This window comes from Exiguobacterium sibiricum 7-3 (genome assembly GCF_000620865.1).
GTDB classification, from domain to species: Bacteria; Bacillota; Bacilli; order Exiguobacteriales; family Exiguobacteriaceae; genus Exiguobacterium_A; species Exiguobacterium_A sibiricum_A.
Genome location: NZ_KK211190.1, coordinates 1,126,678 through 1,184,348 on the forward strand (window position 1 = coordinate 1,126,678; position 57,671 = coordinate 1,184,348).

A 57,671-nucleotide genomic window follows, 5' to 3' on the forward strand; every position below is an offset into this window, starting at 1 on the left:
GCCCATCAGTTCGATGTACAGCTTCTTGGCTTCTTCGTCTCCGAGTTCGTTTCGTGAACGGATCCGCATTAAAATGACCCGGTCACGTCCGAGTTGTTCAATCGATTCGATGAAGCCGCCTTCAAGATGCTTCCGGAGCATCATACAAAACATCGGGGGTTCGCTTGGATTACTGGTCGACTCCGATGTCAGATGAAGCCGGGCGTACATCGCATTGGCCGATGCGAGCAACATCACGTTTTTTCGTTCTGCCCGGACACTGAAAATCAAATCGAGTGCATACGGTTGATGTATTTTATTAATCCGTGCCCCAACGAGCGGTTGGAGTTCCCGGACGACACGTGTCGTCATTAGTCCATCAAAAGCCATGATATTACCTTCTTTCTTGATTTCGTTTCCACTTTCTAAAGGTAACAGAAAGTGCACGGTTATGGTATGATTAAGCAGTCGAGCTGAAAAAGACCACTTGCGAACTTCCTGTCTCTACTGCTAATATGAAACAATGTGAAGTTTGTTAGATGGAGGGGTTCTGAAGTGATTTTTAAAGAGCGTGGCTTATTACTCGTATTGTCTGGTCCGAGTGGTGTCGGTAAAGGAACGGTTTGCCGTGCCTTACGCGAAGACGAAGACAACAATTTGCACTATTCGGTGTCATGTACGACACGCAAACCGCGTGAGGGAGAAGTGGATGGTGTCCATTATTTCTTCAAGACACGTGAAGAATTCGAAAGTATGATTGCCAATAACCAATTGCTCGAGCATGCGGAATTCGTCGGCAATTATTATGGTACACCCGTCGAATGGGTCAACAAAATCTTAGATGAAGGAAAAGACGTCATCTTAGAAATTGAAGTACAGGGTGCGATGCAGGTTAAGGAACATTTTCCGGAAGCTGTTTTTCTGTTTTTGGCTCCGCCAAGTCTACAGGAACTTCGTAACCGTCTTGTTGGACGTGGAACGGAATCAGAAGAAGTCATCAAGCAACGTCTTCTTGTCGCTAAAGAAGAGATTGAGATGATGGATGCTTATGATTACGTCGTCACGAATGATGAGATCCACAAAGCATGTGACAGAATTCAAGCAATCGTCACTGCAGAACATTGTAGCCGGGAACGCGTTGCGTCCTTGTATAAAAAAGCCATGGAGGTCAAATAACATGTTATATCCATCAGTAGACAAGCTTCAAAAGACGGTCCCTTCGAAATACACAATCGTGACGGTCGCAGCGAAACGTGCGCGTCAAATCCAAGACGGGAAACGCGTGAAAGTAGCGAACCCGAAATCATACAAACCAGTCGGAAAAGCGCTCGAAGAACTCTTTTCTGGTGAAGTCGTGGTTACGAACCAACCGCAAGACTAATTTTGAAGCAGCCACTCCTCATTGTGGCTGTTTTTTTCAATAAGGAGGAATTCATCATGCTAACGAATCGTAACATCCTATTATGTGTCGGAGGAGGAATCGCCTCGTATAAAGCGGCGGCCTTGGCATCCAAACTCGTTCAGGCCGGGGCGAACGTTCAAGTCGCGATGACGAAGAATGCCCAACAATTCGTCGGAAAAACGACGTTTGCCGCGCTGACGCGGAAACCGGTCTATGATGATGTCTTCATTGAGCATGATGCATCCAAGATTGCCCACATCGATTTAGCAGATGAAGCCGATTTGATTGTCGTTGCTCCTGCAACAGCCAATCTGATTGCGAAACTTGCCCATGGGATTGCCGACGATTTCATCACGACGACCATCTTGGCTGCGAAATGTCCCGTCGTTGTCGCTCCGGCGATGAACGTCAACATGCTCGAACATCCGGCAACGGTAAGAAATATGGACCGGCTGATGGCAGACGGAGTCCACTTGATTGCACCCGGCGTCGGAAATTTGGCATGTGGTTGGGTCGGAAAAGGACGGTTGCCTGAACCGGAAGAATTGGTCGAGACATTATCCGGTCTTTTTGAAACTAAAAAACTGGAAAACCGTCATGTGTTGATCAGTGCCGGTCCGACGGTGGAACGAATTGATCCGGTTCGTTATTTGACGAATGATTCGTCTGGAAAGATGGGCATCGCGCTTGCAGAAGCAGCCCGGGATGCCGGAGCGGCCGTCACACTTGTTCATGGTCCGGTCCGTGGAACATTGCCGACCGGCATGACGACGATTGCTGTCGAATCTGGTGAGGAGATGCTCGAAGCGATGTTAGCCGTCTACGACAAACAAGATTTAGTCATCATGGCAGCGGCGGTCGCAGATTATCGCCCGACCGTCCGGTATGATCGTAAACAAAAGAAAATCGATGGACCGTTACGGATTGAACTGGAAGAGACGACCGATATCTTACGAACGCTTGGTGAGCGGAAGACCAAACAGGTTTTAGTTGGTTTTGCAGCAGAAACGGAAAACCTGGAAACACATGCGCAACAAAAATTAATTCGAAAACAGGCGGATTTTATCGTAGCGAATGATGTCTCACGTACGGATATCGGTTTTTCGAGTGATGAAAATCAAGTCACGGTTTACGGTAAAAATAGTGCGGTCATTCATTACGATCAACAATCGAAGACCCGGTTGGCAACCGCATTAATCAAGCAGTTCGCAGAGGCATTACGATGATTGCCGAAGTCATCGTCGATGTCGCCGCTGCGACGGTCGATCGACCATTTGACTACGAAGTACCGGACTTATGGCGTAATCTTGTCGTTCCCGGTATGCGTGTCGAAGTCCCGTTTGGTCCGCGGGCATTACTCGGAATCGTCGTAGCCGTGAAGAATGAAACGGAGCTCGCCCGGATTAAACCGATTGTGCGTGTCCTCGATGAGACCCCGACGTATACGGAAGAATTGCTTCGACTGTCGAGTTATTTGTCAGAGACGACCCTTTGCTATCAGGCTACCGCGCTTCTTGCGATGTTACCGGCGGCCTTAAAAGTCAGTTATGATAAACTGATTTTAACGGAAAATCCGCGACGGATTCACTGGAATCAGAAGAAAATCAGTCAGTTTCCGAGTGAGGTCCAGCAACAGATATTATTAGCTGCTCAAAAGGGAGAGGTGGACCTCCAACCGGTTGTCAAAGAAAAGAAAACCTCTAAAACGGACAAAAAGATTCGCCTACTTGATGCGACGATTGAATTATCGAAACAAGCTACCAAACAGATCCTGTTTCGTGATTATCTGATGGAACGTCCGGAAGTGTTATGGAGTGAAGTGATGCATGAACTCGATTTGACCGTCAGCATTCTCAATAGTCTGGAGAAAAAAGGTGTCATTACGGTTGAGACGATTGATGTGAACCGGAATCCATATGAACATCTTGTCCAGGATATCTTCGTTCCGTCGACGTTGACGACGCATCAGCAGGATGCCGTCGATGCGATTACGGAACCGGATGAAACCAATACGTTTTTACTCCATGGGGTGACCGGAAGCGGGAAAACGGAAGTGTATCTGGAGTCGATTCATACCATGCTTGAACGAGGGCGTCAGGCCATTCTGCTCGTACCGGAGATCAGTTTGACACCGATGATGGTCAAACGTTTTAAACGACGGTTCGGTGACCGTGTCGCCGTACTTCACAGTGGGTTGTCGTTAGGTGAAAAATACGATGAATGGCGAAAGATTTCGCATGGAGAAGTGGACGTCGTTGTCGGGGCACGTTCTGCGATTTTTGCACCGTTGACGAACATCGGTGTCATCATTTTAGACGAAGAACATGAAACGACCTATAAACAAGAAGAAAATCCGCGGTATCATACCCGGGATGTGGCAACATGGCGAGCGGCATACCATAAATGTCCCGTCGTCCTTGGAAGTGCGACGCCGATTCTAGAGACGTATGCACGTTCTCAGAAAGGAGTCTATCGTTACCTCCCTCTAAAGGAACGTTTCGGAGGCGAACTTCCACCGGTCGAGATCATCGATATGCGAAAAGAACTGGAACGCGGCAATCGAACACCGTTCAGCCTGCCGCTCGTCGAAGGAATCAAACAGCGCATCGAGCGTGGCGAACAGACGGTCTTGCTCCTCAATCGACGGGGATACACGACATTCGTGCTGTGTCGGGATTGCGGAGAAACGCTTCAATGTCCACATTGTGCCGTCAATCTGACCTATCATCAACACCAAGATTGTCTGAAGTGTCATTATTGTGGATTTGAAGCCGCGATGCCGAAAACCTGTCCGTCCTGTGAATCGAAAAAAATTCGGCAGTTCGGTACAGGAACACAAAAAATCGAAGAAGAACTGGCACATTTAATTCCGGAAGCCAAAATCATTCGAATGGATCAAGACACGACGTCACGCAAAGGAGCGCATGAAAAATTATTGAATGCGTTTGAGCGTGGCGAAGGAAACATCTTGCTCGGGACACAAATGATCGCCAAAGGGCTTGATTTTCCAAACGTGACACTGGTTGGTGTCATTGCGGCGGATGCAACACTCGGAATTCCCGATTTTCGAGCGAGTGAACGAACGTTTCAGTTGATTACACAGGTTTCAGGTCGGGCCGGTCGGGGAGCACTTGCCGGACAATCGATCATCCAGACGTATAATCCGGATCATTACGTCATCCAAACGGCAAAACGACACGACTATGAAGCATTCTATAAGCGGGAAATGCAATTGCGCAAGTTAGGCGGTCACCCGCCCTTCTGGTTTTTAGGATTGGTCACGATTTCAGCGGACCATCCGCTCGAAGCCCAAGCAGAAGCAGAAGCGATTGCCGGAGAACTCCGGCATTTGGAATCAGACGACTTGATTGTCAACGGTCCGCTCGAAGCCCCGCTCGCACGATTGAAAAACATGTATCGCCAGCAGGTGATTTTAAAACATAAAGGTCAAGAAGAGGTACGGGAGGCACTCCGGGCGATGCTTGCGTTACGCATCAAACAAAAAGTCCAAGTAACAGTGGATTTAAATCCATTTGTATTCATGTGAGGTGGCAAACTATGTATAAAGTTGTAGAAGTACCAAATGAAGTGTTGCGTCAAAAATGCCAACGGGTAACGAAGTTTGATAAGAAATTAGGAAAAATGATTGATCGTATGTTCGACACGATGTATGAATATGACGGCGTCGGACTAGCAGCTCCGCAAATCAATCAGCCGATTCGTGTCGCCGTCGTCCATACGGATGATGAGACGGGACCCATCGAGCTGATTAATCCAGAAATCATCGAAGCATCCGGTTCAGAAGTCGATGACGAAGGGTGTTTGAGCATGCCGGGGATTTTCGGACCGGTCGAACGGTTCGAGCAAATCGTCGTCAAATCACAAGACCGTCTTGGACGAAGTGTCAAAATTAAGGCGAACGGTTTTTTTGCACGGGCGATTCAGCACGAAATGGATCATCTGGATGGTGTATTGTTTACGGATAAATTAGTCGAAACAGAAGCATCACCTCGCGTCGTCTTCATGGGGACGCCGGACTTTGCCGCAAATACGCTCCGTGAAGTGATTGATGCCGGCTATGATGTCGTCGGTGTCGTCTCCCAGCCGGATAAACCCGTCGGACGAAAACGTGAAATCAAACCAACACCGGTGAAGGAAGTTGCGCTGGCTCACGACATCCCCGTCTTACAACCCGTTAAAATTCGGGAGGATTATCAAGAATTGCTCGACTTGAAACCGGACTTGATCATTACGGCCGCTTACGGACAAATCGTTCCGACAGCCGTGCTCGAAGCACCTCGATATGGTGCAATCAATGTTCATGCTTCCTTATTGCCGAAGTATCGCGGCGGCGCTCCGATTCATCAAGCCATCATCGATGGTGAAACGGAAACGGGAGTCACGATCATGTATATGGTGGACCGATTGGATGCAGGTGACATGTTATCAAAAATCATCGTGCCGATTGAAGAACGTGATACGGTCGGAACGATGTTCGACAAACTCAGTGCTGCCGGTGCCCGATTATTAATCGAAACATTACCGCAGTTGATTGCGGGAACGTTGACACCGGAAGCGCAACGGGAAGAGGACGTCACGTTTTCTCCGAATATCAGCCGGGAACGGGAACGACTTGATTTTTCACGTCCCGGAGAAGCGTTATACAATCAAATTCGCGGAATGAATCCGTTCCCGAGTGCCTATACGATGCTTGGTTCAGACCGTCTGAAAGTCTACTTTGCTGAAAAAGTCCCGGGTCACGGAACGGCGGGCGAAATCATTGCCCTCGAAGCCGACGGACCGGTCATCGCAACCGGATCAGATGTCGCACTGAAATTAGTAGATGTACAACCGGCGGGTAAAAAACGGATGGATGGTGCCACATTTATGCGTGGTGTCGGACAGACATTGACGATTGGACAGAAAGTAGGCGAACAAGCATGAACGTCAGAGATGCAGCAGTAACAACTTTATTAAAAATTGGTCAAGGTGGGGCGTTCTCCACGATTTCCGTCCACCAGATGCTTGAAAAACGTGCCATCTCAAAAGCGGATGTCGGCTTATATACGGAACTGGTGTACGGAACGCTTAGCCGTGAATTGACACTCGACTATATTTTAGAACCGTTCTTAATGAAACAAAAGAAGCTGGACCCATTCATGCGTCCGTTATTACGGATGAGTGTCTATCAACTGTTTTATCTCGACCGGATTCCGGATCACGCCGTCATCAACGAGGCAGTCGAGATTGCCAAGACACGCGGTAAACCGCATATCGCGAAAGTCGTCAACGGTGTGCTGCGTAACGTCCTTCGACAAGGAAAACCTGATTTCTCAGCGATTCCTTCAGTGATCGACCGGATCAGTATAGAAACAAGCCATCCGACATGGCTCGTCGAACGGTGGATCGAATTGTTCGGAGAAGAAGAAACGTGGCAGATGTGCCGACTGAACAATGAACCGGCCCCTGTTACCGTCCGTGTCAACCGGACCCGGACAGACAGACAAGAAGCGATTGAATTACTGGAAGCACAGGGTGTCAGTGCGAAACCAGCCCACGCGGCACCAGACGGGCTCGAAATCATCAGTGGCAGTGTGCAACAGACGGATCTGTTGGAACGCGGTTACTTGTCGCTCCAGGACGAAAGTTCGATGCTGGTTGCTGCCGCGTTAGGCGCACAACCGACGGATCTTGTCTTGGACAGCTGTGCGGCTCCGGGTGGGAAAGCGATGCATATCGCCGAAGGTTTAGCGGCCGGTTCGTTGTTGGCGCTGGATCTCCATCCTCATAAAGTGAAATTGTTAGAAAAACAGGCAGTTCGTCTTGGACTGGAAAATGTTCAGGCGGAGGCACTGGATGCCCGCCAAGCAGGAACACGTTTTGAGGCGGCATCGTTTGATCGGGTGTTGGTCGACGCACCGTGTTCAGGACTCGGTGTCATTCGCCGGAAACCCGATATCAAGTGGACGAAACGTCCGGAAGATTTAACGCAGTTGCCGGTCATTCAGCGGCAGATTCTCGAAGCGGTTCTTCCACTGGTCAAACCGGACGGAACCTTCGTCTATTCGACCTGTACGATGGATCCGCTCGAAAATGAGCAGCAAACGGACTACATCCTCAGCCAAGGATTTGTTTTTGACGAGACGTTCAAAGCGCGGATGCCGGAAGCCGTTCAATCGTTGATTGGTGAACGGGCTGAATTAAAATTACTCCCGACATCGCTTGGTACAGATGGTTTTTATATCGCTGCATTCAAAAAAATGAATGAAACAACGGGATAATCAAAAACGAAGAGGAGGACGGGTATGGAGTTAGCTTATTTGACGACGACTGGAAAGGTCCGTTCAAAAAATGAGGACACGGTTTTATTGGTAGGCGATGCAACACAAGGATTAGCTGTCGTCGCTGACGGCATGGGGGGACACGCAGCCGGTGAAACGGCGAGTGCCATCGTCAAGCAGATTTTTGCCGAAGCATACGCAGACATGCCAAACCGCCCGATGGAGTTATCTTCCTGGATCGAGCGATTAGTGAAAGAAGCCAATACGCAGATTTTACGTTTTTCCCAAGTCGAAAATTTGTCGATTGTCGGTACGACGATGGCCTGTGTCTGTTGGTCGGATGACCTACTTGTCATTGGACACGTAGGGGACAGCCGCGTCTACGCCCTGGAAGAAGGACGATTGAAACAACTGACGGATGATCATTCCTATGTCAACATGCTCAAACAATTAGGGGAATTATCGGAAGCCGAGCTTGAAAATCATCCACGCCGTAATGTCATTACACGATCCGTCGGTTCGAACGAATCCGTTGATGTCGACATTCAAGTCCGGGATGCACCGGACTATGATATCGTGTTAGTGTGCAGCGACGGTTTATCGGATGAGGTTCCTCATGAAGTCATCGAGCGGTTGCTTCAAGAAGATGCACCGCTCGATACGATTGTCGAACGCCTCGTATCCGAGGCGAATGACCGGGGAGGCGCAGACAACATTACGATTGCTGCAATCCGTTTTAAAGAAAGAGAGAGGATCTGAATATGCGTTACGGAGATCGATTGAACGACCGCTACCGCATAGAACGGTTAGTTGGAAATGGCGGAATGGCAAACGTTTATCAGGCATATGATGAAATCTTGAATCGAACTGTCGCAATCAAAATTTTACGTACTGAGTTTTCACATGATGAACAATTCATCCGTCGATTTGAACGAGAGGCACATGCTGCGACGAGTTTAAATCATCCCAACATCGTCGCGGTTTATGACGTAGGAGAAGAAGAAGCGATTTATTATATCGTCATGGAATATATCGACGGTATGACACTGAAAACGTATTGTGAAGGGCGGGCATTACCGGTCACAAAAGCGATTGACATCATCAGCCAAATTTGTGATGCAATTGACCATGCCCATGCCCACCGGATTATTCATCGCGATATCAAACCACAAAATATGCTGGTTCGTGAGGATGGGACCGTCAAGGTGACTGATTTCGGCATTGCGGTCGCCATGTCGAACGCGACCCTGACCCATACGATGTCAGTCTTAGGATCCGTTCATTATTTTTCGCCGGAACAGGCGAAAGGGAAATTTGCGGATGAAAAATCAGATATTTATTCGCTTGGAGCCGTTTTGTACGAACTTGTGACGGGACAAGTTCCGTTTGAAGGCGATTCACCCGTTGCTGTCGCGCTGAAGCATCTGCAAGATACCGCACGCCGTCCGACCGCGTTGAATCCAGCTGTACCGCAAGCTTTAGAAAATTGCATCATGCAAGCTCTCTCGAAAGCACCGCATGATCGGCAACAAACGGTCGCTGCCTTCAAAGAAGATATGGTGACCGCGATGTCAGCTGAACGGGCAAACGAAGGCATCCGCGGGGACGATTTGATGGAAAAAACGATGGTGCTCAGTCCGGTGTCTTTGCCACCAGAAGATATCGAACAAACAGCACCCGTTCCGAAGGTCGCTACCGTTATGCCGAAACCAGAAAATAAAAAGAAACGCACGTGGTGGATCATCTTATTGTTGTTGTTCATAATGGGTGGAGCCGCAACGACGTTTGCCATGTGGCCTGACCCGACGGTCGTTGTACCGGATGTCACGGGTAAAGATGCCGATGACGCGGAAACGAAGCTTGAAAAAATGGGATTCATCGTGGAATCGACTGAACGCTCAAGTGATACTGTGGAAGAAGGGTTCGTCATCAGTCAGTCCCCTCGTAAACAGGCGACCGTCAAAAAAGGATCGACAGTGGATTTGATCGTCTCGACAGGAAGCGATCCGGTCGAGGTGCCGGACGTCTCAGATGAGACAGAGAAAAAAGCAATCGCTATCTTAAAGGACAGCGGTTTTGAAAAAGTTGATGTCGAACGGGAAGACTCTGAAGACATCAAACGTGGAAATGTCATCCGACAATCCATTTCAGCTGGAACGGAAGTCATCGCGAAAGAACAGATGATTACCATCACGGTCTCAAACGGATCACCCGTATTTGTTCTGAAAGATTTGACTGACTTATCGAGTGCTGAAGCAAAAGCTTATTTGGATGAGATGGGACTGGACGGAACGTTTGAACAGGAGTTCTCAAGTGAGGTCGCGCTGGATCAAGTGATTCGACAGTATCCACAAGCGGGTGCGCAAGTGGAGCCCAATGATTCGGTGACCGTCTTCATCTCACGCGGCGAAGAAGAAAAGACAATCACGGCGACGTTCCCTGAGAAAGTAGTCTATGATGGCGTCAGTGAAGACGAAGAGCCTGCGCCACGTCAACTCGTTCGGATTGAGACGGAAGATGCCAAAGGAAAACGAACCGTCATTGAAGAATCGATTGATCAGGATGAAACGTTTGATGTTCCATTGACGATTGATCCGGGAGAAGAAGGTAAGATTACGATTTATAAAGATGACGAAGTTTACCGGGCGAAGACGATTACGTACAACCAGGCAAAATCACAAGAATAACGAGCAGGATGTTAATCCTGACAAAGGAGGGCGTAGGATGGCAGAAAATCGAATTGAAGACAATCGGGATGGAACGATTATCCGCTTACAGGGTGGATTTTATGATGTCATGACGCCTCAAGGTGAAATCCGTTCACGGGCACGCGGTAATTTCAGAAAACGGGGCATCAGCCCTGTCGTCGGCGATGAAGTTGTGTTACACATCGAAAGTGAGACCGGATATATCCTAGAAGTAAAGGACCGTCAAAATTTCTTGGTTCGCCCACCAGTTGCCAATATCGATCAAGCTTTGTTGGTCGTATCGGCAGCAGAACCTGATTTTTCTGCCCATCTGTTGGACCGGTTTTTAGTGTTGATTGAAGCAAAGGAAATTCAACCGATCATCATCTTGACGAAGATGGACTTGTTACAAGGTGAAGCCGAACAGGTGGTATTGGAAGCAATTGCCGCTTACCGGACCATCGGATATCACGTCATTGAAACGTCAAGTGAGACATTGGCCGGAGTCGAATCCGTCCGTCCGTTGTTAAAGGATAAAACGAGTGTCCTGGCCGGACAATCCGGTGTAGGGAAAAGTTCGTTGTTGAACGCCTTGGAACCTTCGTTGGCACTGGAAACGAGTCATATTTCGAAGGCGCTTGGTCGTGGACGCCATACGACCCGCCATGTGACCTTGATCCCGCTTGGCGAAGGATTGATTGCAGATACCCCGGGGTTCTCGAATCTCGATTTTCCGCATGAAATGGAACTCGAGGAATTACGTTGGTGTTTTCCTGAATTTGTTGCTTTACAGGACGAATGCAAGTACCGGGGCTGTCTGCACTTGAATGAGCCCGGTTGTGCCGTTAAACAAGCCGTCGAGACACATGAGATCATGGTCTCCCGGTATACGAATTATGGTATGTTTGTAGAGGAAATCAAGAATCGGACACGGAGGTATTAAGATGATTAAAATCGCACCATCAATCTTATCAGCAGATTTTGCAAATTTAGAACGGGATGTCAAAGCCGTTGAAGCGGCGGGAGCCGACTATATTCATTTTGATGTCATGGACGGTCAGTTTGTTCCGAACATTTCCTTTGGCCTCCCTGTCCTAAGCAGTTTACGTCAAAAAACAGACATGGTTCTCGACGTCCATCTCATGATTGATCGTCCGGAAAACTTTGTCGAAGCCTTCGTTGCAGCAGGTGCTGATATCGTAACCTTCCACGTGGAGGCGACGAATCATGTCCATCGTGTTCTGCAACAAATCAAAGCAGCCGGTGCGAAAGCGGGAGTAGTGCTCAATCCGCACACGCCACTTTCGACGATTGAACATGTACTCGAAGAAGTCGATATGGTCTTGCTGATGACGGTCAATCCGGGTTTTGGCGGTCAAGCGTTCATTCCGGGTGTGATGAACAAATTAAATCAACTGGCTGCAATGAAAGCAGAACAAAATCTATCCTTCGAGATCGAAATCGATGGTGGAGTCAATGCGGAAACAGCGAAATTATGTATCGAGAATGGGGCAAACGTTCTTGTTGCAGGTTCCGCTATCTACAATGCGCCGGATTATTCAGAAGCAATCACTAGTATTCGGAATGCTGCTCACGTATAATAGGAAAAGAATCAAAATTAAATGATGACCGCAAGGGGTGTCGCATCAAGCGGCTGAGAGAAGTGATTGGACTTTAACCCTTCGAACCTGTTCCGTTCAGACGGACGTAGGGATGTGGCGCACGCAGGCAGTACGGCGTTCGTCGTACTGCCTTTTTGCCGTCCTGCGATTTTATTTTTAGGAGGAAAAAAGAATGAAACGGCTACAAATGTTAATGGAAATTGCAATCTTTGCAAGTCTTGGTGTGGTATTCGATTTATTAATCCCATTTAAAATGCCGCAAGGTGGTTCAATTAGTTTGGCAATGTTGCCAATCTTCGTCATGGCCTTTCGTCATGGTGTCGTCGGTGGGGTCGTGACAGGCGCACTTGTCGGAACGATCCAACTGATGTTCGCTCCGCAAATTCTGACGGTCGTTCAGCCGTTACTCGATTATACGATTGCGTTTGGGGTCGTCGGATTGAGCGGATTATTCGCACGGCAAGTTAAAAAAGCAGCAGCAACCGGGAAAAATGGCCGTTTGATGGCAATTGTACTAGGTGCGACATTGCTTGGTGCGGGCTTACGTTATGTGTGTCACGTCATCAGTGGAATCGTGTTCTTCGCTGAGTATGCGGAAGGTCCAGTTGTCCCGTATTCGTTGATCTATAACGCGACGTATATGGTTCCATCGTATCTGTTATGTGGTATTGTCGCAGGACTCCTGTTTACGACAGCACCACGACTTCTTCGTTATTCAGCACGAGGTGTCTGATGCGGGTCGTGATTGTAGCGGCCGGTCCGGCGGAAGACATCCCGTCCCTAAAGCCGTTTATGGATGAGAAGACGGTTGTCATCGCTGTCGACGGAGGTGTCACCGTGTTGGCACAACAAGGTTTCGCTTTTGACTTGGCCATCGGTGACTTTGATTCGCTCGGATACAAACCGGAAGGAGCCATCATCCATCCGGCTGAAAAGGATGAGACCGATTTGGAACTGGCTTTACGGTACGTCAGTCAGCAGTATGAAGCAACGGAAGTGTTGGTATTCGGTGCGACCGGAGGACGACTCGATATGACGCTTCAAAACGTCTATCTGTTAAAACAATTTCCGGCAGTCCGCTTGATGACGAAGCGGGAAGAGGTCCGTTTCTTACAACAGGGGCAGTACACTCTCCAGGCGGACCAGTATCACTATTTGTCCTTCATCCCGCTCGTTCCGACACGTTTGACACTCCAGGAGGTCAAATATCCGCTGGTGAACCATGATGTGCCGGTCGGCGGATCCTTGACCGTCAGCAATGAATGGACAGATCAAGGGGCGGCGAACGTGACGGTGCATACCGGTGAAGTAATTGCTTTACGAAGTTTGTCAGACCGTTAAAAAACGTGATCGGCTTTAGGATATCCTAAAAGCCGATCACGTTTTTTGGTAGTTTTGTTTTTTAAGATTCCAATGTCGAGCTGGCTGCCTGACGTTCAGTTTGAGCCGCAATATGTTTTCCTTTGACGAACAGATGGTAAGAGGCCCACGTCAAGAGGAAAAATGGAACACCGATGTACAAGGCAATCCGTTGATCTGCTTGGAAAGCCAGGCTGATCAGTACAAGCATGTTTAAAGAGAACGAGATGATCGGTAAGACCGGGAAGAACGGGGTCTTGAATTTCAATTCACTGACAGCATGTCCATCTTTGATGAATTGACGACGGAAGGCGATCTGTGAAGCGGAAATCGAAATCCAACCGACTTGCGCACCGAGTCCGGCGAGTGACAACAGCCAGATGAAGACGGTATCTTCCGCGAAAAAGGCAGTCAATAGTGATAACATCGCAAACAGCATCGTAAAGCACAAAGCGCGCATCGGTACTCCGCGTGAGTTGACGATGGCAAGTTTTTTCGAAATCATGCCTTCTTGTGACATCGACCATAACATCCGAGTAGCGGCGTACAAACCTGAGTTTCCGACCGACAGTAAGGCTGTCAACACGACGATGTTCATTAAATCAGCTGCATAAGGAATTCCGATGGCATCGAAGACCATGATGAATGGACTGCTGATGCCGCCGGCTGTTTCATAAGGAATCAATGCTCCGACAATCGTAATCGAAAGGACGAAGAAGATGAACGTCCGCCAGACGGTATTACGAATTGCTTTTGGAATCGATTTTTCTGGATCGTTCGATTCTCCGGCAGCAACGCCGATCAATTCGGTCCCTTGAAACGCAAAGTTGACGGCAATCATCGTTGTCAACACCCCGAGGGCACCGTTCGGGAATAATCCATTTGAAGTAAAATTGGCAAACAAACTTTCCGGACGTGCTGCCGTCATATCAATCCAGCCAAACCAAGCCGCTCCCCCGAGCACGATGAAAAATAGAATGGCAAGGACTTTCAGACTCGAGAACCAGAACTCAGCCTCCCCGAAGGCTTTTGCGGATACCGCATTGAGACCGAATAAAATGACGGTGAAAATGGCACACCAGATGACGATTGGTGTATCCGGAAACCACCGGTCCATCAGACTGCCGGCTGCCGTGATTTCGAGCGCTACCGTGACAGCCCAACCCAGCCAGTAAATCCAACCGACGGCAAATCCGATACCCGGTCCAATAAACCGTGTCGTATATGTCTGAAACGATCCGGAAACCGGCATATGGACAGCCATTTCTCCTAAACATAACATGGTCAGATACATGATGGTCCCACCCACGATGTAACTGAGAACCGCCCCGAGCGGTCCCGCTTGCGAAATCGTTAATCCAGAACCGAGGAACAGTCCCGTACCGATAATCCCTCCGAGTGAAATCATGAAGAGATGTCGGCTTGTCATTTCTCTTTTTAACTGCATGTTGACCCTTCCCCCTTGAAAAAAATAACTGCTTGTTTATTGTAAGCGTTTTCAATTGTTCAGACAATTAGTTTATAGGAAAAATAAAAAAAGAACAAAAAAAGAACCGGAAGGGAAGATTCCCATCCGGTTACTGCGCCTTATACGCGTTCGACTTTACCTGATTTGAGCGCTCGAGCTGAAACCCAAACCTTTTTAGGTTTACCGTCAACGAGGATACGTACTTTTTGTACGTTGATTCCCCAAGTGCGTTTCGTTTTGTTCAATGCGTGTGAACGGTTGTTTCCCGACTTCGGCGATTTCCCAGTAACGTAGCATTTACGTGCCATGTGTTCCGCCTCCTTTTATGTTGTTTTGCGTTCGTCCTAATAGACACTTTGCTATCTTAGCATGCTGTTAAGACGGTTGCAACATAAAAAAAGTAGCTGACAAGAAAAAAACTTGACAGACAACCTCAAAATTTAAAATAATGAATGAGGATGATGGTAAAAGTTCATTTGACCGCTACTATTTTTCACATATTCATTGTATAGTCAGTACGGCGACTTTTCAATAGTAGGTCCTTATAGTAGAATTATGAGAAGAACACAATTAACAAAGGGGGCTACTCAAGTGGCGATCGAGATGAAAACGACTTATGGAAAAATTGACGTAGACAACGATGTCGTTGCGCAACTTGCAGGCGGAGCAGCGATGGAATGTTTTGGTGTCGTTGGTATGGCATCCCAGTCGCAAATCAAAGACGGACTGGCTGAACTGCTGAAACGCGAAAACTTTGCACGTGGTGTCATCGTGCGGCAGGTATCGGAACAAGTTCACATCGATATGCATATCATTGTTAGTTACGGAACAAAAATCTCAGAAGTCGCAAACAACGTCCAGAGCCGTGTGAAGTATTCACTCAGCCAGGCACTTGGTTTAGAAGTGACATCTGTAAATATTTTTGTCCAAGGAGTCCGCTTGACGAATGTCTAAGGCGGGAATAGAGGAGGAAACTTTAGTGAGCGTAGATCGTTTAACAGGAGCGCAACTGGTCAAAATGATCCAGAATGGCGCAGCGAATCTCTATCAAAATGCGGATTTTGTCGATTCGCTGAACGTTTTCCCGGTCCCAGACGGTGACACGGGAACAAACATGAACTTGACAATGACGTCGGGTTCGAAAGAAGCAACAAAAACAACGACAGATTCAGTCTCAGAAGTCGCCACGGTTTTTGCACGTGGTCTTTTAATGGGCGCACGCGGGAACTCAGGCGTTATCTTAAGCCAACTGTTCCGTGGTTTCTCGAAATCAATCGAAGGAAAAGATGCGATTGATACAAAGGAATTCGCAGATGCCTTGCAAAAAGGGGTCGACACAGCGTATAAAGCAGTCATGAAACCTGTCGAGGGAACGATTTTGACAGTGGCACGCGAGACAGCTGTCGCAGCGATTGCCCAGTCAGAAACAACGACCGATTTACTTGAGTTGATGCGCGGTATCGTTGAAGCGTCAAAAGTATCACTCGAAGGCACACCAGACTTGTTACCTGTACTTAAAGAAGTCGGCGTCGTTGATTCCGGTGGTCAAGGACTTGTTTGTATCTATGAAGGATTCCTTGCGACACTCGAAGGAAAAGAACTTGAAAAGCCGCATGCACCGGTCATGGAAGCACTCGTCGAAGCAGAGCATCACAAATCGGCTCAAAGCTTCATGTCGACGGAAGAAATTCATTACGGCTACTGCACGGAAATCATGGTTCGTTTCCAGGACGATAAGCTGGCGAAAACACCATTCAGCGAAGAAACATTCCGGAACGAGCTCGCGGAATTCGGAGATTCATTACTCGTCGTTGCAGACGAAGAGTTATTGAAGGTCCATGTTCACGTCGAAACACCGGGTGAAGTCATCACGAAAGGTCAACGTTTTGGTGAACTCGTTGCCGTCAAGATTGAAAACATGCGTCAACAGCACTCGACGATCCTCGAAGAAGAGGGTATCAATCAAGTGGCAGCTCCAGTCGCGACGAAAGCGAAAGCACAGTCAGCACTTGTGACGGTAGCGATGGGCGAAGGAATCAGCGAACTCTTTAAATCACTGGGTGTCAGTGTCGTCATCGAAGGCGGACAAACGATGAACCCGTCAACGGAAGACATCGTCAAAGCAATTGAAGATGCACACGCGGAACATGTCTATGTCTACCCGAACAACTCGAACATCATCATGGCGGCAGAACAAGCGGCATCAGTTGCCTCTTGTGGTGTGACGGTCGTCAAGTCGAAGACGGTACCTCAAGGACTTGCCGCGACAATCGTCTACAATCCGGAAGCGACAGTCGTCGAAAATGAACGTCATATGATGGATGCGATCGCAGCGGTTAAATCCGGTCAAGTCACATATGCAGTCCGCGATACGAGCATCGATGGTGTCGAAATTAAAAAAGATGATCATATGGCGATTGCTGAAAAGCAAATCATCGCAACGGATCGTTCGAGTCTAGGTGCTGTCAAGAAGCTTGTTGACACACTTGTTACGGACGAAGACGAAATCATCACAGTCCTATTCGGTGAAGGTGTGGCACAAGAAGAGGTCGACGAACTTGTTGCTTACATCGAATCCATTAATCCGGAAGCGGAAGTAGAAGTACATGACGGAAAACAACCGCTTTACTCGTATATCTTGAGCGTCGAATAATATAAAACGTGAACGTACCTTTTCACATATCCCACCATCTGCGATAATAGAGGTGGGATTTTTGTTTAGTTGGAAGAGAGGGGAAAAGAAGATGAAGTACCGGAGTGTATTTGATATCATCGGTCCGATCATGGTCGGACCATCCAGTTCGCATACGGCGGGGGCAGCGCGAATTGGATTAATGGCAGGGAAACTGTTTGGCGAACAGCCGACGGATATTACGATTACGTTTTATGGGTCATTTGCGGACACGTACCGGGGACACGGAACGGATGTCGCCATTATCGGCGGTGTCTTGGGGTATGATACGTTTGACGACCGGATTCCGGAATCCATCAAGATTGCGGAACAAAAAGGAATCCGGATTCATTTTGAAACGAGTGAGGCATTGACGGACCATCCGAATACGGCACGTGTTCATTTGACGGATGGACAGGCGGAGTTTGAACTCGTGGGTATTTCAATTGGCGGGGGAACGATTGAGATTACCGAGTTGAACGGTGTCCAGTTAAAGTTGTCAGGCGGTGGACCGGCCTTGATCGTCCTGCATCATGACCGCTTCGGAGCGATCGCAGCCGTCACAAGTATTTTGGCCGATTATGAAATCAACATTGGCCATATGGAAGTATCGCGTCATGAAAAAGGCAAGCAGGCATTGATGGCCATTGAAATCGATGACCGGATGCCAACTGCCGTTCTCGAAGAAATCAACCGGTTACCACAAGTCGAGCGTTCTGTCATGATGGGAGAGTGAAGAGATGTTTAAATCCGTAAAAGAACTCGTCGCACTGGCGACTGAAAAAAATGTACCGATTTCAGAAATCATGATTGAACAGGAAATGACTGTTCGGCACCTCGAACGGGATGAAGTCCTCGGGATGATGGAACGGAATCTGGAAGTAATGGAAGCAGCGGTTGAACGTTCGCTGACAGGAGACGGCGTCGAGTCCGTTACCGGTCTGACCGGCGGCGACGCTGTCTTGCTGCAACGATACCGCGCGAGCGGTCAAGGGTTATCCGGTGATCTGTTGTTAGATGCCGTCAGTAAAGCGATTGGAACAAATGAAGTTAATGCTGCAATGGGAAAAATCTGTGCGACACCGACAGCCGGTAGTGCGGGCGTCGTCCCGGGAACGTTATTCGCAGTTCGGGAACGCTTGAATCCGAGTCGCGAACAGATGCTGCGTTTCTTGTTTACATCCGGTGCATTCGGCTTCGTCGTTGCGAACAATGCGTCCATTTCCGGAGCAGCGGGCGGATGTCAGGCGGAAGTCGGTTCGGCAACGGCAATGGCGGCGGCGGCAATCGTAGAAATGGCTGGTGGAACACCCGATCAATCGGCCCACGCATTTGCGATCGCCCTTAAGAATATGCTCGGACTCGTCTGCGATCCGGTTGCGGGACTCGTTGAAGTACCGTGCGTGAAACGAAATGCCATGGGCGGAGCGAATGCGCTTGTTGCAGCCGATATGGCGTTAGCGGGAATCACGTCACGGATTCCGTGTGACGAAGTCATTGGCGCGATGTATGAAATCGGTCAAATGATGCCATCCGCTTTACGGGAAACCGCAAAAGGCGGACTTGCCAACACACCGACCGGGCGTTGGCTCGAATCAAAAATCTTTGGGGAACTCTCGAATGAATCCATCAAATAAAGTAACTGCATTAAAAGGAGTCGGGCGGGATTTAGCCCGTAAACTTGAAGAAATGGATATGCTGACGATTGCGGACGTGCTTGAGCACGTCCCGTTTCGTTATGACGATTTTGTAACCGGCAGTCTGACAGAGGCCATCCATGAAGACAAGGTGAAATTCACGGGACAGGTCCAATCAGAAGCGCTTGTCCGTTATTACGGAAAAGGAAAAAACCGGTTGACGTTCCGGCTGCTTGTCGAAGACCGTTACAGCGTTACCGTGACGATGTTCAACCGTGCCTTTTACAAAGATCAGTTGAAACTCGGCGAAGAAGTGACGGTCAGTGGAAAATGGGACTTACACCGGATGACGATTTCGGCAACGGAATTACAATTCGGAGCGATTGAAGGGGAATTGACACCGGTCTATTCGCTAAAAGGAGATATGCGGATGAAGACATTCCGGCGGGTCGTTGAACTGGCTTTTGCCGAAAGTGAAACACTCGAAGAACGCATTCCGGATAACATTCGCAAAACGTACCGATTACTGGATCGCATGACGATGTTGCGCCGGTTACATTTTCCGACGACCCGTCAAGACTTGACGACTGCCCGAAGAAGTTATGTGTATGAAGAATGTCTATATTTCCAACTGAAGTTGCAGACGTTACGTCTTGGGAAACGAAAGGGACAAGGTCTTGCTCTTCCGTTATTTCAGGAAGACATCGATCAATTCATCGCGACGTTACCTTTCCCGCTCACGGGAGCACAACAACGAGTGACAGAAGAAATCTTAGCCGACATGCATCGATCGGAACGGATGAATCGGCTTCTCCAAGGGGACGTCGGAAGCGGGAAAACGGTCGTGGCCGCCATTGCTCTTTTTACTGCCGTCCGTGCCGATAAACAGGGTGCATTGATGGTGCCGACAGAGATTTTAGCGGAACAGCATGCCTCATCACTTGCCCCACTACTTGAGCCGTTCGGGATCAAAGTCGGATTATTGACGAGTTCCGTCAAAGGGAAAAACCGATTGCTCCTACTGGAAGCATTACGGCAAGGTGAAATTGATGTGTTGGTCGGGACCCATGCCTTGATTCAAGATACAGTCGTCTTTAAGGATCTTCATCTTGTCATTACGGATGAACAGCACCGGTTTGGTGTCGAACAACGAAAACGCCTCCGGGCGAAAGCAGATCAGGCAGATGTTCTTTATATGACGGCAACACCGATTCCACGGACACTAGCGATTTCCGTGTTTGGCGATATGGATGTCTCAATCATTGACGAGATGCCGGCAGGAAGAAAAGAAATTGAAACTTATTGGGCAAAACCGGAACAAATGGAACGTGTCTTCGGATTTGTCGAAAAAGAGTTACTGCTCGGTCATCAAGCGTATATCATCACGCCACTGATTGAGGAATCTGAATCACTTGATGTTCAAAATGCAATCGAACTGCATTTGCTTTTGACAGAACGGTTTTCAGCGCAACGTGTCGGATTGATGCACGGCCGGCTCAGTTCGTCAGAAAAAGACGACGTCATGCAGGCTTTTAAGGAAAATCAAGTACAAGTCCTGGTCTCGACAACCGTCGTCGAAGTCGGTGTCAACGTTCCGAATGCCTCGATCATCGTCATTTACGACGCGGAACGGTTTGGTTTAGCACAATTGCACCAGTTACGTGGTCGGGTCGGGCGGGGAGCTGCCCAATCATTTTGTATCCTGATTGCCGATCCGTCTTCCGACACAGGAAAAGAACGGATTAAAACGATGACAGAGACAAACGACGGATTTAAGTTAGCTGAAAAAGATTTGGAATTACGAGGGGCCGGGAACTTCTTCGGAACCGAGCAAAGCGGGTTGCCCCGATTCGTGCTGACAGATCCGGCACTCGATATCCAAGTGATGGAGACTGCACGAAACGACGCAGTTCGCCTGTTACGTTCTGATGCCTTTTGGCAACATCCGGAGTACGCGGTTTTACGGCAATACATCGAACAGCAGGGACTGCTGGACGGAGAAAGAATCGAATAATACTTGAAAGTGAACAACAAGGGATATATACTACTATTAGTACCAGGTAATAATGGTAGACATCCTTCTTGTGGGAGGAACGTACATGCGGGTACCTAAAAAAGAGCGACAAACTGAATTACAGCATACAATTGAACAAAATCCGTTCATTACGGACGAAGCACTAGCAACTCATTTCAACGTCAGTATCCAAACGATTCGTCTGGACCGGATGGAGATGAAGATTCCGGAATTACGTGAACGAATTAAACACGTCGCGACGGAACGGTTGGATGATGTGCGTACATTGACTGAAAATGAAGTCATTGGTGATATGATTGACCTGAAACTGGATACATCGGCGATTTCGATTTTAGAAATCCTTCCGGAACACGCGTTCAGCCGAAATGCGATTGCCCGCGGACATATTTTGTTTGCTCAAGCCAATTCATTGGCAATCGCCTTGATTGATGATGAACTGGCCTTGACGACGAAAGCCAATGTCCAGTTCACACGGTCCGTTCATGTTGGTGAACGTGTCGTGGCGAAAGCATTCGTCAGCTCGCATCGACAAGATGGACGATCGGACATCAATGTCGAGAGTTTTGTCGGCGACGAGTGTGTGTTCATCGGTGAATTCACGGTGTATCGAAGTAGTAAGGAGGAATCAAAATGATTTTAGCAGTAGACGCAATGGGAGGAGATCATGCTCCACGCGCCATCGTAGAAGGAGTCGTTCAATTTTTAGCGGAACGTCCAACGGAACAGATTGAAATTCGGTTGGTTGGCGATGAATTAAAGTTACGTTCGTATGACATCAAGGATCCACGTGTGAAAATCGTTCATGCCGCATCCGTCATTACCGGAGAAGACGAACCGGTCCGCGCAATCCGTCGCAAGAAAGATAGCTCACTCGTGGTGGCTGCAAACCTGGTGAAATCAAAAGAGGCAGATGCTTTGATTTCAGCAGGCAACACGGGTGCACTCATGACAGCCGGATTGTTTGTGATCGGTCGGATCGAAGGAATTGACCGTCCGGCATTAGCGCCGACTTTCCCGACACGAAATGGAAAAGGGGTCGTCATCTTAGATGTCGGTGCCAATCCAGATGCAAAAGCAGAACATCTTTTGGATTATGCGATTATGGGGTCGGTCTACGCAGAACAAGTCAGAGGAATTAAACAGCCGAAAGTGGCATTGCTGAATATCGGATCAGAAGCCGGTAAAGGCAATGCCCTGACGAAAGAGACCTATCCTCTGCTTGAGACCGCTCCCATCCATTTTGTCGGTAACGTTGAGGCGCGAGAAGCGATGAGCGGTGAAGTAGATGTCATCGTAACTGAAGGTTTTGCCGGAAATACGCTGTTAAAGAGTACAGAGGGTGCCGCTAGTATGATCATGGGCGTCATGAAAGAACAATTCATGAGTTCGTTCAGTTCAAAAATTGCGGCCTTGATTCTAAAGCCGAAACTGAAAAAAATGAAACAACTGCTTGCTTATGAAGAATACGGCGGAGCCGGATTGTTCGGGATTGCCGCTCCGGTCATCAAAGCACACGGCTCAAGTAATGCCTATGCATTCAGCCGGGCGTTGGCACAAGCAGAACAGATGGTTGAACAACAGGTAGTCACAAAAATCATCGAGGCAAAGACAACGAAAGAAATCTAAAGGGGTGAGACGGATGGGTAAAACGGTTTGGATGTTTCCAGGTCAAGGTTCACAAATGCCAGGAATGGGACAAACGCTTCTACATCATGAAGAGTCACGTCAAGCATTGATGGACCTTGGGACACGGATTGGTCTCGATTTAACGGATTTATTGACGACGGGGACAAAAGAAGATTTGAAGCCGACAGAAATCGCACAACCTGCCATCGTTGCACACAGCACGCTGCTTGCGAATCGTTATGCGGCACTTGGTCATCGACCGGACTTCGTACTCGGACATAGTGTCGGAGAGTACAGTGCACTCGTTGCAGCGTCTGTGTTAACAGCAAGTGAAGCGGTTTACCTCGTTCGTGAACGGGGTAATCTGATGAATCAAGTGACAGGCGGTACGATGGCAGCTGTCATCGGGCTGAACGATGTCGAAGCCGCACATCATGCGGTCGAGTCCATCGCGGCAACAGGAGAGATCGTCCAAATCGCAAACTACAACTGTCCGGGACAATTCGTGATTTCAGGACAAGTTGCAGCTGTCGAGACGGCGACTGCGAAATTAAAAGAGTTGGGTGCGAAACGTGTCCTTCCGCTTGATGTATCGGGAGCGTTCCACTCGTCGTTAATGACTCCGTTCGCCTCACGATTTGAAGATATCTTGGTTTCTTCACCTTTCCAGACGGCGAAAACAAAATTCATCTCGAACGTCGATAGTGATTTTCACGATCAGCCAGATGAATTGATTCGTTTACTGGTTCAACAATTGTATTCACCGGTTCGTTTTGAATCCTGTGTGGAAAAATTGATTGAAGAGGGTGCGGATACATTTATCGAATTCGGTCCGTCGTCACCACTGAGTGGTCTCGTCAAGCGGATTAAAAAAGATGTCAAGATCGTCAGTATCACGACACTTGAACAATTGGAAGCGGAGGCGATTCGTTGAATAAAGTAGCACTCGTAACCGGTGCATCACGCGGAATCGGAGCCGCTATCGCCAAACGATTGGCGACAGACGGATTCCGGATTGTCGTGAACTACGCCGGGAATATAGCAAAAGCAGAAGAAGTCGTATCGTCTATCGTCGATGCGGGTGGTGAAGCCATCGCCGTCCAAGCAGACGTTGCAGACGCCGAACAAGTGAAAGCATTGCTGAAGACGACACTGGATACGTACGGTCAGCTGGATTGCGTCGTCAACAATGCCGGTATCACGCGGGACGGTCTGTTGATGCGAATGAAAGAAGCAGATTTTGACGCCGTTCTGAACACGAACTTAAAAGGTGCGTTTCTTGTGACGCAAGCGGCGACGCGTCCCTTGTTGAAATCGAGCGGCCGCATCATCAATATCGCTTCCGTCGTCGGGATCACCGGTAATCCGGGTCAAGCCAACTATGTGGCGGCAAAAGCCGGTCTGATCGGATTTACGAAGTCGGTCGCCCGTGAACTGGCGAGCAAAGGCGTTACGGCAAATGCGATCTGTCCTGGTTTCATTGAAACCGATATGACGGATGAATTGACAGAAACACAACGCAATCAGACACTCGACCAAATTCCGTTAAAACGATTTGGTCAGACGGAAGATATCGCGTCGCTCGTCAGTTTTATCGCGTCAGACAATGCCCGTTACATCACTGGTCAAACTTTGGCAGTCGATGGCGGCATGACAATGTAAGTGAACTGTGGTACTACTTTGCCAAATTGGCAATCATCTTATATACTCAACTCATGGAGGGATTTTCAAATGACAAAAGAACAAATTTTAGTAGACGTGCAAGAAGCAATCGCAGAGAAGTTAGGCAAAGAACAGAGTGAAATCACACTCGACAAATCGTTTAAAGACGATCTCGGAGCAGATTCACTTGAAGTCATGGAACTCGTTATGGATCTCGAAGACAAATTCGAAATCACAATCGAAGATGACCAAGCAGAAAACCTAAAAACAGTCGGCGATGTCGTCAGCTACATCGAAACACAAGTCTAATACATGAAGCTGGCCCACCGCGTTTTTGCGGTGGGATTTAGCTGTTTAGGAGGCATTATGACGAATCAAAAAGGACGTCGTGTCCGAAAAGGACCGTATGTAAAGCGACGGAAAGACTCACGGGCTTTGGCACAAATTGAACAGAAATTCAGCCAGCTTCAAGAACGGCTGGATATTCATTTTGCGAATGTAGAACTATTGAAGCAAGCATTTACGCATTCTTCTTTTGTAAATGAACAACGTGAATCAGACGGAGATAACGAACGTCTGGAGTTTTTAGGCGATGCCGTATTAGAATTGACGGTCTCCAGGTATTTATTTCAGCACTATCCGGAACGTTCCGAGGGGGAATTAACAAAGCTGCGTGCGGCCATCGTGTGTGAGCCGTCACTGGTCCAGTTCGCGAATCATTATGAGTTTTCTGAAATGATTCTACTTGGTAAGGGGGAGGAACTGACAGGAGGAAGAAATCGTCCGGCACTACTAGCGGATGTGTTTGAAGCCTTCATCGGTGCCTTGTATCTGGACCAAGGGATTGAAGCTGCAGAACGATTCCTCGCCGAAGCGGTTTTTCCGAAAGTGGCATCCGGATTTTTTGAAGAACAAACTGATTTTAAAAGCCAGCTCCAAGAAGCGATCCAACGTGTCGGACTGGGGCAAATCGAGTATGAAATCATCGAAGAACGTGGTCCGGCGCACAGTCGTGAGTTCATCTCGCGCGTTCACATCGCGGATAAGCTAGAAGGCATCGGTACCGGTCGTTCGAAAAAAGAAGCCGAACAGCAGGCCGCTAAGCAAGCATTGCTGGAACTTAAAAACAGCTTCTGATATGAAAAAGGCACCCATTTTAAAATGGAGTGCCTTTTTGTGAGGAATCTTAAACGGTTTTGAGTGATTTCAGTTCATCGACGATAGCATCGACTTCTGCTAACGTCAAAGACTCACGCATCATGACGAAGTCATAAATCTCTTTTAAATCATCATTTTTCGTGCCGTCGAATTGTTCCGCCTTGATGACACCTTTGTTGATAATGTTTAATTTATCCAGAATGTCTACAATCATTTGTTCAATTGTCATGTCTTAAAATCTCCTCTTCATTTCTTTAAGCCTAACATTACCATAAAAGCTACCATTTTGTAGACCTTTCGGCTATGGTAAACTAAAAGAAAATCAAAAAGAAATTTAAACATATGGGTGGTCAAGATGTACTTAAAACGAATTGAAATCAATGGCTTCAAGTCATTTGCCAGTCGGACGGAGCTCGACTTCCTTCCGGGAGTCACGGCCGTCGTCGGACCAAACGGCAGTGGGAAGTCCAATATATCGGATGCTGTGCGCTGGGTGCTCGGTGAGCAATCAGCTAAATCATTACGCGGTGGGAAGATGGAAGATGTCATCTTTGCCGGAAGTATCACGGAACACCGGAAACAATTTGCGGAAGTCACGCTCGTGCTCGACAATGAGTCGGGGACTGTTGCCTTGCCGTATCAAGAAATCAATGTAACACGGCGTGTCAGCCGGAACGGTGACAGCGATTATTTTTTAAATAAAAAACCATGCCGATTAAAAGATGTTCTGGATTTATTCATGGATACCGGATTGTCGCGTGACGCGTTCGCCATCATCGGTCAAGGGCGGGTCGAACAAGTGATTTCCGGAAAACCGGAAGAACGACGTGCTGTCATCGAAGAGGCGGCAGGTGTCTTAAAATACCGCAACCGTAAAAAACAGGCTGAACGAAAGTTAACAGATACAGAAACAAATTTGTCACGGGTCGATGACATCTTATTTGAACTGGGTGGACGAATCGAACCATTACGGGAACAAGCATCATTGGCAAAAGAATTTTTAGTTGCCCGTGAACGGTACGACTTCTTGGAGCGGGGCATCATTGCAACCGAAATTCAACAATATAAGACACAACTCGCTGACGTGTCGACTGAAATCGAATCGTGCCAAACTCAATTATTGACTGAGCAAGACCGGTTACAAGATACGATCGCAACACGGGAAACGCAAGAAACGTCGCTAGAACAGACACGGCGACTTGAGACGGAAATGCAGGATCGTTTACGGCTTGTCTCGAATAAACTTGTTGAAATCGAAGGGGCATTGAACCTGGCGAAAGAACGGGAAAAACACGGGGCGGAAATGAAGGCGCGTCTGGAACAGGAAGTAGCAGTTGCTGAACAACGCGTAGCGCAAATCGAGCAAGAGGAACAGACGGTGCTGAGACAACAGCAACAGACTCAGCAACTGTACCTCGATACTGTCGCGCAACGGGAACAAGCCGATGCTGCCTTGTCTTACTCCGACCGGGATTTTGAAAAAGAGGCCGAACAATTACGTTCGGAGGCCTTTGAAGTGGCCAGCCGTCTGGCGGCGGCAACGAATGCTTACCATCGAGCCAAACAAGATCTTCTTCATGCAGAAGAACAGCAAATCAGTTTTTCTAAAAATGTCGGGTCAAAACAAACGGACCGATCGACGTATGAAGCGGAAACGATTCGTTTGGAACAACAGGTGGAAGAGTTACGGAACCGTTTAGAAACGTTGCGTCAAGAAGAACACGCACAACAAGACCGACATCGTCAGCAACAAGAGACGTTCCGGCAAATGGAGCAATCCATCATCGATCTCCACCGGCGTCGCGATAAGACAGAAGACCGGATTGAGTTTTTGGAATCCGTCAAAGCAGACTACAGTGGTTATTTCGGAGCCGTCAAAACCGTTTTGAAACAACGGGACCGGATTGCTGGGATCCATGGGGCTGTCGCGGAACTGATTACCGTTCCTGCCCGTTTTGAGGCGGCGATTGAAACCGCTTTGGGCGGAGCGATGCAAAATGTCGTCGTCGATACAGATGTGACAGGTCGGAAACTGATTCAGGAACTACGTCGGTTAAACGCCGGGCGGGCGACATTCATGCCGCTCTCGTCCATTCAGCGTCGTGAACTGAGTACTTCCGTGCAAGAAAGTCTATCGGGCATGTCCGGTTATCTTGGCGTCGCGAGTAATCTGGTCACGACACGAGAAGACTTCACAAAACTGAAAGATAATTTACTGGGGACGACACTGGTCGTTGAATCGCTTGAACAAGCCAATGCGATTGCCCGTTCGACAGGACATCGTTACCGGATCGTGACGCTCGAAGGCGACGTCGTCAACGTCGGGGGATCGATGACGGGAGGCAGTCGGAAAAAAGGAACACCTCTCTTCAGTCAGTCGCGTGAACTGGAAGAGTTGCAGACTGGATTAAAACAAGGTCAGGCTGTCATTCGGGAACAAGAGCGACGCCGTGATGAAATGAGAACGGCCATCACACAACTTGCCGGTTTACTTGAAGAAAACATCCGCAACATTCAATTGGTTCAGGCGCAATTGGAAAGTGTTCGTGAAGCCTGGACAGATGCGAAGCGTAGTCTCGCCGTCACCGCCTCGGAATTGTCGGTCCATGATGGTCAATTGAATCGTCTTGCTGAACAAGCAACCGAAGCAAAAACGATCATTGCAACATCAGAGCAGGACATGGAACAGTTGACGAAACGCCAAGGGGAACTGCGGCAGGCTCTCGATCAGCTGAAAGAAGCGCAATCACGCGGAGCTGTTGCAGTCGAGGAATTAAAACAACAACAAGCAGAAGCATTGCTCGAGGAACGGACGATCAGTATGACACGTGATCAAATCGATCGTGAAGTGACGCGTCTCCGGGAGACACTGAGTCATGCAAAATTAGAAAGAAGTCACAAACGGCGTGACTTGAAGCATGTTCTAGAAGGATTCGATGAAGCGAAGATTGATGCGCTGCATGTTGAAAAAATGCAGATGCAACAAGAACAAACTTCAGTCGAACACGAATTGACGCTTGTGACGAAAAAAATCCAGCAGGCAGCAGAAGATTTACGTCTGTTACGGATTCAGGAAGCGCAATTGACGGAAGCACGTCAGCGGACGACGCAACGCCTCGATCAAGCCCGGCTTGCCCAGGGACGACTCAGCACACGTCTTGAGACACGTCACGAAACACTGGAGGAAATGGGTCTGGTCGCGGATTTGATTCAACCATTAACCACTTCATTCGAGGAAGCCAAGGAAGAATTGCATCTCTTGAAACGGCAACTCGAGGAAATCGGGATTGTCAATCTCGGTGCCATCGAGGAATTTGCCGAAGTCGATCAACGCTTTACGTTTTTGTCGACGCAGCGTGACGATTTAGTCAGTGCGAAAACAGATTTGTATGCCGTCATCGAAGAAATGGACCGGGAAGTCGTTCGGTTGTTCAAACAGACATACACAGCCGTTCGCGAACATTTCCGGGAGACCTTCCGGGAATTGTTTGGCGGCGGGGAAGCCGACTTGATTTTAGTGGATCCAACCGACCTCTTGACGAGCGGTATCGATATCGTAGCCAAACCACCCGGCAAAAAGTTACAAAATCTGTCCTTATTGTCCGGTGGGGAACGTGCCTTGACTGCAATCGCCCTACTATTCGCCATCTTAAAAACACGACCAGTCCCATTCTGTGTCCTTGATGAGGTCGAAGCAGCACTCGACGAGGCGAATGTCGCCCGGTTTGGAGAATTCGTCCACCAACTGGCACGCGAGACACAGTTCATCATTATCACCCACCGAAAGGGAACGATGGAGTCCGCCGACGTCCTGTATGGCGTTACAATGCAACAAAACGGTATTTCCGAAGTATTATCCGTTAAACTAGAAGAAGCGAGACGGACACTCAGTGAAGAAGTAGAACCAAAGGGGATAAAAAAATGAGTTTCTTTAAAAAATTAAAAGATCGTCTGACGACATCCACGCAAGAAGTGACGTCGAAGTTTACGGAAGGCTTGACGAAAACACGGGACGGATTGGCGAATGCCGTCAACGATCTCGTCTACCGTTTCCGGGAAGTCGACGAAGATTTTTTCGAAGAGTTGGAAGAAGTACTGATTCAGGCCGATGTCGGTGTCACGACGACGATGGATCTCGTTGAAAAGTTAAAAGTCGAGGTCAAACGTAAAAACGTCAAGGATACAAAGGAAGTGCGTGACGTACTGGTCGAAGTCGTCGCCAACATGTTGGTAGAAGAGGAAGAATCGGAACTAGATCTCAGTCACGAACTCAATGTCATCTTATTTGTCGGTGTCAACGGCGTCGGGAAAACGACGACGATCGGTAAATTGGCGAACCGTCTGAAGAACGAAGGTAAAACGGTCATGCTCGCAGCCGGAGATACGTTCCGGGCCGGCGCCATCGATCAACTTCAAGTCTGGGGTGAACGTTCCGGTGTGCCGGTCATTCGCCAAGGTGAAGGGTCGGACCCGGCAGCGGTCATCTATGATGCGGTTCAAGCCGCTAAAGCACGAAAAGTCGACGTCCTGATTTGCGATACAGCCGGTCGACTGCAAAACAAAGTCAATTTAATGAATGAACTCGAAAAAGTAAAGCGTGTCATCGAACGGGAAATTCCGGGGGCGCCACACGAAGTATTGCTCGCCCTTGACGCAACGACCGGTCAAAATGCGATGGTTCAAGCAAAAGCCTTTAAACAAGCCACGGATGTCAGCGGGATCGTTTTGACGAAGCTCGACGGAACAGCGAAAGGCGGAATTGTCCTTGCGATTAAGAATGAGTTGGATTTGCCGGTGAAATTCGTTGGTCTCGGTGAAAAAATCGATGACTTACAACCGTTTGATGCCGAACAATTCGTCTATGGATTATTCGGAGATGTCTTTGAAGAAAAAGAAACCGTCGAAGAAGCCCGAGAAGAGGACTGACCACGATTTCCTTGTAAAGAAAAAAACTTGACAACACACTGTGAGGGCTGTACTATACTATCTGTAAAGGAATTTCACTTAACAACCGTGGAGGTGTTCGAATGACACTTGATAAGACGAACCGGATGAATTATCTGATTGACTTTTATCAGGAGCTTTTGACGCCGAAACAGCGGAATTATATGTCACTCTATTATTTAGATGACTTTTCGTTAGGTGAAATCGCCGATGAGTTTGAAGTCAGCCGACAAGCAGTCTACGACAACATAAAACGTACGGAAGCGATGCTTGAACAATATGAAGAACGACTGGGCTTGTTCGCAAAGTATGAACAGCGAAAGTTACTCCTTGATCAGTTGAAGCAACTAGACCTTCCGAGCGAAGCTCACGTGACCATTACGGCACTCGAGCAATTAGAGTAGGGGGCAATTTCATGGCATTCGAAGGATTATCGGAACGGCTTCAAGCCAGTCTCGCTAAAATGCGGGGTAAAGGTAAGATTTCTGAAGCGGACGTAAAAGAAATGATGCGTGAGGTTCGCCTTGCGTTATTAGAAGCTGACGTCAACTTCAAAGTCGTCAAACAATTCGTAAATGATGTGAAAGAACGTGCAGTCGGGCAAGATGTCATGACGTCTCTCACGCCAGGTCAGCAAGTCGTCAAAATCGTCCATGACGAATTGACGAAACTGATGGGGTCAGAAGTTTCTCCATTGACGTTATCGAACCGTCCGCCAACCGTCATCATGATGACCGGTTTGCAAGGGGCAGGTAAGACGACGACAGTCGGAAAACTTGCGAATCATTTACGGAAGAAACAAAATCGCAGTCCACTGCTCGTTGCAGCGGATATTTATCGACCGGCTGCGATCAAACAGCTCGAGACGTTAGGGAAACAACTCGAACTGCCTGTTTTCTCAATGGGAGATCAGGTCAGTCCACAAGAGATTGTCACTAATGCCCTCGACTATGCAAAAGAGCATCACCACGATATCGTGTTGATCGATACGGCGGGACGCTTACATATCGACGAGGACCTCATGCAGGAACTGGTTGATGTGAAAGAAATCGCCAAACCGAATGAAATCTTCCTTGTCGTCGATTCGATGACGGGTCAGGATGCCGTCAATGTTGCTGAAAGCTTTAATGAAAAGCTTGGTGTGACAGGTGTCATCTTGACGAAGCTCGACGGGGATACTCGAGGCGGAGCAGCACTCTCCATCAAGGCAGTCACCGGAGCACCGATTAAATTCGTCGGTCTTGGAGAGAAGCTGGACGCAATCGAGCCATTCTATCCGGAGCGGATGGCGTCACGGATTCTCGGCATGGGAGATATGCTGACGCTGATTGAAAAAGCGGAGTCTCAAATGGACGCGACACGTGCCAAAGAGCTCGAAGGCAAAATGCGCGATGCATCGTTCACGTTTGACGATTTCATCGAGCAGTTACAGCAAGTGAAACAGATGGGTCCTTTGGATGAGTTGTTAGGAATGATTCCGGGTGCCGGTAAAGGAAAGATGAAGGGTCTGAAAAATGCCCAAATCGATGAGAAGCAACTTGTTTATGTCGAAGCGATTATTCAATCGATGACAAAACGAGAGCGGACTGAACCGGAAATTCTCAATGCGAGTCGTCGGAAACGGATTGCGCGCGGCAGTGGTCGTAGCATTCAAGAAGTGAACCGATTGATCAAGCAATTTGAAGACATGCGGAAGATGATGAAACAATTCTCCGGCCAAATGGGCAAAGGGAAAAAGAAAGGCGGCTTTGGCCTCCCATTCTTCTAAAAGTCTTTTCACTTTTGCTGGAACGTTGTATACTAGTGAAGTTGTCAATTTGACTAAACGAAAAAAAACTATTTATTATCTGGAGGGACTTACGAATGGCAGTTAAAATTCGTCTTAAGCGCATGGGCGCAAACAAATCACCTTTCTACCGTGTGGTAGTAGCAGACTCACGTGCACCACGTGATGGTCGTTTCATCGAGCAAATCGGATACTACAACCCGGTTGCTAAACCAGAAGCAGAAGTAAAACTTAACGAAGAGCTTGCTCTTAAATGGCTCGCTGAAGGTGCTAAACCTTCAGACACAGTTCGTAACCTCTTCTCAAAAGCTGGTATCATGGAGAAATTCCACAACGCGAAACTCGCGAAGTAAGACGATTGGAGGTGAGCGAAAGCTTACCTCCTTTTTGTATGGCAAAATAATAACGGGAAACAAGACTTGTAAATAAGGAAGTGGAACAGATGGAATGGTTGGAAGTCGCAAAAATCGCCAACACGCACGGCTTGAAAGGCGAATTGAAACTACTGGCAAGCACAGATTTTCCGGAACAGCGCTTTAAAGTCGGCAACGATGTATTTTTAGAATCGAACGGAACATACACACCGTTTACGATCAGCAGTTACCGGAAACACAAACAGTTCATCATGGTGACATTCAAAGGAATGCAACACATCAATGATGTCGAGAAATATAAAGGCTCGAAGCTGTATGTTCAGCCGGAAGCCTTACAGGAGCTCGGGGAACATGAATTTTATTATCATGAAATCATCGGCTGTACGGTCTTCGACGGTGAAAACGAAATCGGTGTCGTCTCTGATATTTTAGAAACGGGAGCGAATGATGTTTGGACAATCAAACGTCCCGGTAAAAAGGATGTTCTGATTCCCTATATCGAACAAGTCGTCGCCTCGATCGATGTCGAAGCAAAACGGATTCAAATTACACCGTTACCGGGTTTGATCGAAGGATGAAGATTACGGTCATGACATTGTTTCCGGAGATGTTCACAGCGCTCAATCACTCGATTGTCGCCCGTGCCCAGGAAGAAAAGCGGATCGAACTGAACTATGTCAATTTCCGAGACTATTCAACGAATCGTCATGGGCGTGTCGATGATTCTCCATACGGTGGCGGGGCCGGAATGTTATTGACTCCCCAACCGATTTTTGACGCGATTGCGGCGTTACCAGAAGCAAACCGGCGAATCATTGCCCTAACACCGACGGGGCGCCGATTTGATCAACGTATTGCGGAGGAATGGTCAACCGAAACAGAACTCGTCTTTCTATGCGGTCACTATGAAGGATTCGATCAACGGATTCATGATGAACTGGTGACAGATGAAGTGTCGCTTGGAGACTTTGTTCTGACCGGTGGCGAGCTTGCAGCCATGACGATGATTGATGCGACCGTCCGCCTGTTGCCGGATGTTCTCGGAAAAGCTGCCAGTCATGAAGACGACTCGTTTTCGACCGGATTGCTCGAATATCCGCATTATACGCGTCCTGCCGATTTTCGGGGGTTAGTGGTTCCAGATGTTTTATTGTCCGGCAACCATGCCCGGATCGAGACATGGCGCCGCGAACAGGCATTGAAGCGGACGCTTGAACGGCGACCGGATTTACTTGAGCAGGCCGATTTGTCCGAGACCGACCGTCGTTACTTGCAATCAATTTCAGGATTGTCAAACGACTGAAACTGTGATAAGTTAAAACATGTGGCAAAAGCCACCTATTAACGATGTTCCGCTGTTGGATGCCAAGGGCAAATGAAGATACGAACATTGGTGAAAAAAGGAGAAATCATTCATGAACACACAACAATTGTTCCGTGAAATTACACAAGAACAAATCAAGTCAGACGTCCCTGCATTCCGTCCTGGTGATACAGTCCGCGTCCACGTTAAAGTCGTCGAGGGTACGCGTGAGCGGATCCAGCTTTTCGAAGGCGTAGTCATCAAACGTCACGGTGGCGGCATCAGCGAAACGTTTACAGTTCGTAAGATTTCTTACGGAGTTGGCGTTGAGCGTGCATTCCCGCTTCACTCACCACGTGTTGCGCAAATCGAAGTCGTTCGTTACGGTAAAGTCCGTCGTGCGAAACTTTACTACCTCCGTAACCTTCGCGGTAAAGCGGCTCGTATTAAAGAAATTCGTCGTTAATCATGTGAAAAAGTGGCTTGTCTCCGGACAAGCTTCTTTTTTTTATCGTTTATGCGTATACTAGGTTTAGGCAAGAGATTGAGTTGAAGGAGTGGAACGCGTGAAGGAGTTATTTAGTTGGATTAAGGCGCTGGTCGTGGCGCTCGTAATTGCGTTCATCATCCGAACGTTTTTATTTGTCCCGGTCATTGTGGACGGCGAATCGATGATGCCGACGTTACACAATTCGGACCGAATGATTGTCAATAAGGTTCCTTATTATTTCAATGAACCGGAACGGGGAGACATCGTCGTCTTCCATGCAACGGAAACACGGGATTACATTAAACGTGTGATTGCTGTTCCAGGTGATACGATGTACTACAAAGATGATACATTATACGTCAACGATAAAAAAGTCGAGGAACCTTATCTGAACGAGTTTAAGGCGCAGATGAATGGTGTTCCTTTAACAGAAGACTTTACATTGGAAGAAAAAACAGCACAAAAGACCGTTCCAAAAGGAAAAGTGTTTGTAATGGGAGATAATCGTCAAAACTCGAAAGACAGCCGGGACATCGGTTTTGTAGACGAAGACCAAATCGTCGGTACGACGAACTTCGTCTTCTATCCGTTTAGCGATGTTCGATCAGTCGATTGACGATTTCAGCCAGTAACTAAGAAACGGAGTTCACTGCATGTGGACTTCGTTTTTTTGTTCGGACCGTGACAGGGTTCTTTTCTGGCGAAAAGTTGCGTATACTAGAGAATGGATCGTTTCTCTCGAACAGGCAGTGGATCGGTCATACGAGACACGATGTATATATCGTTCATTATTAGCAGTCCAAGCACTATGAAAACTTGAGGTGGAAGAAATGACAATACAATGGTTCCCGGGACACATGGCGAAAGCACGCCGTGAAGTCACGGAAAAATTAAAATTGATTGATGTCGTCATCGAATTGGTGGATGCACGGTTACCGATGTCGAGCCGTAATCCGATGGTCGAGCAAATCACAGCAGGAAAACCGCGACTGATCGTCCTGAATAAATCAGACATGGCTGATGCCCGTCTGACCGAAAAATGGATGCAGGCACTCCGAAAGGACGGTGTCGACGTCGTCGCAGTCGATGCGAAGCACAGTAAAGGGTTAGGACAGATTCATGAAGGTGCCTTACGTCTGATGAAAGACAAACATGACCGGATGCGGGATAAAGGGCGGAATCCAAGTGCGATTCGAGCTTTGATCATCGGGATCCCGAACGTCGGGAAATCAACGTTGATCAATCGTTTGGCTGGACGGAACATCGCGATTACAGGAGACCGTCCAGGTGTGACGAAACGTCAACAATGGATCAAAATGAAGACGGGTGAGATGGAACTGCTTGATACACCGGGAATTCTCTGGCCGAAGTTTGATGACCAGCTTGTCGGCTACCGGTTAGCGGCAACGGGCGCCATTAAGGATGATATCCTGAATATTGATGATATTGCCTTGTTTGCCATCCGTGAGTTGATGACGCGTTATCCGGAACAATTAAAACTGCGTTATCGTCTCAAGGAAATCACGGGAGAAGCGGTTGATGTATTAGAAGCCATCGGAAAAAACCGTGGTTTCGTCACCGGCGGCTATGTCGACTTTGAGCGGACAAGTGAAATGTTGCTTCACGAGCTCCGAACGGAGAAAATTGGTCGGGTTACGCTCGAGACCGTTGAAGAGTGGGCGACCGTTACAGAATAAGACAGGCTTGGACTTCTCGAGATGAGAAATCCAAGCTTTTTTCGAAAAGGAGTTAAGTCATGAACATTACTGAAATCAAAGCACGATTAGCAATGGTCTCACGAGGAGAGTTCGAACAAATCAAAAGCGAATTCGCGCAAGATACCCGAAAAGGTGTTGTCACTGCTCTGAAACAAGCAGAGCGCCGGTTGTTAAACGAAGAGCAACAACGTGTTCAGTTTCAAGAACGATCGCTTTTTGAAAAGCTTTACCGCGCGCAAGGTCATCAGCGTATTGCCGGGGTGGACGAAGTCGGTCGGGGACCGCTTGCGGGACCCGTCGTCGCAGCAGCCGTCATTTTACCGGTGGATTTTTATCATCCCGGGCTGACAGATTCAAAACAGATGTCGAAAAAGCAACGACTTGCTGCGTATGAGCATATTCAGGAAGTCGCAGAAGTCGCAATCGGGATCGTCGAACCGGAAGAGATTGACCGGATCAACATTTACCAGGCCTCTAAACAGGCTATGCAGCAGGCTGTCGCTCAATTGACGCCGGATGCCCTGTTAGTGGACGCGATGACGCTTGATGTTGATTTCCCACAGGAATCCTTGATTAAAGGCGATGCCCGGAGCATCTCGATTGCAGCAGCAAGTGTCGTCGCGAAAGAAACACGGGATACGATGATGGAACAATACGCCATGATCTATCCGGATTACGGCTTTGAACAACATGCCGGATATGGTACGGTACAACACTTACAGGCACTCGACCGTGTAGGGGTGACGCCGATTCACCGAAAGACATTTAAACCGGTCCTCGACCGACTTTAGGAGGTGAGCTATCGTGCAGATTGAGCATCGTGCCTTACTGCCCTTTAAAATTATTGATTCGACCAACCAACCGTTACGCGAAGGGGCAAACGTCATCGGTAAAGTATTGAAACTGCTTCCGGACGGTCTGATGGAGCTGCAAGTCGGACAACGTGTCTTGACGGCAGGAACGACAGCCGAGCTGAAAGAGGGCGCGACTTACCGGTTTCTGGTCACGAGTACAGATGGACAGCCCGTTTTAAAAATCGTTTCACAGGAAACGAGTTCTCCGAAATTACCAGTGCTTCCGACATTTGATCGAATCAATCCACTTTCAGCGGAATCCGTCCCGCAAACGACACGAGATGTCTTGCAACAGCTGGGTCAAAAAGTGATGGAAGGGTCCGGAACAGCCTTCAAACAAGCTATCATTGAATTGGTTCAACTCGCTCGGAGTGCGGATGGTACAACAGAAGGGCAGCTCGACCGGAAGACGAGTGATCAGGTACTTGCCCAACAGGTCATTCAAGCGACGAATGAAACCGGACGCGGTATATTTTTGTTTCAATTACCGCAATTTGGTCCTTTCGAAGAAGTCGATGTCACGATGGAGGCACCTTTTGATCAAAAAGAATTTAATCCGGATCACGCACGAATTGCTTTTTACTTAAAACTGCCGAAAGTCGGTGAAATTGCATTGGATTTATTAATCACGGATCGAAAAATAGCGATTTCCGTTTTTCATCCGGATGAACGGATTGCCGCTTTTATGTCCCACTATCAGCCGACCATCGAACAACGTCTGCACGAGCAAGGATATGCTTTGATCCGCTTCGAACAAATAGAAGCGGAAAAAGAACGGATACCGTTCCAGCCGACGGATCGAAACGGAAGGGTGGACTATCAAATATGAAAAAAGCCATCGCCTTATCCTACGAAGAACAGATGCAGGCGCCTAAGGTCGTCGCGAAAGGATCAGAACGGGTCGCGGAGCGCATTCTCGAAGAGGCCTTACAACACGGTATTCCGATTCGGCAAGACGAGACGCTGGTCACGTTGCTCGACGCCGTCCAAGTCTCGGAACAAATTCCAAATGAATTATATGGGGTCATTGCCGAGTTGTTTGCCTTTTTATATCAACTCGATCAAACAGGAATTTCGAAGAAATAAATGCTTTCGGTCGATAACGATAGACAGCGCTTCCAATTTTAACTACAATGAAAGAGCCGAAACTAAAGGGGTTAAGGGGGATTTTTTCATGAATGTACATGAATATCAGGCAAAAGAGTTACTTCGTTCGTACGGTGTACCTGTTCCGAACGGAATTGCAGCATTTACAGTTGAAGAAGCAGTCGATGCAGCAGAACAATTGTCAGGTCCGATCAAAGTCGTAAAAGCACAGATTCACGCAGGGGGTCGCGGTAAAGCCGGTGGTGTTAAATTGGCTAAATCGCAAGAAGAAGTGAAAGAATTCGCGACAGAGTTACTCGGCAAAACACTCGTCACGCATCAGACAGGTCCAGAAGGTAAAGTCATCCAACGTCTTCTTGTTGAAGAAGGTTGTGCGATTGACAAAGAGTATTATCTCGGGATCGTCCTCGACCGTGTAACAGGTCGTGTCGTCATCATGGGTTCAAGTGAAGGCGGAATGGATATTGAGGAAGTAGCAGAAGCAACTCCGGAAAAAATCATCAAAGAAGTAGTGGATCCGGCAGTTGGTTTACAAGCCTTCCAAGCACGGAAACTGGCGTTTGCAATGGGTGTTCCGGTTAAACTTGTCAACAAGTTCGTCGGTATGGTCACGAAATTGTATACATTCTTCGTCGATAAGGATTGTTCAATTGCTGAAATCAATCCACTCGTCACAACAAAAGACGGTGATGTCTTGGCACTTGATGCAAAACTCAACTTTGATTCAAACGCGTTATACCGTCATGCTGATGTCGTCGCACTCCGTGACGAATCAGAAGAAGATCCACGTGAAGTGGAAGCTTCTAAAAATGACTTAAACTATATCGCACTCGACGGAAACATCGGATGTCTCGTCAACGGTGCAGGTCTCGCGATGGCGACGATGGATATCATCAAGCATTTCAGCGGCGATCCAGCAAACTTCCTTGATGTCGGTGGCGGTGCGACAAAAGAAAAAGTAACAGAAGCCTTTAAATTGATTTTGTCGGATGAGAACGTCAAAGGAATTTTCGTTAACATCTTTGGTGGAATCATGAAGTGTGACGTCATTGCAGAAGGTATCGTTGCCGCAACAAAAGAAGTTGGCTTAGAATTGCCACTCGTCGTTCGTCTCGAAGGAACAAACGTCGATGCCGGGAAACAAATTCTCAAAGATTCAGGTCTAGCGATTACAGCAGCTACATCAATGGCAGACGGCGCAGAAAAAATTGCTGCGCTCGTGAAGTAAGGGGGAGCTAAGGATGAGTATTTGGGTAAATGAATCAACAAAAGTCATCATTCAAGGAATTACAGGGAATCAAGGAATGTTCCACGGCGAACAGATGATTGATTACGGAACGAACCTCGTCGGTGGCGTGACACCAGGTAAAGGTGGAACGGAAGTACTAGGAGTGCCGGTCTTCGATACAGTCGCTCAAGCAGTCGAAAAGACAGCTGCCAATGCTTCAATCATCTATGTACCGCCTGCATTTGCGGCCGATGCCATCATGGAAGCAGCGGATGCGAACATCGCCTTGATCATTTGTATCACGGAAGGGATTCCGGTTCTTGATATGGTTAAAGTAAAACGTTATCTGGACGGAAAACCAGTCCGTCTGATCGGACCGAACTGTCCGGGTGTCATTACGCCAGGCGTTGCGAAACTCGGGATCATGCCAGGATACATTCATACACCAGGTCACGTCGGAATCGTCTCACGTTCTGGAACATTGACGTATGAAGCCGTTCATCAATTGACGACAGCAGGAATTGGTCAATCAACAGCAGTCGGAATTGGTGGCGATCCGGTCAACGGAACAGATTTCATTGATACGCTCAAAGCGTTTAATGAAGATCCGGAAACAAAAGCCGTCATCATGCTGGGTGAAATCGGTGGAACGGCAGAAGAAGAAGCGGCGGAGTGGGTCAAAGCCAACATGACGAAGCCGGTCATCGGATTCATCGGTGGGCAAACAGCACCTGAAGGCAAACGCATGGGTCATGCCGGTGCCATCATTTCAGGTGGTAAAGGAACTGCTGCAGAAAAAATCAAAACACTTCGTGCCAATGGGATCGAAGTAGCAGAAACACCAGCTATCATCGGTGAGACGTTGATTCGTGTCATCAAAGAAGCCGGTATCTACGACGAATGTGTCACAGGTTCAACTGTGAAGTAAACAAGATGTTAGCTGTCCTGATTGAATCAGGACGGCTTTCTTCTATATAAAAGGAGCGTAATGAATGGACAGAGAACTGTATGCACGTTTTGCGACTTGCCGGGTTCCGTATTCAATCGTTGTCTTGATCGAGCAGTACGGTCTTTTACCGGTAGAGGATTTACCCGTGTCAAGATCCATCAAAAACCGTTATCAGCGTGCCTTACAATTGGATCAAGTCCCAACGAACCTTCTTGTTCCGGGTGACCCGTTTTTTCCGATGTCGTTGCTTCAAATTCCTCAACCCGTCTACGGTCTTTTCTTCAGCGGTGATCCTTCCTTATTAAAACAGCCGATGATCAGTATCATCGGAAGTCGTCAACCCTCTCCTTCTCACTCAAAACGTTTATCTTTCTTACGTCCCTTTTTCGAGTCTCCATTCGTCACGGTGTCAGGTGGTGCCCTTGGTATTGATTCTCTTGTACATCGTCTTTCCCTTAAACATCATCAAGCGACGATTGCTGTGTTAGCGAGCGGTTTTGATTGTTTGTATCCCGCCCGGCATTCACAACTGTTTCAACGGATTGAGCAAGCAGGACTGCTTTTATCGGAGTATCCCGCTCCAACCCCAATCAAGAAGTATCAGTTTTTGGAACGAAACCGGATTATCTCCGGACTGGCGTCAGGATTGATTATCGTTGAGGCAACCCGGAAAAGCGGGACGATGAACACGGCAGGTCACGCGCTTGAACAGGGAAAAGACGTGTATTGTATCCCGGGTTGTCCGACAGAAAAACACTTTCAAGGGACAAATCAACTGATTGCGGAAGGGGCGATTCCACTCTTGAATCCGGAAGAAGTTTCAAAAAGTATCTTGATGAACGTTGACAAATGGGAATCGAGACTACTATGATAAGTGAGATTAAAATACGAGTACGCCTCTAATAGGGAGCGATTGTAATGGCAAAATATTTAGTAATTGTCGAATCACCTGCAAAGGCAAAAACCATCAAACGTTATCTCGGTTCAAACTATACCGTGAAAGCTTCGATGGGACATGTCATCGACTTACCGAAAAGTCAAATGGGTGTTGACGTAGAACATGACTATGAACCAAAGTATATTACGATTCGTGGTAAAGGCCCGGTTTTAAAAGAGTTAAAAACGGCCGCTAAAAAAGCACAAAAAATCTATCTTGCAGCTGACCCGGACCGTGAAGGGGAAGCAATCGCTTGGCACTTAGCGAAAGCCCTCGGTGTCGATGAATCGACAGAATGTCGGGTCGTCTTTAATGAAATCACGAAAGACGCCATCAAAGATTCGTTCAAGAGACCCCGCAAGATCAACTACGATCTTGTCGATGCACAACAGGCGCGGCGTATCTTGGACCGTCTCGTCGGTTACAGTATGAGTCCGTTACTTTGGAAGAAAATTAAAAAAGGCTTGTCAGCAGGACGTGTTCAATCGGTTGCTGTGAAGATGATCATTGATCGCGAACAGGAAATCAATGCCTTTTTACCGGAAGAATATTGGACGATCAAACTGGAGCTGGACGCAAATGGTGAAAAGCTCGAAGCCAACTTCTACGGAATTGACGGAAAGAAACGCGAACTGCACTCAGAAGAAGAAGTCAATGAAGTATTGGCCAAACTTTCAGAGTCCTTCACGGTCGATACCGTTACGAAAAAAGAACGCCGCCGGAATCCGGCCTTGCCGTTTACGACGAGTTCGCTTCAACAGGAAGCAGCCCGCAAGCTGAACTTCCGTGCGAAAAAAACGATGATGATTGCCCAGCAGTTATATGAAGGAATCGAGCTCGGAAAAGAAGGAACGGTCGGTTTGATTACGTACATGCGGACCGATTCAACCCGGACATCTGAAACCGCCAACATTGAAGCACAAGGGTTCATTGAAAATGCGTACGGAAAAGAATATATCGCTGTTGAAAAACGGAAAGAGAAAAAAGCAGCAAATTCGCAAGATGCCCACGAAGCGGTTCGTCCGACATCGACGATGCGTGACCCACAACTCGTCAAATCGTATTTATCCCGCGATCAGTTCCGATTATACAAATTAATTTGGGAACGGTTTGTTGCGAGCCAAATGGCTCCGGCTGTTCTGGATACAGTAAAAGTCGACTTAATTTCAAATGATGTCATGTTCCGGGCAAACGGTTCGACGGTTAAATTTGCCGGATTCATGAAAGTCTATATTGAAGATACAGACGATGAGACAGTAACGGACGTCAAGGACGGTTTGTTACCGCCGCTTGAAGACGGTGAAGTCTTGGAGCAGGAAATGATTGAGCCGAAACAACACTTTACGCAACCACCACCGCGGTATACCGAGGCACGCCTCGTCCGGGCGATGGAAGAACTCGGGATTGGTCGTCCTTCGACGTATGCGCCGACACTCGATACGATCCAAAAACGCGGTTACGTGACGCTCGAAGAGAAAAAATTCCTGCCGACCGAACTCGGGGAACTGGTCATCGATATGATCAGTGATTATTTCCAAGAATTCATCACCGTTCAATTTACGGCGGATATGGAAGCGTTGCTCGATGCAATCGAAAAAGGGGACATGCAGTGGACGGAAGTCGTCGATCCGATTTATAAATCGTTCGAAAAGCGTCTGACACGTGCAGAAGCCGAAATCGAAAAAATCGAAATCAAAGACGAACCGGCCGGAGAAGATTGTGAAGTCTGCGGACACGCGATGGTCATCAAGATGGGCCGTTATGGAAAATTCATGGCGTGCTCAAACTTCCCGGAATGTCGGAACACGAAGCCGATTCAAGTTGAGATTGGTGTTAAATGTCCGACGTGTGGAACAGGTGAGATCGTGGAACGCCGGAGTAAAAAAGGACGCTTATTCTACGGCTGTTCGAATTATCCGGAATGTGAATTCGTCTCATGGGATAAACCGGTGGAAGAACCATGTCCGGTTTGTAGCAGTATGATGGTACAAAAGAAAATCAAGAACGGTGTGAAAGTAGAATGTACGTCTTGCGGACATCATGAAACACGCATCGATCAGGAGCAAGAGGAGGAATGACCGATGAAACGGGTAACCGTAATCGGCGCCGGTCTCGCAGGTTCTGAAGCAGCATGGCAACTTGCGAAACGCGGTATACAAGTAGATTTATATGAAATGCGACCAGTCAAGCAGACACCTGCTCACCATACCGATCAATTTGCAGAGCTCGTTTGCTCGAACTCACTTCGGGCGAATCAACTGACAAATGCAGTCGGTGTATTAAAAGAAGAAATGCGACAACTCGACTCACTGATCCTCAAGGCTGCCGATCTTGCGAGTGTGCCGGCAGGTGGTGCGCTTGCTGTCGATCGACATGACTTTGCCGGATACGTGACGGAAACGTTAAAAAATCATCCGAACGTCACGGTCCATCATGAGGAACTTGAAGCGATTCCAGATGGTCCCACCATCGTCGCTACAGGTCCTTTGACAAGTGCCGCTTTGTCCGAATCTCTCAAGCAGTTCACCGGAGAAGATTACCTGTATTTCTTTGACGCTGCCGCACCGATTCTTGACGGTGATACGATTGACCGCGATAAAGTGTATTTAAAGTCACGTTATGATAAAGGAGAAGCGGCTTACTTGAACTGTCCGATGACAGAAGAAGAGTTTACGCATTTCCACAATGAGTTGATTCAAGCGGAAGTCGTTCCGTTAAAAGAATTCGAGAAGGAAATCTACTTCGAAGGATGCATGCCATTTGAAGTATTAGCGTCACGCGGACCGAAGACACTTTTATTCGGACCGATGAAGCCAGTTGGTCTTGAAGATCCGAAAACGGGTGAACGTCCGTATGCCGTCGTTCAACTTCGTCAGGATAACTCAGCCGGAACATTGTTTAACCTCGTTGGATTCCAAACGCATCTGAAGTGGGGCGAACAAAAACGAATCATCCGTTTGATTCCAGGTCTTGAAAATGCTGAAATCGTTCGTTATGGTGTCATGCACCGGAATACGTTCGTCAATTCACCGAACCTGTTGCAACCGACGTATCAGACACGGACACGTCCGGATCTATTCTTTGCCGGTCAGATGACAGGCGTCGAAGGGTACGTCGAATCAGCTGCTTCCGGTTTGACGGCAGGTATCAATGCGGCTCGTTTAGTCAACGAAGCGGAGCCGGTCGCCTTCCCGAAAGAAACGATGATGGGTGCGATGGCGCATTATATCACGACGACGGAAGGTAAGAACTTCCAACCGATGAACGCAAACTTCGGACTGGTACCGGGACTTGCCGACCAAAAAGGTCGAATGAAGAAACCAGAAAAGTATGCGCTCCTTGCCGAACGGGCATTAGAAGCAATTAAAGACTTTACCGATATGTAAGGAAGATGGGGGAGAAGGCGCAATCCAGCGTTCTTTTCTCCCATTTCTTAATTTGTCATAAAAGCGTGATAATTTTGTTATTTTTCCGATTTTTGGTCTATTGTCAGACTACTTACGGTGTGCTATGCTAAGGGCGATTCGAGTATGAAATGGTTAGAAGGGGGCTCATCAATGGGAGTAGACTCAGAGTTTGACGTACTGCGAAAATCGTTTTTACGGTATGTACACATCGAACGTCAATTATCTCCAAATACGGGCCGTTCTTATGATCAAACACTTCGACAATACGCCGCTTTTTGCCTCGATCATCAGCTGGGATCGATTGAATTGGCAACTGCACGGCGTTATTTGTTTGCTCTTTATGATCAAAAAGCATCTAAATCAACGATCGCTCAAAAAGTATCTTGTTTGAAACAATTCGGGCGTTTTGTGACGCGGGATACAAATGACGTCAATCCTTTTGAAGGATTGAAGGCGCCAAAACGTGACCAAACGCTACCGACGTTTTTAGTACCATCAGAATACGAACGATTTTTAGAAGTTTTCCGGACATCGGATTCATTAGGCGTACGGAATGTGGCATTGATTGAGTTGCTGTATGCAACAGGGATGCGTGTCAGCGAATTGGCCGGATTGAACGTAAAGGATTTAGATCCGGACTTGGAGTATGTGCATGTATACGGTAAAGGACGAAAAGAACGGATTACACCAATCGGATCATTTGCGAAAAAAGCCTTGACCGAGTATTTGAAGGAACGACAACCGTCCGAGGACGAAGAACAAGCGATTTTTCTTTCTCGTTCAGGTCGCCGTTTGACAACGGACGGGATTCGGAAAATCTTAAAAAAAGCGGATCCCTTTTTATCGAAACATGTGACACCACATGCTTTACGACATAGTTTCGCGACCGATTTACTGGAACGTGGAGCAGATTTACGAGCGGTGCAAGAATTGCTTGGGCATGCTTCATTATCGACGACAGGGCAATATACACACGTCACGACGGAACGGCTACGACATGTTTATCAGCAAGCGCATCCGCGTGCCTAAGGGAGGAAATAGCATGTTTCATGCAACGACGATTTTTGCGATTCAACATAACGGTCAATCTGCAATGAGCGGGGATGGACAAGTGACTTTTGGTAATCAAGTCATCATGAAGAAAAGTGCAAAAAAAGTCCGGCGTCTCTATGGTGGGAAAGTGATTGCAGGGTTTGCCGGAAGTGTAGCTGATGCGTTTACGTTATTCGAAAAGTTTGAAGCAAAACTTGAAATGTACAACGGGAACCTGCAACGAGCTGCCGTGGAACTAGCAAAGGAATGGCGGGGCGATAAAATGCTACGCCAGCTGGAAGCTTTGTTGCTTGTCATGGATGGAACACATTTACTTCTTGTTTCAGGTAATGGAGAAGTCATCGAACCGGATGACGGGATTTTGGCCATCGGTTCAGGCGGAAACTATGCGCTTGCCGCGGGTCGGGCACTGGCTCGGCATGCCGGACACATGACAGCCGAGGAAATCGCCCGTGCCGCTCTTGAAACAGCAGGAGAGCTATGTGTATTCACGAATGATCAAATCATTTTAGAAACGATTGGGGGAAGTGCAGATGCATGAATTTACACCGAGACAAATCGTGGAAAAACTAAATGAACATGTCATTGGTCAAGCGGATGCGAAACGAGCCGTCGCGATTGCACTTCGAAATCGTTATCGCCGTCAACTGCTCGATCCGAGTCTGCGTGATGAAGTGACACCGAAGAACATCTTGATGATCGGACCGACAGGAGTAGGAAAAACGGAAATCGCCCGTCGACTTGCTAAATTGGTTCGTGCACCGTTCGTTAAAATTGAAGCCACGAAATTCACGGAAGTCGGTTATGTCGGACGTGACGTTGAATCAATGGTCCGTGATTTAGTTGAAGCTTCACTGCGCCTTGTCAAAGATGAGAAAAAAGAAGCTTTGAAAGAACGTGCTGAAGCGGTTGCGAATGAACGAATCGTTGATGCCCTTGCCGGTAAAAAAGCTTCAACGGGTCTTGGCGGAGGAAATCCGTTTGAGATGCTGTTCGGTGGAACTCAAAAACCGCCCGAGCAAGAAACTGCCAACGATACAGCCGATCGGTCCGTCATTCGCCAACAATTATTCCAAGGTCAACTAGAAGACCGCATGATTGATGTGGACATCGAAGAGCGGCAAATGGATTTGTTCTCCGGACAACAAGGTATGGAAGGGCTCGCGAATCTGCAGGATATGCTCGGACAAGTCATGCCGAAAAAAACAAAGAAACGCCAGCTAAGCGTTAAAGAGGCACGTCCGATTTTGACTGCGGAAGAGGCAGAACGTCTACTCGATTTGAATGAAGTCCACGACGAAGCCGTTCGTCGTGCTGAGCAGATGGGAATCATCTTCGTCGATGAAATCGACAAGATTGCAACGAAGGGACAAGATAGTGCCGGTGTATCGCGCGAAGGCGTGCAGCGTGATATCTTACCCATCGTCGAAGGATCAACCGTTGTGACGAAGTATGGCCCTGTCAAGACGGATCATATGTTATTCATTGCAGCCGGAGCTTTCCATATGGCAAAACCATCTGACTTGATTCCGGAACTGCAAGGACGTTTTCCGATCCGGGTGGAACTCGACAGTTTGACAGAAGACGACTTCGTCAAAATTTTGACAGAACCAAATCAAGCATTGCTTAAGCAATACAAGGCTTTGCTTGGGGCGGAGCAAGTCCATGTCACATTTACGGAAGACGCGATTCGTCAAATTGCACGGATTGCGGCACAAGTAAATGATGAAACAGATAATATCGGTGCTCGCCGTTTATATACCATCATGGAACGTGTATTAGAAGAATTATCGTTTGAAGCGGCAGAGATGCCAGAGACAGACGTCACCATCACACCTCAATATGTCATGGACCGCGTCGGAAAAGTAGCAGATGATCGTGACTTAAGTCAGTTCATCTTATAAGTGGAGGAAGAAAATCATGAATTTACTGGCAAAAACACGAAAGCTCAACACGATGTTACAACAAGAAGCAAGCACACATGTCGACTTTAAGGTCATGGCAGATCGATTAAGTGAAGTCATGGAATCAAATACCTTTATCGTCAGCCGTCGTGGAAAGTTATTAGGAATTGCGATTAAACAACAAATCGAGAATGCACGAATTCGTGGATTCCTCGAAGAGCGTCAGTTCCCGGAAGATTATACGAAAAAATTGTTTAATGTGACGGAAACGACGGCAAACATCGCGATCGACAGCGAGCATACAGCGTTCCCAATCGATAACCGAGATATGTTCGAGACATCAAAAACAACAATCGTTCCGATCATCGGTGGCGGTGAGCGACTTGGAACACTTGTACTTGGTCGGATGCTTGAAGATTTTAATGAAGAGGACTTAGTGCTTGCTGAATACGGAGCAACGGTTGTCGGAATGGAAATCTTACGTGAGAAAGCCCATGAAGCGGAAGATAAGGCGCGGAAAAAAGCCGTCGTCCAAATGGCGATCAATTCTTTATCGTATTCTGAACTTGAAGCGATCGAACATATCTTCGAAGAGCTAGACGGAAACGAAGGATTGCTTGTGGCTTCTAAGATTGCTGACCGTGTCGGGATCACTCGTTCAGTCATCGTCAATGCGTTGCGGAAACTTGAAAGTGCCGGTGTCATCGAGTCTCGTTCGCTTGGTATGAAAGGGACATACATCAAGATTTTAAATGACAACTTCCTCTATGAATTAGAGCGGATTAAATCGAACTAAAAAAAGAAAATAATAGAATTGCAAAGAAGACCTAGTAAAGCACTAGGTCTTCTTTTTTTTATAGGTATTATTTATCATTTTTATAAAAAAAGGGTTTAAAAAGTGTAAAATTAACATCTCATTCCCCTTTTTTTGAAAAAACTTCTTTTCAAACATTGACCTATTTGTTTCAATTATTTCAGATATGTTACTAACCGCTTACGGTATAATGCTAAGTTTTACGAGATAAATAGAGGTGGAGGTTGAATGATGAACTGGCTTGGTTCAGATTATACAACGATGACACAGGCCGTCGATCGGACGGTAGCTGCGCAGAAAGTAATCTCAGCAAATATTGCGAACGTCGATACGCCTGGATATAAATCAAAGCGCGTAGTGTTCGGAGATGTCTTGGATTCTGAAATGAAAATGAGTTTAAAACGACACGCAACAATCGGCACTTCAGGAAGTATCGTCGAACAATCGTCTGCAATGCGTAACGATGGGAACGGGGTCGATATTGATCTCGAAATGTCTGAATTATCACGCAACCAGATTGAGTACGAAGCACTGGTCGAACAATTGAACCGGAAATTTTCAGGAATTCAATCTGTCATCCGGGGAGGACGTTAAATCATGAGTATGTTTTCAGGTTTTCATACATCCGCAACGGGATTGACGGCACAGCGTCTGCGACTCGATACCGTATCTGCCAATATCGCCAATGCTCAGACGACACGCGGTGAGCTTGTTAACGGAGAATGGCAACCATATGCCCGCAAATTAGCCGTTTTAAAAGAAACAGGCAATGGCGTGACAGTCAGCGAGATTCGAAAAGATCAAGAACCATTCAAGTTGGAATACAATCCGAATCATCCAGATGCGGATGAACTGGGATACGTTAAAATGCCGAACGTCGATTTATTGAAGGAAATGGTCGATATGATGGGGGCGACGCGTTCTTATGAAGCCAATGTCACTGCGTTGAATGCAACAAAAGCAATGTTAGTCAAAGCGATGGAAATCGGCAAGTAAGAAGGAGATGACACGATGGCGATTCAACCGATTCAAAGTATGCAGATGGTCTTACCGTCTCAATCTGTTGCCAAAACGACACCAAGTGATTTCAGTGAAGTGTTGAGTCAGGCCATGAATGGTCTGAATGAGGCGCAACAAGCTTCCTCGCAAGCACGAGTCGATCTTGCGACTGGAAAAACGACGGACTTACATAACATCATGATCAAAACAGAAGAAGCATCGCTTTCTATGCAACTCGCTATCGAAGTCCGGAATAAGGGCATCGAAGCATACCAAGAAATGATGCGTATGCAACTGTGATTGTTAAGGAAAGCGTGGGAGATGTTTGATGAATGAAGGACTAAAAACGCGCTTTGGCGCATTAAAAATGACATGGCAGGAATGGTCGCTCGTTAAAAAGGCAACGATCATCGGAATCATCTTATTCCTAATTGCAGCTATCGTTGTTGCAGCGATTTGGTTAAGTAAACCAACGATGACACCGCTATACTCGAAATTGTCTCCCCAGGAGGCAGGTCAAGTAACAGAGAAATTAAATGAAGATGGTGTAAAGTCCGAGGTTGTCAGTGGTACAGAAGGTGTGACAATCCTCGTACCGGAAGAAAGTGCAGAAAACTTAAAAGTAGAGTTGGCGACAGCCGGAATACCGAAATCAGGTCAAATTGATTATTCCTTCTTTAGCGAAAACGCCGGCTTTGGAACAACAGATAAGGAAATGAACATTCTCGAGCGGGACACGATGCAAACGGAATTAGAAAATCTGATTACACAAGTCAATGGGATTGATGCTGCAAAGGTCATGATTACATTACCGGAAAAAAGCGTTTTCTTATCAGATAAAGAAGAGACATCAACCGTGTCAGTCGTTTTGACGTCAAGTGCCGGCAGCGACCTGAATCAGCAGACCGTCCAAGGTCTTTATCACCTGATTGCGAAAAGTATCCCGAATCTAAAAGAAGAGAACATTACCATCATGGATCAGTACTTTACGTATTATGAGCCAGGTAAGGGAACTCAGACTGCAGGGGGAACGGATCCGATGCAGTTGAAGAAAACGACAGAAAAAGATTTGCGTCAGCAAATTCAACAGATGCTGTCGGTTGTTCTTGGTCCGCAAAAAGCATTAGTCTCTGTTACGGCAGATGTAGATGTCACGCAGCGTCAAGAAGAACAAAAATTAGTCGAACCGGTTGATCCTGATAAAATCGAGGGGATTGTCACCTCGGCAGAGAAAGTCGCCGAAGCATACACCGGGGCTGCAAATGAAGGAACTGCAGGAACGGGTGAGAATGAGACAATTAACTTCCCGCAAGGTACAGGGACGGCAGGAGATACGAGTGAGAAGACACACGACATCATTAATTACGAAGTTAATCGAATCACAAAACAGATTACCGGTGCGCCATATGAAATTCGGGATTTAGGAATTCAAGTCATCGTTGAGCCACCTAAAGGACAAAATCAAATAGATCCGCAACTTCAAACAGATTTACAGACCATGATGTATTCGATCATTCGTACTTCATTGACGAAGACAGATGCGAAGACGACCTTAACCGATGCAGAGCTGGCGAATAAAGTCGTCGTCATGTCAAGACCGTTTGCCGAGACACCGAAACAGACAGTAACAACGGAAACAACACCGATGTGGGTCTGGTTTGCATTAGGTGCCGCAGTACTGATTGTAGTAGGAGTTATCTTCCTGTTAATACGTAGAAGAAGAACAGCTGAGATTGAGGAACTGGAAGAATGGACACCGATCGAGACAGAGATTCCTGAACTGTCGACAGAGGACACAAGTGAAGGAACGGTCAAACGGAAACAGCTTGAGAAGCTTGCCGCATCCAATCCGGATGAATTTGCGAAGTTGTTACGCACCTGGTTAGCGGAGGATTGATGAAATGAAGAAGTTAGAGATGAGTAGTCGGGAAAAAGCCGCCATTTTAATGATTTCGCTTGGTCCGGAAGTCGCGGCCAGCGTATACAAACATTTGTCTGAAGAAGAAATGGAATGGCTGACATTACAGATTTCGAGCATGAAACGGATTGATCCGGATGAGAAGCTCGAAGTGTTAGAAGAGTTTCACGAATTAGCGACGGCGCAAAACTATATCACGCAAGGTGGTATCGGATTTGCAAAATCCGTGTTGGAAAAAGCACTAGGTGAAGAGAAAGCGATGGAACTCATTTATCGTTTGACATCGACGCTTCAAGTCAGACCGTTTGAGTTTGCCCGCAAAGCAGATTCGAAACAATTGCTGAACTTCATTCAAAATGAACATCCGCAAACGATTGCTTTGGTATTGGCTCATTTGGATCCGGTCAAATCAGGACAGATTCTATCAGAACTTCCGACAGAAGCCCAGTCTGATGTCGCCCGACGGATTGCAACGATGGATCGGATGAATCCAGAAATCATCAGTGAGGTCGAACAAATACTCGAAAGGAATCTATCACAAGCAGGAATGCAGGATTATGCTCAATCTGGCGGAATCGAAGCGGTTGTTCAAGTCTTGAACGGTGTCGACCGGACAACGGAACGAACGATTCTCGATACGCTTGAAATTCAGGATCCGGAATTGGCGGAAGAAATCAAGAAACGGATGTTTGTCTTTGAAGACATCGTTACACTGGATGCACGGGCCATTCAACGGATTATTCGTGAAGTTTCGAATGAAGACTTGTTGCTTTCGCTCAAGGTGTCTTCAGACGACGTGAAGGAAATGGTTTATCGCAATATGTCCCAACGAATGGTCGAATCGTTCAAAGAGGATATGGAGTTCATGGGACCTGTCCGGTTGCGTGACGTCGAAGAAGCACAAAGTCGAATTGTGGGTATCATTCGTCGCCTGGAAGATATGGGAGAAATCGTGGTAGCCCGTGGTGGAGGAGATGATATCGTTGTCTAACGTCATAAAACGTCAAATTGTTTTTGAACGAGATCACCGGACGATAGTTCATCGTACTCCAGAGCAGACTGCTGATCCTGAGCCACTTACGTCATATGATGACATGATGCATGAAGGTCAAAGACAATTAAAACAACAGCAGGATTTGTTGGAACAACGCGAACAATCACAGCGCATGGCTTTGGAGCAAGAACGGATAAAGGTATTAGAAGAAGCAAGGCAACAAGGGCATCAAGAAGGATACCAAACGGGTCAAAATGAAGGTCGAACCTCGTATCAACAACGAATCGAGGAAACTAATCAATTCGCAAGTCGTCTCGAACAGATGTTTTCTGACCGGATTGAGATGATGGAAGACGAATTGTGTGCACTTTCACTTCAATTGACACATCAATTTTTAGAACATTTACATGATACGGATGAAGAAGCATTGTATCAATCGATTCATAAACTGATACTTCAATTCCGGGACCGTGAAAAATTAGTAGTGTATACATCAGCGGAAGACTTTGAAAGGGTCGTATTGTTAGATGAACGACTCCAAACAATTTTAGGTGGAACAACGACAATCAGCTTTAGAATCGACGCTGAACTGGCAGTACGTGATTTTCGTGTCGATTCAGAAAATGGTGCCATTACAGGTGGACTGACTTCTAGTTATGACATGTTATTGAAACAGTTATCCGAGGTGCTGCAAGATGTATAAACTGAAACCATTGCAAGCCGCGATTCGGGATGTTCGTTCAGAAGATTTGGTTCAACATTCCGGTAAAGTCGTTCAAGTCATTGGTTTGATGATTGAATCGCGTGGTCCGACAGCTGTCGCCATTGGAGAACGGTGCTTGATCCGAATACATCGTGGAGACGAAATCGAGGCAGAGGTCGTTGGTTTTCGGGAAGGACATGTGTTACTGATGCCTTATGGTGAGACGACGGCCATTGCACCTGGATCGATTGTCATCGCAACAGGGAAACCGCTCCATGTTCCTGTCGGAGATGATTTGATCGGGAAAGTCTTAGACGGGCTTGGACGGTCATTAGATGGAAAATCACTGGCACATTTACGGACGACTTCCATTGTCCGTAAGCCACCAAGTCCACTTGATCGTCCGCGAATTGATGAAGTGTTGTCGACAGGCATTCGTGCCATCGATGGTTTATTGACCGTCGGACAAGGTCAACGCGTCGGATTATTCGCAGGATCAGGTGTCGGTAAATCAACATTACTCGGTATGATTGCCAAACGATCGACGGCTGATATCAATGTCATCGCCTTGATTGGTGAACGCGGCCGTGAAGTGAAGGAATTTATTGAAGCGGAGTTAGGTGAGGAAGGCATGAGCCGTTCGATCATCGTCGTAGCGACGAGTGATCAACCGCCACTCGTACGACTCAAAGGCGCCTACACGGCAACGGCGATTGCTGAATATTTTCGGGATCAAGGAAAAAATGTCGTTTTGATGATGGATTCCGTCACACGGTTTGCTATGGCCCAGCGAGAAATTGGTCTGGCAACCGGGGAACCACCTGCTTCCAAGGGATATACCCCGAGTGTATTCGCCTTACTTCCACAATTGTTGGAACGAAGCGGTAAAACGACAGAAGGTTCCATTACAGCATTTTATACGGTCTTAGTTGACGGTGATGACATGAATGAACCGATTGCGGATGCGGTCCGCGGGATTCTCGATGGTCATTTTGTCCTCGACCGAAATCTCGCCAATAAAGGACAATATCCGGCGATTCACATCCTACGCTCCATCAGCCGGGTCATGAATCAAATTACTTCGACCGAACATAAGGATAGTGCCATTACCTTCAGGCAGCTATTGTCAACGTACCTCGATGCCGAAGATTTAATCAATATCGGTGCTTACAAAAGCGGTACAAATCCAGACATTGATCGGGCTGTTGAAAAGTATCCGGAATTGATCGGATTTTTAAAACAACGGGTGGAAGAGAAAAGTCATTTCGAAGATGGGATGGATCGTTTGATTTCGACAATCCGTTAAGGGGGTGCACGAATGAAAACCATATATGAACGTATCATTCCTTTAGCGGAAGCGGAAAAGGATCGTGTTTCAAAACATACTGCTGAAAAAAAGAAACAATATGAAGTCGAGGTGGAGAAACTGTATCACCTGCTCGTTCGTTATGAAGCATTTTTGAAAGCACAAAACGAAACAGGGACGGTTGAGTTGCTTGCTTCTCAATACCGTGAACGTGCACGCGATGTTGTCAAACAACAGATCGAACGACAACAGTTATATGTCACACAGGCGAAAAATCAGTATGAACGGGCTCAAGTCGATTTAAAAGAAGCTTTAATTGAAGAAAAGAAATTCACACGACTGCAATCGAATCAATTAGAAGAAAATCGGCGGACACTCGCTTTAGTGGAACAGAACCAAATGGATGAATTAGCATTATTGCAGTTTGGAAGAAGGCGAACGACATGAGTGAGAACAAATCATCAAAACAATGGATTTTGCCTTTATTAATCATCCCATTGTTATTGCTATTATTTACAGCCTATCTCGTATTAAATTATGCTAATGGACGGCCGATTTTTTCATTGCCTTTTGCGTCAGAAGAAGTAACGAACACGAAGGTAACGTCTTCAAAAAGTTCGGAGATCGAACAACGTTTGAAATTAGCAAACGCTGAAATCAAAAAACTGCGGGCAAAGACGACGGATCAAGCAGAACTCATCCAAGCGAAAGAACAGGAAGTCGTCCGATTGATTGCGGAACGGGATCGACTAAAAAACACGCCGGCTACACCGGCAGCGACTAATAAGCCGACTCCGAAAAAGACTGCTGATGTGACGGATGTCTATGCGGAGATGACGCCGAAAGATGCAGCCAATATTTTTAACGAATTGAGTCCGACGGAAGTCGTCTCAATCATTAAAGAGATCGATGCTGAACAACAAGCGGCCATCATGGCAAAGATGGACCCTAAAAAAGCAGCAGCGTTGACACAATTGCTGGCAGTTCAATAAGGGGTGAGAAAATAAGATGAACTTGACGGATGTACAGCAAACACAAACGGCTAAACCGGTTACGAAGTGGAACGGAAAAGAACTCCCGGCGAATGGCGTTGGAAATTTTGCTTCGCTACTTCAATACTTAGTTCAACCTCTAGCTGAGGGCGTACAGAACCCATCACTGAATCAACAGATAATATCAACTGAAGGGGAGACGAATCTCGAAGTCAAACCGCTGTTGGAACAATTGACCGCACAGCCGGAAAAAGTGTTACAACTTCTGGAGCAACCCGAAGTAGAAGGTATGATACATGATCCAAAAAAAGCGACGGAGCTGATTCAGTTCATTAAGACGATACAAGACGGACAGCCAGGAAAAGCGATAGAGTTATTCGAACAATTCCCAGCTTCGCTCCAACAAGTACTTGCAACGGTGATGTCGACCGTCGTCGGCGTCGCTAAGGAACACGTGAAATCAAATGAATTACCGGTCGGAATGAATACTCCGGTCATACGGATGACGGACGCTACCGGAATTGCCGTGTCAGCTCCACCGGTGAGTAATCCAACATTGGTTGATTCTACAGGCGTCAAAAAAGATGCAACTGTGACTCCGTTTTCGAACCGTCTTGTACTTCCCGAACAAAATACATCAACACTGAAAACAAGTGTCATGACTAAAAAAGTGATTGAATCCATTCAGGTAGCTGCCGATCCGGAAGGAAAAGAACATCCTTCACTACTGACCGGATTCAAATTTGAACGAATGACTAGTGCAGGATCAGCAATTGTTCCTCAACCTGTAATGACTACAAGTGTTGATGACCAGCTCATGTCACGGATTGAGGCGGCGATGAAACAAGCGCCCTTTTTAAAAGGTGCGGATGGTTCGACGAGAATGTCAATCCGATTGTACCCAGAACAATTAGGTGAGGTCGTCATCCAGTTGGATAAAAAAGACGGCTTATTGACGGTAAAACTTTTCGCGGCGACGGAACAAGCGAAACAACTGTTGGATCAGCAACTCGGAAAGTTACATACGTCGTTGCAACCACAAGCACCACTCGTCAAAATCGAAACCGGGATGTTAGCAGCGAGCGTCAAAGATTTTGACCAAGGTTTACCGCAAGAACGACGGGAGCGTCAGCAAGAGGAACCTGTCCCGTACGAGGAAGAACCAGAGGAGGATGAAGATGACTGAATCCATCAAAAATGATACGTCTTCTTATCAGTTACCGGAGAAAACGAAAGTACCATCCAGTAATTCGATGGACAAAGACATGTTCATGAAAATCCTGATTGCCCAACTGTCCAATCAAGACCCGACGGCACCGATGGAAGACAAAGAGTTCATCTCTCAGATGGCCCAGTTTTCTTCTCTTGAACAGATGCAATCCATCGGTAAAGGAATCGAGACGATGATGTTAAATCAACATGCAGCGGCTTTGATGAACTACAGTAATCTGATTGGTAAAAATGTCAGTTATGAAGGTGAGACTGTCACGAAAGATGCGACAGGCACAGATATCACATCGACTGGTAAGGTTACGGCAAACGTTCTTAGTGTAAAGCGTGACGGTGTTGATGTCGTTGCCGAGTTATCGAATGGGAAAAGTGTCAGTGTCTACGAATTGACTGAAATCAAAACAAAGGAGGAAAAATAATGTTACGTTCAATGTATTCAGGAATCAGTGGGTTAAAGAACTTCCAAACAAAGTTAGACGTCGTCGGGAATAACATCGCCAACGTCAATACATTTGGTTATAAAAAAGGCCGTGTCACGTTTAAAGATCTTGTCAACCAATCGGTTGGTTCAGCGTCTGGTAATGGTGGAGGGGTCGGTGGGACAAACCCGAAACAGGTTGGACTCGGCGCCTCGATGTCGACAGTCGATAACGTTTATAATCAAGGAGCGTTACAAAATACAGGTCGAACGCTTGATGTCGGGATTTCCGGTGAAGGATTCTATCAAGTCTTAACTGCAGATGGTGTACGTTATTCTCGTTCCGGTAACTTTTATACAGATCTTCAAGGGAATATCGTAACGGGAGACGGGAATTATCTCGTAGGATTGTCTGATCCACCACCTGCCAACCCGGGTCAGCCACCTGCTGATCAAGCAAACCTACCTGCAAACCAATACAATGCTCAGGGTCAAATCACAGGAAAAGTAAATAATGGATATATGAAATTACAAATTCCGACGGGAGCACAAAACTTAGCAATCGGAAAAGATGGATTGGTCACATTTGTTGATGGAACGGGTAACTTGCAACGAGTTGGTTACGTATCAATGGCGAATTTTGCTAACCCGGGTGG

The 57,671-nt window shown here is 47.2% G+C and carries 61 protein-coding genes and 1 riboswitch (2 of these 62 only partly in view); of the genes, 57 read left to right on the forward strand and 4 right to left on the reverse strand.

Annotation, left to right across the window (positions count from 1 at the left end; genetic code table 11):
* Positions 1-369, reverse strand: the 5' portion of a protein-coding gene (locus tag P402_RS0106605; protein ID WP_026827962.1) for an Rqc2 family fibronectin-binding protein. It extends 1,326 nt beyond the left edge of the window; only the first 369 of its 1,695 coding nucleotides appear in the window; it begins with the start codon at positions 367-369; its stop codon lies off the left edge, out of view.
* Between the two features lie 168 nt (positions 370-537).
* Between P402_RS0106605 and gmk the strand changes: the two genes are divergently transcribed.
* The 12 genes from gmk to P402_RS0106665 all read left to right on the forward strand — a co-directional run bounded on the left by gmk (position 538) and on the right by P402_RS0106665 (position 13,312).
* Positions 538-1,155: a guanylate kinase gene (gene gmk, locus P402_RS0106610; protein ID WP_234944616.1), complete on the forward strand. Its 618-nt coding sequence runs from the start codon at positions 538-540 to the stop codon at positions 1,153-1,155.
* 1 nt (position 1,156) lies between these two features.
* Complete coding sequence (rpoZ, locus tag P402_RS0106615; protein WP_012370799.1) at positions 1,157-1,360, forward strand: DNA-directed RNA polymerase subunit omega; 204 nt, start codon at positions 1,157-1,159, stop codon at positions 1,358-1,360.
* Positions 1,361-1,416: 56 nt separating this feature from the next.
* Positions 1,417-2,607 carry a bifunctional phosphopantothenoylcysteine decarboxylase/phosphopantothenate--cysteine ligase CoaBC gene (gene coaBC / locus P402_RS0106620; protein ID WP_026827963.1) on the forward strand — a complete coding sequence of 397 codons (1,191 nt, stop codon included), beginning with the start codon at positions 1,417-1,419 and terminating at the stop codon, positions 2,605-2,607.
* Positions 2,604-4,928 carry a primosomal protein N' gene (gene priA, locus P402_RS0106625; RefSeq protein ID WP_026827964.1) on the forward strand — a complete coding sequence of 775 codons (2,325 nt, stop codon included), beginning with the start codon at positions 2,604-2,606 and terminating at the stop codon, positions 4,926-4,928. The genes coaBC and priA overlap by 4 nt, the downstream gene beginning before the upstream one ends.
* Before the next feature lie 11 nt (positions 4,929-4,939).
* On the forward strand, positions 4,940-6,325 hold the full coding sequence (fmt, locus tag P402_RS16290; RefSeq protein ID WP_026827965.1) for a methionyl-tRNA formyltransferase: 1,386 nt from the start codon (positions 4,940-4,942) through the stop codon (positions 6,323-6,325).
* On the forward strand, positions 6,322-7,662 hold the full coding sequence (rsmB, locus tag P402_RS0106635) for a 16S rRNA (cytosine(967)-C(5))-methyltransferase RsmB (RefSeq protein WP_026827966.1): 1,341 nt from the start codon (positions 6,322-6,324) through the stop codon (positions 7,660-7,662). Before fmt ends, rsmB begins: the two co-directional genes overlap by 4 nt.
* A gap of 24 nt (positions 7,663-7,686) precedes the next feature.
* On the forward strand, positions 7,687-8,421 hold the full coding sequence (locus P402_RS0106640) for a Stp1/IreP family PP2C-type Ser/Thr phosphatase (RefSeq protein ID WP_026827967.1): 735 nt from the start codon (positions 7,687-7,689) through the stop codon (positions 8,419-8,421).
* A gap of 2 nt (positions 8,422-8,423) precedes the next feature.
* Positions 8,424-10,349 carry a Stk1 family PASTA domain-containing Ser/Thr kinase gene (gene pknB, locus P402_RS0106645; protein WP_026827968.1) on the forward strand — a complete coding sequence of 642 codons (1,926 nt, stop codon included), beginning with the start codon at positions 8,424-8,426 and terminating at the stop codon, positions 10,347-10,349.
* Between the two features lie 37 nt (positions 10,350-10,386).
* Positions 10,387-11,292: a ribosome small subunit-dependent GTPase A gene (gene rsgA / locus P402_RS0106650; RefSeq protein WP_026827969.1), complete on the forward strand. Its 906-nt coding sequence runs from the start codon at positions 10,387-10,389 to the stop codon at positions 11,290-11,292.
* Between the two features lies 1 nt (position 11,293).
* Positions 11,294-11,950 (forward strand): ribulose-phosphate 3-epimerase, encoded by a 657-nt coding sequence (rpe, locus tag P402_RS0106655; RefSeq protein WP_026827970.1) that lies wholly within the window; start codon positions 11,294-11,296, stop codon positions 11,948-11,950.
* Between the two features lie 23 nt (positions 11,951-11,973).
* A riboswitch (TPP riboswitch) is annotated at positions 11,974-12,080 on the forward strand.
* Positions 12,081-12,143: 63 nt separating this feature from the next.
* On the forward strand, positions 12,144-12,704 hold the full coding sequence (thiT, locus tag P402_RS0106660; protein ID WP_026827971.1) for an energy-coupled thiamine transporter ThiT: 561 nt from the start codon (positions 12,144-12,146) through the stop codon (positions 12,702-12,704).
* On the forward strand, positions 12,704-13,312 hold the full coding sequence (locus P402_RS0106665; RefSeq protein WP_026827972.1) for a thiamine diphosphokinase: 609 nt from the start codon (positions 12,704-12,706) through the stop codon (positions 13,310-13,312). The genes thiT and P402_RS0106665 overlap by 1 nt, the downstream gene beginning before the upstream one ends.
* Positions 13,313-13,373: 61 nt before the next feature.
* Here P402_RS0106665 and P402_RS0106670 read toward each other — a convergent pair whose 3' ends face one another.
* Together P402_RS0106670 and rpmB are read right to left on the reverse strand one after the other, a co-directional pair.
* On the reverse strand, positions 13,374-14,777 hold the full coding sequence (locus P402_RS0106670) for an amino acid permease (RefSeq protein ID WP_026827973.1): 1,404 nt from the start codon (positions 14,775-14,777) through the stop codon (positions 13,374-13,376).
* Positions 14,778-14,917: 140 nt separating this feature from the next.
* The gene (rpmB, locus tag P402_RS16840; protein ID WP_012370787.1) at positions 14,918-15,106 is read right to left on the reverse strand and encodes a 50S ribosomal protein L28; all 189 of its coding nucleotides are present in this window, start codon (positions 15,104-15,106) and stop codon (positions 14,918-14,920) included.
* A 283-nt stretch (positions 15,107-15,389) separates the two neighbouring features.
* Here rpmB and P402_RS0106680 point away from each other — a divergent pair, with 283 nt between their 5' ends.
* From P402_RS0106680 to rnc, 11 genes are all read left to right on the forward strand, one after another.
* A complete protein-coding gene (locus tag P402_RS0106680) occupies positions 15,390-15,752 on the forward strand; it encodes an Asp23/Gls24 family envelope stress response protein (RefSeq protein WP_026827974.1) in 363 nt (120 codons plus the stop codon).
* A gap of 25 nt (positions 15,753-15,777) precedes the next feature.
* Positions 15,778-17,451: a DAK2 domain-containing protein gene (locus tag P402_RS0106685; RefSeq protein WP_026827975.1), complete on the forward strand. Its 1,674-nt coding sequence runs from the start codon at positions 15,778-15,780 to the stop codon at positions 17,449-17,451.
* Between the two features lie 91 nt (positions 17,452-17,542).
* A complete protein-coding gene (gene sdaAB / locus P402_RS0106690; protein WP_026827976.1) occupies positions 17,543-18,205 on the forward strand; it encodes an L-serine ammonia-lyase, iron-sulfur-dependent subunit beta in 663 nt (220 codons plus the stop codon).
* 4 nt (positions 18,206-18,209) lie between these two features.
* Complete coding sequence (gene sdaAA / locus P402_RS0106695) at positions 18,210-19,106, forward strand: L-serine ammonia-lyase, iron-sulfur-dependent, subunit alpha (protein WP_026827977.1); 897 nt, start codon at positions 18,210-18,212, stop codon at positions 19,104-19,106.
* Positions 19,090-21,120, forward strand: a complete 2,031-nt coding sequence (gene recG, locus P402_RS0106700) for an ATP-dependent DNA helicase RecG (protein WP_026827978.1) — start codon at positions 19,090-19,092, stop codon at positions 21,118-21,120. Before sdaAA ends, recG begins: the two co-directional genes overlap by 17 nt.
* 85 nt (positions 21,121-21,205) lie before the next feature.
* The gene (gene fapR, locus P402_RS0106705) at positions 21,206-21,775 is read left to right on the forward strand and encodes a transcription factor FapR (RefSeq protein ID WP_012370781.1); all 570 of its coding nucleotides are present in this window, start codon (positions 21,206-21,208) and stop codon (positions 21,773-21,775) included.
* On the forward strand, positions 21,772-22,767 hold the full coding sequence (gene plsX, locus P402_RS0106710) for a phosphate acyltransferase PlsX (RefSeq protein ID WP_026827979.1): 996 nt from the start codon (positions 21,772-21,774) through the stop codon (positions 22,765-22,767). Before fapR ends, plsX begins: the two co-directional genes overlap by 4 nt.
* A gap of 13 nt (positions 22,768-22,780) precedes the next feature.
* Entirely contained in the window at positions 22,781-23,701 is a 921-nt protein-coding gene (gene fabD, locus P402_RS0106715; protein ID WP_026827980.1) for an ACP S-malonyltransferase, read from the forward strand.
* The gene (fabG, locus tag P402_RS0106720) at positions 23,698-24,429 is read left to right on the forward strand and encodes a 3-oxoacyl-[acyl-carrier-protein] reductase (RefSeq protein ID WP_026827981.1); all 732 of its coding nucleotides are present in this window, start codon (positions 23,698-23,700) and stop codon (positions 24,427-24,429) included. The genes fabD and fabG overlap by 4 nt, the downstream gene beginning before the upstream one ends.
* A 69-nt stretch (positions 24,430-24,498) precedes the next feature.
* A complete protein-coding gene (gene acpP / locus P402_RS0106725; protein ID WP_012370777.1) occupies positions 24,499-24,738 on the forward strand; it encodes an acyl carrier protein in 240 nt (79 codons plus the stop codon).
* A gap of 57 nt (positions 24,739-24,795) precedes the next feature.
* Complete coding sequence (gene rnc, locus P402_RS0106730) at positions 24,796-25,566, forward strand: ribonuclease III (protein ID WP_034769816.1); 771 nt, start codon at positions 24,796-24,798, stop codon at positions 25,564-25,566.
* A gap of 49 nt (positions 25,567-25,615) precedes the next feature.
* Here the strand turns inward: rnc and P402_RS0106735 are convergent, their stop codons facing one another.
* Positions 25,616-25,816 carry a DUF1128 family protein gene (locus tag P402_RS0106735; protein WP_026827983.1) on the reverse strand — a complete coding sequence of 67 codons (201 nt, stop codon included), beginning with the start codon at positions 25,814-25,816 and terminating at the stop codon, positions 25,616-25,618.
* 126 nt (positions 25,817-25,942) lie between these two features.
* Between P402_RS0106735 and smc the strand changes: the two genes are divergently transcribed.
* The 34 genes from smc to flgG form a co-directional block, all read left to right on the forward strand.
* Positions 25,943-29,512 carry a chromosome segregation protein SMC gene (gene smc / locus P402_RS0106740; RefSeq protein WP_034769819.1) on the forward strand — a complete coding sequence of 1,190 codons (3,570 nt, stop codon included), beginning with the start codon at positions 25,943-25,945 and terminating at the stop codon, positions 29,510-29,512.
* Positions 29,509-30,513: a signal recognition particle-docking protein FtsY gene (ftsY, locus tag P402_RS0106745; protein ID WP_026827985.1), complete on the forward strand. Its 1,005-nt coding sequence runs from the start codon at positions 29,509-29,511 to the stop codon at positions 30,511-30,513. The genes smc and ftsY overlap by 4 nt, the downstream gene beginning before the upstream one ends.
* A 101-nt stretch (positions 30,514-30,614) precedes the next feature.
* On the forward strand, positions 30,615-30,935 hold the full coding sequence (locus P402_RS0106750; protein ID WP_026827986.1) for a putative DNA-binding protein: 321 nt from the start codon (positions 30,615-30,617) through the stop codon (positions 30,933-30,935).
* 11 nt (positions 30,936-30,946) lie between these two features.
* Positions 30,947-32,299 (forward strand): signal recognition particle protein, encoded by a 1,353-nt coding sequence (gene ffh, locus P402_RS0106755; RefSeq protein WP_026827987.1) that lies wholly within the window; start codon positions 30,947-30,949, stop codon positions 32,297-32,299.
* Between the two features lie 95 nt (positions 32,300-32,394).
* Positions 32,395-32,670 carry a 30S ribosomal protein S16 gene (gene rpsP, locus P402_RS0106760; RefSeq protein WP_012370770.1) on the forward strand — a complete coding sequence of 92 codons (276 nt, stop codon included), beginning with the start codon at positions 32,395-32,397 and terminating at the stop codon, positions 32,668-32,670.
* 89 nt (positions 32,671-32,759) lie between these two features.
* Complete coding sequence (gene rimM, locus P402_RS0106765; RefSeq protein WP_026827988.1) at positions 32,760-33,269, forward strand: ribosome maturation factor RimM; 510 nt, start codon at positions 32,760-32,762, stop codon at positions 33,267-33,269.
* Entirely contained in the window at positions 33,266-33,994 is a 729-nt protein-coding gene (trmD, locus tag P402_RS0106770; protein WP_026827989.1) for a tRNA (guanosine(37)-N1)-methyltransferase TrmD, read from the forward strand. Before rimM ends, trmD begins: the two co-directional genes overlap by 4 nt.
* Before the next feature lie 112 nt (positions 33,995-34,106).
* On the forward strand, positions 34,107-34,460 hold the full coding sequence (gene rplS, locus P402_RS0106775; protein ID WP_012370767.1) for a 50S ribosomal protein L19: 354 nt from the start codon (positions 34,107-34,109) through the stop codon (positions 34,458-34,460).
* Between the two features lie 100 nt (positions 34,461-34,560).
* Complete coding sequence (gene lepB, locus P402_RS0106780) at positions 34,561-35,100, forward strand: signal peptidase I (protein WP_026827990.1); 540 nt, start codon at positions 34,561-34,563, stop codon at positions 35,098-35,100.
* Between the two features lie 214 nt (positions 35,101-35,314).
* Positions 35,315-36,181, forward strand: a complete 867-nt coding sequence (ylqF, locus tag P402_RS0106785) for a ribosome biogenesis GTPase YlqF (protein WP_026827991.1) — start codon at positions 35,315-35,317, stop codon at positions 36,179-36,181.
* 59 nt (positions 36,182-36,240) lie between these two features.
* Positions 36,241-36,993, forward strand: a complete 753-nt coding sequence (locus P402_RS0106790) for a ribonuclease HII (RefSeq protein ID WP_026827992.1) — start codon at positions 36,241-36,243, stop codon at positions 36,991-36,993.
* 13 nt (positions 36,994-37,006) lie between these two features.
* Entirely contained in the window at positions 37,007-37,885 is an 879-nt protein-coding gene (locus P402_RS0106795) for a hypothetical protein (protein WP_026827993.1), read from the forward strand.
* Positions 37,882-38,142, forward strand: a complete 261-nt coding sequence (locus P402_RS0106800; protein WP_026827994.1) for an EscU/YscU/HrcU family type III secretion system export apparatus switch protein — start codon at positions 37,882-37,884, stop codon at positions 38,140-38,142. Before P402_RS0106795 ends, P402_RS0106800 begins: the two co-directional genes overlap by 4 nt.
* 88 nt (positions 38,143-38,230) lie before the next feature.
* Entirely contained in the window at positions 38,231-39,391 is a 1,161-nt protein-coding gene (sucC, locus tag P402_RS0106805; RefSeq protein ID WP_026827995.1) for an ADP-forming succinate--CoA ligase subunit beta, read from the forward strand.
* A gap of 13 nt (positions 39,392-39,404) precedes the next feature.
* A complete protein-coding gene (sucD, locus tag P402_RS0106810) occupies positions 39,405-40,319 on the forward strand; it encodes a succinate--CoA ligase subunit alpha (RefSeq protein ID WP_026827996.1) in 915 nt (304 codons plus the stop codon).
* Between the two features lie 64 nt (positions 40,320-40,383).
* The gene (gene dprA / locus P402_RS0106815; protein WP_026827997.1) at positions 40,384-41,211 is read left to right on the forward strand and encodes a DNA-processing protein DprA; all 828 of its coding nucleotides are present in this window, start codon (positions 40,384-40,386) and stop codon (positions 41,209-41,211) included.
* Between the two features lie 47 nt (positions 41,212-41,258).
* A complete protein-coding gene (topA, locus tag P402_RS0106820) occupies positions 41,259-43,355 on the forward strand; it encodes a type I DNA topoisomerase (RefSeq protein WP_026827998.1) in 2,097 nt (698 codons plus the stop codon).
* Between the two features lie 3 nt (positions 43,356-43,358).
* Positions 43,359-44,663 carry an FADH(2)-oxidizing methylenetetrahydrofolate--tRNA-(uracil(54)-C(5))-methyltransferase TrmFO gene (trmFO, locus tag P402_RS0106825; protein ID WP_026827999.1) on the forward strand — a complete coding sequence of 435 codons (1,305 nt, stop codon included), beginning with the start codon at positions 43,359-43,361 and terminating at the stop codon, positions 44,661-44,663.
* A gap of 171 nt (positions 44,664-44,834) precedes the next feature.
* Positions 44,835-45,713, forward strand: coding sequence for a tyrosine-type recombinase/integrase (locus tag P402_RS0106830; RefSeq protein ID WP_026828000.1), 879 nt, complete (start codon positions 44,835-44,837; stop codon positions 45,711-45,713).
* On the forward strand, positions 45,682-46,278 hold the full coding sequence (gene hslV, locus P402_RS0106835; protein ID WP_427374421.1) for an ATP-dependent protease subunit HslV: 597 nt from the start codon (positions 45,682-45,684) through the stop codon (positions 46,276-46,278). Before P402_RS0106830 ends, hslV begins: the two co-directional genes overlap by 32 nt.
* A complete protein-coding gene (gene hslU / locus P402_RS0106840) occupies positions 46,271-47,641 on the forward strand; it encodes an ATP-dependent protease ATPase subunit HslU (protein ID WP_026828002.1) in 1,371 nt (456 codons plus the stop codon). Before hslV ends, hslU begins: the two co-directional genes overlap by 8 nt.
* A gap of 16 nt (positions 47,642-47,657) precedes the next feature.
* Entirely contained in the window at positions 47,658-48,437 is a 780-nt protein-coding gene (gene codY, locus P402_RS0106845) for a GTP-sensing pleiotropic transcriptional regulator CodY (RefSeq protein WP_012370753.1), read from the forward strand.
* Between the two features lie 249 nt (positions 48,438-48,686).
* The gene (flgB, locus tag P402_RS0106850; RefSeq protein WP_026828003.1) at positions 48,687-49,049 is read left to right on the forward strand and encodes a flagellar basal body rod protein FlgB; all 363 of its coding nucleotides are present in this window, start codon (positions 48,687-48,689) and stop codon (positions 49,047-49,049) included.
* Positions 49,050-49,052: 3 nt separating this feature from the next.
* Complete coding sequence (flgC, locus tag P402_RS0106855; RefSeq protein WP_026828004.1) at positions 49,053-49,451, forward strand: flagellar basal body rod protein FlgC; 399 nt, start codon at positions 49,053-49,055, stop codon at positions 49,449-49,451.
* A 15-nt stretch (positions 49,452-49,466) separates the two neighbouring features.
* Positions 49,467-49,754 carry a flagellar hook-basal body complex protein FliE gene (fliE, locus tag P402_RS0106860; protein WP_026828005.1) on the forward strand — a complete coding sequence of 96 codons (288 nt, stop codon included), beginning with the start codon at positions 49,467-49,469 and terminating at the stop codon, positions 49,752-49,754.
* 28 nt (positions 49,755-49,782) lie between these two features.
* The gene (fliF, locus tag P402_RS0106865; RefSeq protein ID WP_026828006.1) at positions 49,783-51,351 is read left to right on the forward strand and encodes a flagellar basal-body MS-ring/collar protein FliF; all 1,569 of its coding nucleotides are present in this window, start codon (positions 49,783-49,785) and stop codon (positions 51,349-51,351) included.
* A 4-nt stretch (positions 51,352-51,355) separates the two neighbouring features.
* Positions 51,356-52,363, forward strand: a complete 1,008-nt coding sequence (gene fliG, locus P402_RS0106870; protein WP_026828007.1) for a flagellar motor switch protein FliG — start codon at positions 51,356-51,358, stop codon at positions 52,361-52,363.
* The gene (locus P402_RS0106875) at positions 52,347-53,069 is read left to right on the forward strand and encodes a FliH/SctL family protein (protein WP_034769823.1); all 723 of its coding nucleotides are present in this window, start codon (positions 52,347-52,349) and stop codon (positions 53,067-53,069) included. Before fliG ends, P402_RS0106875 begins: the two co-directional genes overlap by 17 nt.
* A complete protein-coding gene (gene fliI, locus P402_RS0106880) occupies positions 53,062-54,375 on the forward strand; it encodes a flagellar protein export ATPase FliI (protein WP_034769825.1) in 1,314 nt (437 codons plus the stop codon). Before P402_RS0106875 ends, fliI begins: the two co-directional genes overlap by 8 nt.
* A 12-nt stretch (positions 54,376-54,387) precedes the next feature.
* Positions 54,388-54,822, forward strand: a complete 435-nt coding sequence (locus tag P402_RS0106885; protein ID WP_026828010.1) for a flagellar export protein FliJ — start codon at positions 54,388-54,390, stop codon at positions 54,820-54,822.
* Complete coding sequence (locus P402_RS0106890) at positions 54,819-55,367, forward strand: MotE family protein (RefSeq protein ID WP_026828011.1); 549 nt, start codon at positions 54,819-54,821, stop codon at positions 55,365-55,367. The genes P402_RS0106885 and P402_RS0106890 overlap by 4 nt, the downstream gene beginning before the upstream one ends.
* Positions 55,368-55,383: 16 nt before the next feature.
* On the forward strand, positions 55,384-56,553 hold the full coding sequence (locus P402_RS0106895; RefSeq protein ID WP_026828012.1) for a flagellar hook-length control protein FliK: 1,170 nt from the start codon (positions 55,384-55,386) through the stop codon (positions 56,551-56,553).
* Positions 56,546-57,016: a flagellar hook capping FlgD N-terminal domain-containing protein gene (locus P402_RS0106900; RefSeq protein WP_026828013.1), complete on the forward strand. Its 471-nt coding sequence runs from the start codon at positions 56,546-56,548 to the stop codon at positions 57,014-57,016. Before P402_RS0106895 ends, P402_RS0106900 begins: the two co-directional genes overlap by 8 nt.
* On the forward strand, positions 57,016-57,671 hold the 5' portion of the coding sequence (gene flgG / locus P402_RS0106905; protein WP_026828014.1) for a flagellar basal body rod protein FlgG. Its footprint extends 241 nt past the window's final position; 656 of the gene's 897 nt are visible here — the first part of the coding sequence; the start codon lies at positions 57,016-57,018; its stop codon lies beyond the right edge, outside the window. The genes P402_RS0106900 and flgG overlap by 1 nt, the downstream gene beginning before the upstream one ends.

Bases quoted from the DNA above. Each gene is read 5' to 3' on its own strand.
- rpoZ (WP_012370799.1), top strand. From the start codon at position 1,157: ATGTTATATCCATCAGTAGACAAGCTTCAAAAGACGGTCCCTTCGAAA.
- coaBC (WP_026827963.1), top strand. From the start codon at position 1,417: ATGCTAACGAATCGTAACATCCTATTATGTGTCGGAGGAGGAATCGCC.
- priA (WP_026827964.1), top strand. From the start codon at position 2,604: ATGATTGCCGAAGTCATCGTCGATGTCGCCGCTGCGACGGTCGATCGA.
- fmt (WP_026827965.1), top strand. From the start codon at position 4,940: ATGTATAAAGTTGTAGAAGTACCAAATGAAGTGTTGCGTCAAAAATGC.
- rsmB (WP_026827966.1), top strand. From the start codon at position 6,322: ATGAACGTCAGAGATGCAGCAGTAACAACTTTATTAAAAATTGGTCAA.
- P402_RS0106640 (WP_026827967.1), top strand. From the start codon at position 7,687: ATGGAGTTAGCTTATTTGACGACGACTGGAAAGGTCCGTTCAAAAAAT.
- pknB (WP_026827968.1), top strand. From the start codon at position 8,424: ATGCGTTACGGAGATCGATTGAACGACCGCTACCGCATAGAACGGTTA.
- rsgA (WP_026827969.1), top strand. From the start codon at position 10,387: ATGGCAGAAAATCGAATTGAAGACAATCGGGATGGAACGATTATCCGC.
- rpe (WP_026827970.1), top strand. From the start codon at position 11,294: ATGATTAAAATCGCACCATCAATCTTATCAGCAGATTTTGCAAATTTA.
- thiT (WP_026827971.1), top strand. From the start codon at position 12,144: ATGAAACGGCTACAAATGTTAATGGAAATTGCAATCTTTGCAAGTCTT.
- P402_RS0106665 (WP_026827972.1), top strand. From the start codon at position 12,704: ATGCGGGTCGTGATTGTAGCGGCCGGTCCGGCGGAAGACATCCCGTCC.
- P402_RS0106670 (WP_026827973.1), bottom strand. From the start codon at position 14,777: ATGCAGTTAAAAAGAGAAATGACAAGCCGACATCTCTTCATGATTTCA.
- rpmB (WP_012370787.1), bottom strand. From the start codon at position 15,106: ATGGCACGTAAATGCTACGTTACTGGGAAATCGCCGAAGTCGGGAAAC.
- sdaAB (WP_026827976.1), top strand. From the start codon at position 17,543: ATGAAGTACCGGAGTGTATTTGATATCATCGGTCCGATCATGGTCGGA.
- sdaAA (WP_026827977.1), top strand. From the start codon at position 18,210: ATGTTTAAATCCGTAAAAGAACTCGTCGCACTGGCGACTGAAAAAAAT.
- recG (WP_026827978.1), top strand. From the start codon at position 19,090: ATGAATCCATCAAATAAAGTAACTGCATTAAAAGGAGTCGGGCGGGAT.
- fapR (WP_012370781.1), top strand. From the start codon at position 21,206: ATGCGGGTACCTAAAAAAGAGCGACAAACTGAATTACAGCATACAATT.
- plsX (WP_026827979.1), top strand. From the start codon at position 21,772: ATGATTTTAGCAGTAGACGCAATGGGAGGAGATCATGCTCCACGCGCC.
- fabD (WP_026827980.1), top strand. From the start codon at position 22,781: ATGGGTAAAACGGTTTGGATGTTTCCAGGTCAAGGTTCACAAATGCCA.
- acpP (WP_012370777.1), top strand. From the start codon at position 24,499: ATGACAAAAGAACAAATTTTAGTAGACGTGCAAGAAGCAATCGCAGAG.
- rnc (WP_034769816.1), top strand. From the start codon at position 24,796: ATGACGAATCAAAAAGGACGTCGTGTCCGAAAAGGACCGTATGTAAAG.
- P402_RS0106735 (WP_026827983.1), bottom strand. From the start codon at position 25,816: ATGACAATTGAACAAATGATTGTAGACATTCTGGATAAATTAAACATT.
- smc (WP_034769819.1), top strand. From the start codon at position 25,943: ATGTACTTAAAACGAATTGAAATCAATGGCTTCAAGTCATTTGCCAGT.
- ftsY (WP_026827985.1), top strand. From the start codon at position 29,509: ATGAGTTTCTTTAAAAAATTAAAAGATCGTCTGACGACATCCACGCAA.
- P402_RS0106750 (WP_026827986.1), top strand. From the start codon at position 30,615: ATGACACTTGATAAGACGAACCGGATGAATTATCTGATTGACTTTTAT.
- ffh (WP_026827987.1), top strand. From the start codon at position 30,947: ATGGCATTCGAAGGATTATCGGAACGGCTTCAAGCCAGTCTCGCTAAA.
- rpsP (WP_012370770.1), top strand. From the start codon at position 32,395: ATGGCAGTTAAAATTCGTCTTAAGCGCATGGGCGCAAACAAATCACCT.
- rimM (WP_026827988.1), top strand. From the start codon at position 32,760: ATGGAATGGTTGGAAGTCGCAAAAATCGCCAACACGCACGGCTTGAAA.
- trmD (WP_026827989.1), top strand. From the start codon at position 33,266: ATGAAGATTACGGTCATGACATTGTTTCCGGAGATGTTCACAGCGCTC.
- rplS (WP_012370767.1), top strand. From the start codon at position 34,107: ATGAACACACAACAATTGTTCCGTGAAATTACACAAGAACAAATCAAG.
- ylqF (WP_026827991.1), top strand. From the start codon at position 35,315: ATGACAATACAATGGTTCCCGGGACACATGGCGAAAGCACGCCGTGAA.
- P402_RS0106790 (WP_026827992.1), top strand. From the start codon at position 36,241: ATGAACATTACTGAAATCAAAGCACGATTAGCAATGGTCTCACGAGGA.
- P402_RS0106800 (WP_026827994.1), top strand. From the start codon at position 37,882: ATGAAAAAAGCCATCGCCTTATCCTACGAAGAACAGATGCAGGCGCCT.
- sucC (WP_026827995.1), top strand. From the start codon at position 38,231: ATGAATGTACATGAATATCAGGCAAAAGAGTTACTTCGTTCGTACGGT.
- sucD (WP_026827996.1), top strand. From the start codon at position 39,405: ATGAGTATTTGGGTAAATGAATCAACAAAAGTCATCATTCAAGGAATT.
- dprA (WP_026827997.1), top strand. From the start codon at position 40,384: ATGGACAGAGAACTGTATGCACGTTTTGCGACTTGCCGGGTTCCGTAT.
- topA (WP_026827998.1), top strand. From the start codon at position 41,259: ATGGCAAAATATTTAGTAATTGTCGAATCACCTGCAAAGGCAAAAACC.
- trmFO (WP_026827999.1), top strand. From the start codon at position 43,359: ATGAAACGGGTAACCGTAATCGGCGCCGGTCTCGCAGGTTCTGAAGCA.
- P402_RS0106830 (WP_026828000.1), top strand. From the start codon at position 44,835: ATGGGAGTAGACTCAGAGTTTGACGTACTGCGAAAATCGTTTTTACGG.
- hslV (WP_427374421.1), top strand. From the start codon at position 45,682: ATGTTTATCAGCAAGCGCATCCGCGTGCCTAAGGGAGGAAATAGCATG.
- hslU (WP_026828002.1), top strand. From the start codon at position 46,271: ATGCATGAATTTACACCGAGACAAATCGTGGAAAAACTAAATGAACAT.
- codY (WP_012370753.1), top strand. From the start codon at position 47,658: ATGAATTTACTGGCAAAAACACGAAAGCTCAACACGATGTTACAACAA.
- flgB (WP_026828003.1), top strand. From the start codon at position 48,687: ATGAACTGGCTTGGTTCAGATTATACAACGATGACACAGGCCGTCGAT.
- flgC (WP_026828004.1), top strand. From the start codon at position 49,053: ATGAGTATGTTTTCAGGTTTTCATACATCCGCAACGGGATTGACGGCA.
- fliE (WP_026828005.1), top strand. From the start codon at position 49,467: ATGGCGATTCAACCGATTCAAAGTATGCAGATGGTCTTACCGTCTCAA.
- fliF (WP_026828006.1), top strand. From the start codon at position 49,783: ATGAATGAAGGACTAAAAACGCGCTTTGGCGCATTAAAAATGACATGG.
- fliG (WP_026828007.1), top strand. From the start codon at position 51,356: ATGAAGAAGTTAGAGATGAGTAGTCGGGAAAAAGCCGCCATTTTAATG.
- P402_RS0106875 (WP_034769823.1), top strand. From the start codon at position 52,347: ATGATATCGTTGTCTAACGTCATAAAACGTCAAATTGTTTTTGAACGA.
- fliI (WP_034769825.1), top strand. From the start codon at position 53,062: ATGTATAAACTGAAACCATTGCAAGCCGCGATTCGGGATGTTCGTTCA.
- P402_RS0106885 (WP_026828010.1), top strand. From the start codon at position 54,388: ATGAAAACCATATATGAACGTATCATTCCTTTAGCGGAAGCGGAAAAG.
- P402_RS0106890 (WP_026828011.1), top strand. From the start codon at position 54,819: ATGAGTGAGAACAAATCATCAAAACAATGGATTTTGCCTTTATTAATC.
- P402_RS0106895 (WP_026828012.1), top strand. From the start codon at position 55,384: ATGAACTTGACGGATGTACAGCAAACACAAACGGCTAAACCGGTTACG.
- P402_RS0106900 (WP_026828013.1), top strand. From the start codon at position 56,546: ATGACTGAATCCATCAAAAATGATACGTCTTCTTATCAGTTACCGGAG.